This window comes from Rheinheimera pacifica, from assembly GCF_024809855.1.
GTDB classification, from domain to species: Bacteria; Pseudomonadota; Gammaproteobacteria; order Enterobacterales; family Alteromonadaceae; genus Alishewanella; species Alishewanella pacifica_A.
Genome location: NZ_JANUEM010000005.1, coordinates 57,672 through 115,173 on the forward strand (window position 1 = coordinate 57,672; position 57,502 = coordinate 115,173).

The following is a 57,502-nucleotide window of genomic DNA, read 5'->3' on the forward strand; positions in this document are numbered from 1 at the left end:
TGATCAGCAATGCATTTGGTGCACTTAGCGGTACATTAAAACATCCCAACTTGATCCTGGTTAGCAGCTCAAGGCCGGGGGAGGGGAAAACCTTTTCTGCCATCAATCTGGCGCTTAGCATCGCGTTGGAACAGGATAAAACAGTATTGCTGGTAGACAGTGACGTACTGCGCCCCAGCGTATCAAAAACGCTGAATATTCATCATGATGTAGGTTTAACCGATTACTTACTGTCAAGTGAGATTAAAGCATCGGATATTATTCTGAGCACTAATGTTGACCGGCTGAAGATCATTACGGCCGGCCGGCCACATCACTTGTCCACCGAATTGCTTGCCAGTGAGCGTATGCTGATGCTGGTCAATGAATTCGCATCGCGTTATTCAGATCGTATTGTTATTTTTGATGCGCCGCCGCTGCTGGGCGTTAATGAAACGGCTGTCATGGCTTCCATGTGTGGCCAGGCAGTGGTGGTGGTGGAAGAAAATCAATCAAAACTGGCAGAAATAGAGCAGGCAGTGGCATTGCTACCTAAAGACATTGCAATAGGTTTTTTGATCAACAAGGCTCACCGTAACCAGGGTAGAGGTTATGGTTACGGTTATTATTATGGCGCGGGCTAACACAGTATTGCACCATCCGGTAAGGTTAACGCCGCTGGTTACAGCGATAACTGCATTGCTGGCTCCTGCACAGGTGCTATCGGCAAAAACAGACATTAAGCCTGAAATAGAAACACGCACTTATGGTTACTGGATCAGAGACGAACAAGCCGGTGGTGGTCTGGATAAAGGAATGGCTGCCTTACTGAAACCTTCGGTTGCTATTAACCTTACTGGCAGGAATGCTTCTTCAGCACTGTTTTTACAAAATGAATCCGTATGGTATGACGATTCGCAACGCTCACATAAAAGCCTGGATAAATATAGCTGGCGTAATATGTTTAATGCTTATGATGAGCGTATCAGCCTGGGATTAAGTGCGGATTCTGGCTATCGGATCCGGGACTCACGCAACGGCGTGTTCTCCGATATCATTACCGGCACTGAAAACTTGTCTAAAACCAGTAACTATGGTGCTAATGTGGGTTTTCGTACGCTGCAAACAGCAGATGTGAATGCTCAGCTTGGCCTGGCTTACAATAAACTGAGTTCCAGACAGCCTGAGCTGCAGGATGATTTTGGTGATTTTGATAATGATACCTTAAGCAGTTTTCTCTTGCTTGGCAGTGCACAACGCCAATCGACTCTGTTTTGGCAGTTATCGGCAAACTACAATAAGACCGGGCGCGAAGGTAACAGAGGAGACTTTGTCAGTAAACGGGCCAGTGGTACAGCAGGTTTGCCGTTGTTGCCCAGTTTGTCGATGGTAGTGCGTGGCAGCTATGACGATAATGATAATACCTCTGGTTATGCCAATGAATTTAAGTCATATGGTGTAGGCCTTGAATACCAGTTTGGCCTGGCATCACGGATTAACGTTACGCAAAACTGGGCAACGCGCTCTGTTGGTGAGCAGCAGCAAGATATTGACGAGAATTATCTTGCCGCTGAAGTTTTTCTGGCACCAACGCGACGTACGTCTTTGTCTTACAGCCTGGATAGGCGTTATTTTGGCCGCAGTTCAAGTTTGCAGGGACAATACAATCTCAGATTTTTGTCGGTAAGGTTGTCTGTTCGCGAAGATGTGCAAACTTTATCTTCTTTTGACCAGCTCATTGAAGACCTGGGTATTTTTGTTTGCCCGGATGGTGCGGCTCAGTTTACAGACTGTTTCCGGCCGCCGACAAATAACTACCAGTTAGGCACCGGAGAATCGTTTAGGCAGCTGTTTAACACAGAGCTTGAGCTTAGCGAAGAGTTGATTAAACGACGCACAGCAGCAATGACAGTGGGTTACAATAAAAACCGTCTGGCGTTGAGTGTTATGCTTAGCCGGAGTGAAGACGAATATGTCGAAACCGAGCGGCAAAATAACCGCAATTCTTTCTCTGTTCAGTCATCCTGGAAGTTATCTAAACATTCCAGCTTGTTATTTAACGGCTATTATTACGATATCAACTATTTGACCGATGAGCGTGAAGATAAAAATTTATCTGTAGAAATGGGGCTTAAACGCCAGTTGAATGAAAATTCTGAGATTAAGGCTATGCTAAAGCGTATCAGCCGCAATTCGTCAGTAGACAGTTTTGATCTCACTGAAAACAGGATCTGGTTAAGTTATACGATACGCCTGTAATTACAGGCGTATCGCTGCTGTTAAGCCTGGCTTATTATTCTTTATTATCTCTGTTGTTAAGTAATTGCTGCTGTCGTTTAAGCAGTGCATCCAGCTCTTTTGCCATACGGATTTTTTGCTCCAGTGCGCTGTCAAGCACCGCTGATAATTCACTTAGCATACTCTGCTTTGATACTGCCGGAGGCTGTTGCACAGACATTGCAGGTGCCGATGGCTGCTGGTTGGCAATTTCCTGCGATAATTCTTCCAGCACGGTTTTGACATGTTCAGCAGTAATAACCGGGCATTCTTCCAAATAACCAAAGAGCAGTATTCTGTCCATTACGGTATTAATTTTCCGTGGTATGCCGCGGCTGTGCTGCTGGATGAGGGCGAAGCAGTCATCCTGCAATATGCTTGTGTTGCTACCAGCTTGCAGCAAACGGTATTGGATATAGGCTTTGGTATCTTCAATCTGAAATGCCGACAGATTAGAGGAAGCGATAATCCGCTGGCGAAACTGTTCCATATTTTCGGCTTGAATAATCGCATTTAATTCATTTTGGCCCAGCAGGAAGCTTTGTAACAGTGGTTTACCATTAAGCTGAAAATTAGACAGCATACGCAGTTCTTCAATAGAGGCCAGTGGTAAGTTTTGCGCTTCATCTACAAGTAGCAATGCTCTGCGATGCTGGGAATGCAAGCGTTTAAGATAACTGTAAATGGCATCAAGATAACTGGCTTTAGTATGCTCTGTTACCACAAGATTAAAACAGGACGCAATCATTCGGATAAGATCGTCAGGCTCCAGTTTTGATGTGACAATCTGTTTGGCAATAATTTCATCCTGATTCAACTGACTTAGCAGTTGGTTTGCAATAGTGGTTTTTCCTGTACCCACATCGCCGGTAATAACAATAAAACCCTCACCCTGGCTTAATCCATACTGTAAATAGGCGAGGGCGCGTTTATGCAGTTTGCTGGCATAAAATAAGTTCAGGCTTGGTGTAAGCTGAAATGGTCGTTCCTTTAACCCGTAGTACTTTTCGTACATAGTGAAAATCCTTTTTAAAGTAACGCAGGTCTTATATACCGTGCTTACCGCTTATCTGATGTGGCTTAGTTTATACAAAAAACAGCCATAACACGATGCTGACAGGCAAATGCAACAAGGTTTTTTCCTGTTACCTGAGGCAGCCTTACAGTGGTATGGTTAAATCTTTCGCTAAGCTGTTATAAAGCCTGTAATTTCAGCAATTTTTGTCTGCAAATTCAGCATTGCGTTTAAAAAACGCCCGAACGATAAAAGCTGCTGAAAAAACTGTTGACACATTTTCAGTGGCACCCTAGAATGCGCCCCGTGTTCAGCGCTAACGCAGGTTAGCAAAAAGCACAAAAGTGTGGGGCTATAGCTCAGCTGGGAGAGCGCTTGCATGGCATGCAAGAGGTCAGCGGTTCGATCCCGCTTAGCTCCACCAAGATTTTTTAGTGCGTCCCCTTCGTCTAGAGGCCTAGGACACCGCCCTTTCACGGCGGTAACAGGGGTTCGAATCCCCTAGGGGACGCCAATAAATCTAAAATTTGAATGAATGTCTTTGCGTCCCCTTCGTCTAGAGGCCTAGGACACCGCCCTTTCACGGCGGTAACAGGGGTTCGAATCCCCTAGGGGACGCCACTTCATCATTTATTGTCATCTGTTACTGTGTCCCCTTCGTCTAGAGGCCTAGGACACCGCCCTTTCACGGCGGTAACAGGGGTTCGAATCCCCTAGGGGACGCCACTTCATCATTTATTGTCATCTGTTACTGTGTCCCCTTCGTCTAGAGGCCTAGGACACCGCCCTTTCACGGCGGTAACAGGGGTTCGAATCCCCTAGGGGACGCCACTTCGCGTCTTAGCAGTAAATTACCAATACACATCCGCTAACAAACTCATCCTTGAGTCTTTACCTATCCTGTTTCAAAATCCGTTAGTCAGTTTTTAACGTCGCCAGCAGCTTGCCGACAAATTCGCTAATCAGTGGCTGTGCTTTGCTGTTCGGATGTATGCCATCCGGCAGCATGAGTTCGCTATTAACAGCGATGTCGTCCATAAAAAACGGCCACAAGGTTATTTGATGTTTTTCTGCCAATTGCGGATACAAATCGCTGAACTGTTTGCCATAGCGTGGTCCATAGTTTGGTGGAATGCGTATTTGCATTAACACCGGCACGGCATTATTCTGCAGTATCAGTGAAATAATGCTGTTCAGGTTTGCTTGTACGGTGTCAATGGCAAAGCCGCGCAGGCCATCGTTACCGCCAAGCTCAATGAGTACCGCGTCTGGTTTATGTTGTGTTAGCAGAGCGGGTAAACGCGCTAGCCCGCCAGCGGTTGTTTCACCGCTGATACTGGCATTGATCAGCTGCCAGTCTTGTTGTTGCTGTTGCAGCAGGTGTGGCCAACTTTGCTGCTGTTGCATGCCATACGCTGCGCTGAGGCTGTCGCCCAGGATCAACATTTTTTGTGCGAAGCAGGCCTGACTGAAGAATCCGATTAACAAAATTAAGAAAATACGCATAATGAAAATACCTGAAGTTCATATAAAAGCGGTTAACCTGGCTAAGAGCGTTAAAGTTACCGATGGTTCACTCACTATCCTGCATGATATCAGTTTGACGATCAATCGCGCAGAGACGGTTGCTATTGTCGGTGCTTCAGGCTCCGGTAAATCTACATTACTCAGTTTGTTGGCGGGGCTGGATGTGCCTACGGCAGGTGAAGTACACCTGGCCGGGCATAAGCTGCATACTTTGTCAGAAGATCAACGGGCGGCAATCCGTGCCAGAGATGTTGGTTTTGTATTTCAGTCTTTTTTGTTATTACCCAGCCTTACCGCTTTGGAAAACGTTACTTTACCGGCAGAGCTGGCTGGCGATAAACAGGCTAAACAGCGTGGGCTTGAATTGTTGCAGCAGGTTGGCCTGGCTGAGCGGGCGCATTTTTATCCGGCGCAATTATCTGGTGGTGAGCAACAGCGGGTTGCAATAGCCAGAGCATTTATTACCCGGCCGGCAGTGTTGTTTGCCGACGAGCCTTCTGCAAACCTTGATGCTGCAACAGGACGTAAAATTGAAGATTTACTGTTTAGTTTAAATGCCGGGCAGGGTACTACACTGGTGCTGGTAACACATAATGATGAACTGGCAGGGCGCTGCCAGCGACAATATCGTATGCAGGCCGGGCGTTTTGTGACAGCAAAAGAGGAGATGGCGCATGTGGGCTAGTATTGCCTGGCGCCTGTTCTGGCGTGAATTACGCCGCGGCGAGCTGTGGGTTATCGCCTTTGCTTTGTTTTTGGCTGTCGGCTCAGTGGTTAGCCTTAGCGGTATTACGCAAGGTGTAAAAAGTGCACTGATGCAACGCAGCGCCCAGTTTATCGCGGCAGATAAAGTTTTGCGCTCAAGCCAGCCATTTGATACGGCGGTGATTGAACTTGCCCAGCAGAATAATCTGGCCACGGCGCAGCAAATGCAGTTTGACTCTATGCTGTTTGCCGGTGACAGCATGCAACTTGCAACGATAAAAGCGGTTAGTGGTGGCTATCCGTTACGGGGCGAGCTGTTACTCAGAGCGTCGGCAGATGTCAACTCTGGTGAGTATGCCAGCCTGGCACCCGGTTCGGTTTATGTTGAAGAGCGTTTGTTCAACTTAATGGGCATAGCGCCGGGTGATCAAATTGAGATAGGCATGCTAAGCCTTACCGTAAACGGTGTTATTGCTAATGAACCTGACGCGCCACTAAGTGTTTTTGGCGGAGCGCCACGTGTACTGATGCATCTGGATGATGTGGAAGCAACACAAATTGTGCAACCCGGCAGCCGTATTGGCTATCGCTATTTGTTTGCCGGTGCCGCTTCAGACCTTGCTAATTTTGAAGCCCAGATGACACCTCAACTTACTGCGCATCAACGCTGGCAGGATATGGACCGTGAGTCAGCTATTGGCAGTGCCCTGGAGCGCGCAGAGCGCTTTTTATTGCTTGCCGGTTTGCTTGGTATCGTTCTGGCGGCCTGTGCTGCTGCTGTGGCTGCTGGGCGCTATAGCCAGCGTCATACGCAGTCGGTAGCGGTAATTAAGGCGCTGGGTGCTACTACCATGCAAATCAGGCTTATTTATGGCAGCCATTTGTTTCTGGTTGTGCTGTTTAGTCTGTTCTGCGGTGCTATTGCAGGGCAGTTAACCATTGAAGCTGCACAGTGGGGTATTACACAGTTTCTTAGCGATTACAGAGCAGAATTCAATTGGCGGCCACTTTGGCTGGGTATACTCACCTGTGTTATTTGTGCCTTGTTATTTGCAGCCCGGCCTATGTGGCGGTTGTCGCAAACTGCGGCGATTGATGTATTAAAACAGCCGACAATAAATCTGGGGCTGGATAAACTGCAACTGGTTTCAGGTGCTGTGGCCATTTGGGGCCTGATGTGGCTGTTTAGCGGTGAGTTTGTCTTAAGTGTTGGCTTATTTGCACTGTGCGGCTTATTTGCCTTACTGCTGCTGGGAAGCGCCAGCTTGCTGGTTCGGCTGGCTAAGCCGGTAGCTGCCGGGCAAAGCAGCGCCAGGCGCCTGGCATTAGCTAATTTGCGCCGCAGGCTTTGGGCAAATAGTTTTCAGTTAATTACGTTCAGCCTGGCCATTTTTCTGGCATTACTATTATATTTTTTGCGCGCAGAGTTAATTGGTCAATGGCAGCAGCAGATCCCTGCGGGGGCGCCAAACCAGTTTTTGGTTAATATTACTGAGCAGCAACGCAGTGACCTTAACCAATTTGCTACACAACATGCATTGCAGCTGGACAGCTATTATCCAGTAGTGCGTGGCCGCTTAATGTCAATTAATGATGAACAGCTGCAGCAAGAAGCTACTAAGGAAGATCGCAGTCAGCAGCGTGTTGGGGTAGGGCGTGAGCTAAACCTGACCTGGTTGTCAGAGCTGCCAGCCAATAATCAGATCACTGCAGGTAACTGGTTTGACAGAGATTCTACGGCTCAGGTATCGGTGGAAGCTGAGCTGGCCGAGCGGTTGGCCTTAAAGCTGGGTGATTCGGTGGTGTTTTCAGTTGGTGGTGAGCCGATAATGGCTCAGGTAAGCAGCATCCGTAAAGTGGACTGGAATAGTTTGCAGCCTAATTTTTACATGATTCTAAGCCCCGACTTATTGGCAGATTTTCCTGCTACCTATATTACGGCATTTTATCTGGATGCTGAGCGTAATCAGTTGTTAAACCAGCTGGCCCGCTTAATGCCAACGGTAACCGTAATAAGCGTAGATACTATTATTAAACAGGTAAACGATATTATTGAACAAGTGACAGTAGCACTCAGTTTTATTCTGGTGATTATCTGTCTGGCAGCCGGGTTAGTGCTGGTGGCTCAGGTACAGGCTACGCTGGAACAACGTGAGCAGGAACTGGCCATTTTGCGCACTTTAGGTGCCCAGTATGCATTCTTACGTAATGCGCTGATACTGGAGTTTGCTTTGCTGGGGGCGATGGCCGGTTTATTTGCTACTATCCTGGCAGAGTTGATGCTGGTGATAGTACAGCAGCGGGTGTTTAATTTACCTTTTCAGCCGCATTACACCTTATGGTGGCTTGGGCCGGTACTGGGTGTTGTTGCCGTAACTTTACTGGGCTGGTGGCAGCTAAAGCGGTTACTGCGTATGCCCGGAGCCCAGTTAATGCGTAAAGTGCTGCAGGGTTAACCTTGCAGCGCCTTTAGTGCATCGGGTAGTTGAGGATAGTTAAATGTAAAACCGGCTTGTTGCAGTTTTGCCGGTATAACCCGCTGGCCGGTCAGTAGCAGATCGGCCATTTCACCCAGCATAAGCTTAAGCACAAAAGCCGGTATCGGCAGTACCGCAGGGCGGTGTAATATCCTGGCCAGTTGCCGACAGAATTCTGCATTGGTTACCGGGTTTGGCGCGGTAGCGTTAAAGGCGCCGGTTAAGGTAGGGTGTTGCAGCAAAAAATCAATTAATCGTAGCATATCGTGCAAATGCAGCCACGACATATACTGCTCACCATTGCCAATACGGCCACCCAAACCGAGCTTAAATGGTGGTAACATCTTTTTTAATGCTCCACCTTCGTTTGCCAGTACAATACCGGTACGTAATAAGCAGACGCGGGTCTTGGCAGACTGAGCCTCAAGCGCCAGTTGTTCCCAGCGCTGGCATAGCTCAGAGGAAAACTCAGCATGAAACGGCTGATAGTCTTCGTCAATAAACTGTTGTTGCTGGCGGCCATAAATACCGATGGCAGAACCACTGATTAAAACCGAAGGTGGCGAGCTGGCAGCTTTTATAGCAGCAACCAGCTGTTTTGTTATCGCCCAGCGGCTTTCACACAACACTTGTTTTTGTTTGTTGCTCCAGCGTTTACCAACAATAGGTTCGCCAGCAAGGTTAATTACCGCATCAATCTGATTAAAATCAACCTGCGGCACTGACTGCACGGTGCTCACTTCTGGCCCCAGTTGCTGCTTAGCGCGGTTGGGATTTCGTGTCAGCACTACCAGCTTATGCTGGTTAAGCCAGTGTTTTACCAGCGCTGAGCCAATTAAACCGGTGCCGCCGGTCAGTAAAATATGCATAAATAAACCTTGCCGCCAACGTTGGAGATAACTTTAGTATAGAAGTTATTTATTCAGCGACAGGGTAAGCGATACGGAGTCGGCAAAACGTAGAGCATGTGGTTTATCAATTTCTACTTCGGCATAACGCACAGAAGGGTGCTCAGCGGCAATCGCCAACACTTCTGCTGTCAGTTTTTCCAGCAACGAAAAACGTTGTTGTTCTACCAGAGCGATAATTTTCTTTGTAATAGTGCGGTAGTTAAGCGCCTTGTCCATATCGTCAGTATTGGCGGCATCATTAGCGCTGTAATGAATTTTTGCATTGATCACAACATCTTGCTTATTGTTTATTTCTTCGTCTTTAATACCGATATAGGTACGTAAACGTAAGTTTTTAATTTTTATTACCGCAGGGTTATTAAGTTCCATCAGGTGCTATCCAACTCAAATTAAATATTCTGTATGTCATTACGGATGGTTTGCCCGGTACGATCAGCGTCAGGACAGCGCAGAGTGTATATTAGTTAAATTTTACGCTAAAACGGGCGCCGCCCAGCGGGCTGTCATCCAATACCAGTTCACCGGAATAAGATTCTACCAGTTCGGCAACAATGGCTAACCCTACGCCATGGCCCTCGCGATAGGTATCCAGCCGGGTACCGCGCTCAAACAGCTGTTTACGTTTTGCCACCGGTACACCGGGGCCATCGTCTTCAACACAGAGGCTAAATGGGTTCTGACGAATAGTAACATGCACCTGATGCCGGCAGGCTTTACTTGCATTGTCGAGCAGATTGCCAAGAATTTCCATTAAGTCTGTTTCATCGCCGCGAAATACCGCATTAGCTGCGCAATCTACATCAAAAGCGACATTCTTATCACGGTGAATTTTCTGCAATGCAGAAGTTAGCTTCTCTATTAATGGCTTAACCGCAATTTGTTTTTTCCAGATGTCCTGGCCGGAGCTGCTGGCACGTTTTAACTGATGCTCAATCATGGCAGTAATACGGTCAAGCTGCTCTTTAAGCTCAGGTTGCTGGCTTAGAGCTGAGGTTTGTAATACCGCCACTGGTGTTTTCAGGGCGTGAGCCAGATCGCTAAGATGATGGCGGTAGCGCTGTTTTTGCCGGTTTTGGTTTTGCAGCAGTAAATTTAAATCTTCTTTAAGAATGGTAAGCTCTGCAGGATAACGGCCGGTAAGTTGCTCCTGGCTGCCGTTTTCAACGCGGCGTATTTCATGATCGAGCTGTGACAAAGGTTTAGTGGTCCAGTAATAGGCCAGCAGCATTAACAACAGCAGCATAATACCAATACCGATAAACCATTGAATTAATGTGGCACGAAATGTCTTTTGAGGTGCTATCAGACGCTCATGGGTTTGCACTACATGCATACTCAGTGGCCGGGTATATTCTTCGGCATCAAATAGTAACGAGATCGACAAAACCCAGTATTCCACACCATGCTGTGTAACAGAGCGGAATAAATGCTCGCCTGGTGGCAGTTGCTCTAGCGGCGGTACGAAATTCTGGTTCAGTGACGAGTCTGACTGCCAGACCAAGTCCTGTTCATGGGTAACAAAAGCGCTCAGGCCGGAATCTGGCCGGTAAAAATCTGGTGCCAAAGTATTATTGATTAACTCTACTTTGTCTTCGGATACGCTAAGTTCAGATAACATAGCGTACATGTGTACTTCCAGCTTCTGTTCTGTGTTAGTCAGAAGCTGGGTATAAAATGCCCGATCAATAGCCAGAAAAGAGCTGGGAAGTAGCAACAGCAGTAAAAAAATGCTGATCAGCAACTGCCTCAGCTTTAATGACAGCGTCATATCAGGCTACTGTCATTGTGAAGCGGTAGCCTCTGCCACGCAATGTTTCTATTGGCTTGGTTTCGCCATCAGGGTCGAGCTTTTTACGCAGACGCAGCACAAAAACTTCAATAACATTGCTGTCCAAATCGAAGTCCTGATCATAAATATGCTCAGTCAGTTCTGTTTTGGAAATAACCTTATTCGGGTTAAGCATGAAGTATTCCAGCACTTTATACTCGTAGGCGGTCAGGTTTATTTCTTCTTCGCACACCCAAACCTGTTGAGTACGGCTATTCAGAGCGATAGGGCCTGCAGACAGGGTAGGCTCTGGTTGTCCGGCGGCACGGCGGATTAATGCATTGCAACGGGCAAGTAGCTCTTCAGTATGAAAGGGTTTGGTCAGGTAGTCATCAGCACCGGCATCGAGGCCTTCAACTTTTTCCTGCCAACTGCCGCGGGCAGTTAATACAATAATCGGTGTTTTAAGCGCTTTTTGTCTGGCTTTACGGATCAGCGTCAGGCCATCCATTTTAGGCAGGCCGATATCAATAATGGCCAGATCGTAGGGGTATTCAGACAGTTTGAACCAGCCGTCGTCACCATCTACCGCAACGTCAACGCTAAATTGTTGCTGCTGCAATTGTTCTTTAATTTGCTGAGCCAGCAGGTTTTCATCTTCAACAACTAATAAACGCATTAATTTCCTTCCCTTTGCACCTGGCCGGAACGGCCATCAACTAATACAGTTACCACACGACCATCAGATTGTAACACCCTGATGCGATAATTTTGTTGTTCGGTCTGAACTTTAACGATTTTACCCGGATATCTCTGCTGGGCCAGTGTTGCCGCTTGTTCTTTTGTTACTGCAGGCCGTTTGGGCGATGTCATTGCCGAAGTAGCAGCACTGAATAGCAGCGCCATTATGATCAGAAGTACCTTAGTGCGAAGCATTGTTCTCTCCAGAATGTATCAGCGGTACTGTACCGAACTATTAATTCAGCGGCAATCATCAATGTGTGTCAAAGACTTATCTTTGTTTCTTCAACCCACATCAGTACCTTTTTTAAGCTCCTGTTTGCAGCTTAGTGGCAGATGTCTTAATTAGCGCTGAATGTTATTTTTTGCTTAAATGACATCAAGGTTAATTAATATTTGCAAATGTGAATTTATTGGCTAATTTAAAAGGTGTTGGCATTTATAGATCTCCGATGCTGATTGGGTAGCCTGCCTGCCGGAATAATGTCAACCGAGGTTTGTCAGGCTGTAGTCGAGGGAGTCTTCAGGGATAGGAGAGCACTTTAAGGATGAAACGATGAAAAAGTTAGCTATTGCTGTAGGTATGACATTATTAACCTTAACTGCAAATCAGTGCCTGGCTCAGACAAAACCTGCAGCTGAGGTTACCAAAGCCAGTGCTGCTGCGCACACGGTACAAAAAGTAAATATCAATAACGCTACACTGGAGCAACTTGAGGCCATTCCTGGGTTGGGCAAGAAAAAAGCTCAAGCCGTGCTGGATCATATTGCTGAAAACGGCCCAATTAAAGATCAGGCGCAGTTAACTCAGGTCAAAGGTATTGGCGATAAACTAGCGGCCAAAATTGGCCCCTATCTGAGCTATAACTAACCTGGGTAGCCCTTGCGATTAATCTCCAAGGGCTTTCATTTGCTCATTCGCCCATTGCACTGCAGTATGATAGGCATCAGGTACTTTGTCTGGTAGAAATTGCAGCATGCTTATTGCCTGGTTAGCTTCTTGCCACTGGCCATGTTCATAAAATTGGATCAGGGTAATGTACTCAGACAACACACCTTGTCGCATGACCAGCGCATCTTTAATTTCTCTGGCCAAAGGCAGTTTGTTCATTACGCTGTCGATTGGCTCGTCGAGTATGGCATCCATTAGCGACATCATACCGGTAAGAAAGGCTTTGGCGGTATCCACTTTGCCATGCAGTTCGGCAATACCTTCGGCAAAACGCGCCCGTGTCATTGATAAACGCATCAGCTCTGCCGGTTTATCACTGCTGATTTGAGAGGTAAATAATAACGACAAAAATTTCTTCAGCTCGGCCTGGCCTAATACTACCAGCGCCTGCTTTATGGTTTCAATTTCTGAGCGACGTTTAAAAATGGTTGAGTTACTGTAACGTAGCAACTTGTAGGATAAGTGTACATCTCTTTGAAATATCTGAGTAATTTTACCAAGATCCAGATCTGATTTAGAGGTTTCATACAGCAATTCTGCCAGCGTCATTTGTGCAGGTGACAAGGCTTTGCTTTGCATCATTTCGGGTTTGGAGAAAAAGTACCCCTGGAAGTAACTAAAACCAAGATCAAGGGCAACCTGAAACTCTTCGTTTGTTTCTACTTTCTCTGCCAGCAATTTGATATGCGGGAAATCAGCAATAGCTTGCTTAATATCGGCAATAGTATCGGTTGAGGTAGAACGGAAATCGATCTTTATAATATCGATAAAAGGATAAAAGTGTCGCCATACCGGCTGGTGAATATAATCATCCAAAGCCAGCACATAGCCTTTTTCTTTTAAATCCTGACATTCTGCCAGTAAGCGTTTACCAGGTTGTATAGTTTCGAGTATTTCTATTACGACCTGTTCTTTGGGCAGCATACTGGGATATTTTTTTTGCAGCGTGTCCAGCGTAAAATTAATAAAACCGGGTTTATCGCCAAGGAATTCATCTAAGCCGAAACTAAACTGGCTGCCTTCGACCATACGTGACGTTGCTTCATCAGCGTCTATGTCCGGAAATGCATTCTCAAGGCCGTCGCGAAATAACAATTCGTAGGCGTATAATGCTTTATTACGATCAAGAATAGGTTGGCGGGCCGCATAGAAGTACATAGACGTGTGGTCTCAACAGAAAGCTCTTACTTGGTAATTTAGCAAAGAATTATCAGCCGGGGATACAATTTTTTATTGCCCACCGGCTGTTCTGTAAAAGCAGATACTTTTAAGCCTGTTTCAGCTTAACTAACATCTGTTCGAATAGCTGTTTTACTTCAGCAGAGGGCTGTTTTGTTAGTTTACTTACCAGAATGATAGTTACAGTGCTGATAATAACGCCGGGTACAATTTCATATACCACGCTGCTTAATGTATCACCGTTTTCAAATACTGGTACGAAAATCCAGAATAAAACAGTAGCTGCGCCGCTGATAATACCACTTAATGCACCGGCAAAAGTCATCCGTTTCCAGTACAGGCTAAGTACGACCAGAGGGCCAAAGGCCGAACCAAAACCGGCCCAGGCATTGCTCACCAACTTCAGAATAGAGCTGTCTCTGTCATACGCCAGCACAATGGCAACCATGGCTACTGCCAGCACAGATAAACGGCCTACCATGACCAATTCGTGCTGGCTGGCATCGCGTTTAATAAAGGTTCTATAGAAATCTTCCGTTAATGAACTGGACGTTACCAGCAGTTGCGATGAAATTGTACTCATAATAGCAGCCAGAATTGCAGCCAGTAAAAAGCCGGAAATGAGCGGATGAAACAGGAATTCAGAAAATATAATAAAAATGGTTTCAGGATCGCTTAACGTCATTTTGGTATTGGCAACATAAGCTATACCCACCAGGCCAGTCATTACAGCACCGATGATCGTCACCAGCATCCAGCTCATACCGATTCGGCGGGCAGTTTTGATATCGCTGACTGAGCGTATTGCCATAAAGCGTACAATAATATGCGGCTGGCCAAAATAACCAAAACCCCAGGATAACAAAGAGATAATACCCAAGGCTGACAATGCCTGAGCTGTTTCTGCGTTAGTAAAGGGGTTGATATAGTCGGCATTAAGGGCTGTGACCTGCGAAAATACAGAGCTTAAACCGCCCAGATGATCAATGGCGACTACGGGCACCAGGATCAGCGCGACAAACATAATGCAACCTTGCACAAAGTCGGTGATGCTTACTGCTAAAAAGCCGCCAAACAAGGTATACGCCACCACGACACCGGCGGTTACGTACAGACCCAGCTCGTAGCTTAAACCGAACGAGCTTTCAAATAACTTACCGCCGCCAACTACGCCTGAAGAGGTGTAAAGTGTAAAGAAAATAACGATAACGACAGAGGATACAATACGTAATAAGCGGGTTTTATCGGCAAAACGGTTTTCAAAGTAATCCGGAATGGTAATGGAGTCGTTCGCTACTTCAGTGTAAACGCGCAGCCTTGGTGCAACGATGACATAATTAAGATAGGCTCCAATAAGTAAGCCTACAGCGATCCACGCGCTGCTGATACCAGCCAGATACATAGCTCCGGGCACCCCTAACAGCATCCAGCCGCTCATATCAGAAGCACCTGCAGATAACGCTGTAACACTGGGGCCCAATTTCCGGCCACCGAGCATATAGCCTGAAACATCATCGCTGGACGTTTTGTAGCCGTACAAACCTATCGCCAGCATAGCGATAAAATAAATTCCCAATGAAATAATTGTGCCTGTTTCCAAAACAGTTTCTCCTTATTACGCTACTCTGAGCTTTGGTTAACCCGCGGCTAACCAAAAACCAGTGGCTAACCTCCAAATGAAGTTAACCAAAATACAGTACAAAAAAATACCTGATACGGGATCAGGCTGAGTTAACTCATTTATGCTAACAAGTTGCGTGCATGCTTACCAGCGTTAAACGGTAAGCATGCAGGCAGGGCGGGTGAAGTGTGCTAATAAGTGGTAACTTGCTATTGCGGATAAAGAGGCTGCAGTTTGTCTGCAGTGCCGGCTTCTGGTCTGCTTGCATTATATTGCTGCCAGGCTTGCCACAGTGGCTCGCCTTGCCAGGCATGACTATTACCATACAGCGCTGCATTGAGTTTAATAAGCTGGTTTTTAAGCTCTGCTGAGTGAATATAGGCACTTACCTCAGTGAGTGACTGACAACGTTTGTCCAGTTGCTGATGAGCAAAGCGCAATAGTTCTGCTTTAGCAGCTGCAGTATCACCTTGCTTGCAGGCACGTTTAAGTTCAGCGCTGTTAAAGCGCACCCGGCTCGGTGTTGGTATGACTGGCTTAACGGGGGCTTTTAAGCGCCATACCACATAACTTGTAAACAAGGTTAACAGCCAGAGAGCCAATAAAGCACTGCTTGTATAGTTCCATTGCCATGGTGAGGCTTCGCTGCTGCCGGTTGGTGCGGTTAACGGAGCGGTAATATTTAGCGCTGGCGATATTGTGCTGGTTTGCTCTGCTGCGCCGGCAACCTCTGCAACACTTAATGTTCGGGCGGGCAGACGGGCATGTTCAAGTTTGTTGGTTTGGCTGTTCCACCAGGCTAAAGACACTTCTGGCAGTTCCAGTTCGCCTGGTGTATTGGCAATAACAGCAGTGGTAAAAATTTTCTGTGCTACCAGGCGGCCATTACGTTCAGCACTTTTAGCTTGTGGCTGCTCCTGGTATAGCCGCAGGCCTTCAGGGAAACCCTGGGTTAAATCAGGTAATTGGTTTTCTGCGACGTCTACTGCAGATAACGTAATAATCCGGGTCACCGGTTCACCTTGTTTTAACTCGGTAATATCCGGGCTCCACTCTTCTGTTAAGGTTACCAGGCCAGCTACCAGCCAGCTTCCCGGAAAGTTAGCCGGAATGGCATTTACCACTACATCTATCGGTTCGGCTTGCTGCACCACTGTTTTGGTGCGGGCGAAATAGTTGTAACGGGCGCTGTCTCGGTCAATCATTTCTCCGCTGAACGTTGGCGGAGTGATGGTAAAGCTGCCGCTGCGCTGCGGTGTAATGGCGTAACGGCGGGTAATAGTACGGTAGCGAATGCCGTTAACCAGCTCTGTGCTTTCCGCATCCTGGCCAACCTGCATAGCACTGGCGCCATCCATCTGTGGTTCTGATAATGAACCACGCTGCAGCTCGCCATTAAAGTAAATCGTTACCTGATAATAACTTAATTGCTGAACATACAGTTGCTGCTGTTCGATATTGGCCTGCAGAAACAGCTCGGCATTGTTATTGTTGTTAGTTTGTGCCGTTTCGTTAAGCACCTCTAAGCTTATAGGTTGTGTGTTAAGGCCCTGTAGGGTGAAAGCCGGTATGGTATAGTTGCCAGCCTTTTTGGGTAACAGCACAACTCTCCAGATGGTACTCTGGCTCGACTGGCCGTTAATGATCTGGGTACTGGTACTGACCGATGGTACCATTACCGTAAAATCCTGCTCCAGTACTCTGAAATTAATGGCATCGGCTGCAACCCGGGTGTTAGCTGTAACTTCAAGCGTAACAGCTTCACCGCGTAAGGCCGGGTTTTTATCTACGCTGGCGCTAAGCTGTGTCAGTGCCTGTAACGGTAAACTCAGCAGCAGCACGGCCGCCAGCAGAACACCTTTTACCATTGTTCATCAACTCCCTTGGGCAAACGCTGTTGTTGGCGTTTTAAATACTCTAAATACATTTTATTGCGTAGTAGCAGGGCAGGGTCGTCCTGCACTTTGCGTAGCAGATTATCCAATTGCTGTTGCTCTTCAGGCGTAGCATTAGGCCAGGTTTCATGCACGGCTTGCTGTTGTTCAGTTGCATCAGGCTGTACATCTTCTTCTGTCTGCATTGGTTGCTGTTCAGCTTGTTCTTGCTGCTCTGGTTCAGCATTTTGCTGTTGTTGCTCGGTTTGCTGTTGCTGTGACTCACTGTCGGTGTCGCCTTCGCTATCGGCATTATCATTGCTTTGCGGTTCGCCATCAGCGTCTTGCTGTTGTTGTTTCTCGCCATCCTGTTGCTGTTGATCCTGCTGCTCCTGCTTTTGTTGTTGTTCCTGTTCCTGTTGTTGTAGCAGCTGTTGCATCAAATCGGCATTTTGCTGTGCCGGGGTAAAGTCTTTACTGTATTCTAAAGCTTGTTGATAAGCTGCCAACGCTTCTTCATAACGTTGCTGCTGTGCCAGGCTGTTACCCAGGTTGTGTAATGCATCTTTATCCGGGTTTTGCTCTGCCGCCTGACGAAATGCCTGCTCTGCTGCGGTGTAGTCACCACTGCGGTAGGCAGCATTACCTTGCCACAGGGGATCGCTAAACTTGTTTTGTGCTGAAGTGAAGTTACCACTGGCATAATCTTGTATGGCCTGCTGTTGTTTGGTTTGCCACAAGTCGCGCCATTCTGCGGCATCGGCTTGATAGGGCAACAGCATTAGTACACCCAGGCTAAGCAGGCTGCTGTATTTACGTTGTAGCAGTAGCAGCGGTAATAATAACCAGACCAGATAAATGGCATTGTCCTGCCATTGATCGCCCTGTATTTGCTTACCTGCATCAGCCTGGTCCAGTGCGGAAAGCGGCGGTAAGTTAAGCAGACTATCCAGCGCGTTAGCAGAGGCAGTAGCCTGTGCATAAACGCCGCCGCTACGTTTAGCCAATGCAGCTAACTGGGTTTGCGGCAGTTTGGGTATAACTACGGCACCGGTAGCAGTTTTTAGCAGCTCGCCGTTTTCCAGTTTAACCGGTGCACCGGCCTCGGTACCAAAACCTAACACTGACAGCCGGTGGGGCCAGTTATTCAGAAAATCCTGAATGTCTTTTAAACTGTTATTGTCAAAGCCATCAGCAAAAACAACCACGTCGCCTCTGATATAACCGGCCTGGCGCAGCAGTTTATCTGCCTGCTGTAACGCCGCCAGTAAGTTAGAGCCCTGTGCCGGCATAATTTCGGGTTTTAAATCCGGGATCAGTAAACGGATATTATTGTGATCCGGCGTAAGTGGCGAAATAACAAAGGCATCACCGGCAAAACTCAGCAGAGCCAGCTCGCCTTCTTTTAACTGCCCGGCAAAATCCAGCGCGGCGAAGCGTTGTTGTGTCAGCCTGTCTGGTGCCATATCGGTTGCGCGCATCGACAACGACATATCCAGTACCAATACGGTAGCTTTTTTCAGCGCAAATGCCGGTTGCGGCAGTTTTTGCCAACTGGGGCCTGCCAGTGCCACTGTAGTAATAAGCCAGCACAGCATTAGCAATGGTAATGCTAGGGGTTGTTTTTTTACCAGTAGCTGGCCGCCGAGTAATGCGTGCTGTAAATGCGGAGCAATAAGGCTGTGCCAGGGGCTTTGTTCACGGCGGTAGTAATACAGCAGTACACCAAACAACAGCACCGGCAGGCCAGCGAGTAACCATAAAGGGCGTAAAAAGTGAAAATCAGCCAGCATGTTTAATTACTCCACGCCAGTATATGTTACGAGCTGCCAGCACAAATGACAGCAATAGCGCCAGCGCCAGCGGCCAGTGCAGCAGGCTGCGTTGTGGCCGGTAGGTTACGCTGTCGCGTTCAATCGGTTCCAACTGGTCTATCAACTGGTAAATCTGGTTTAGCTCATTTAAATCACGGGCCCGGAAGTAACGGCCGCCGGTTTCGCTGGCCAGCCGGGTTAATAAGGCTTCGTCCAGATCCTGGGACGGGTTAATCATGCGCCGGCCAAATACGCTTTGTTGCATCATTTGTTCTGCACCTACGCCAACAGTATGAATTTTTACCCCGGCGGCTTTGGCCAGTTGCAGCGCTTCAAGTGGTTGAATATTACCGGCGGTATTGGCACCGTCGCTTAGCAAAATAAGCACTTTGTTTGAGCTTTCATAAGTATTCAGCCGTTTTACCGCTAAACCTATGGCTTCACCAATAGCCGTGCGGGTGCCAACTAGGCGCAGTACACTGTCATCCAGCATTTTTTGTACGGTAGTTAAATCAAAGGTCAGCGGTGTTTGCTGATAAGCCGCATCAGCAAATAAAATTAAACCGATTCTGTCACCCTGACGGCGTTTGATAAAGTCGCTGACAACCAGTTTTACTGCGTCAAGCCGGTTAATACTCTGGCCCTGATGCTGCATATCAGCAATTTCCATTGAACCGGATAAATCCAGTGCCAGCATTAAATCCCGCCCCTGTTGTGGCAAAGATACCGGCTCGCCCAGCCAGCGTGGCTGTGTGGCGCATAACACCAGTAACAGCCAGATCAGCAATGCCAGTGCAGAGCTTAAACTTAGCCAACTGCGATCAACTTGTTTATCAGATGAAGCCAGTTTAGCCAGAGCGGGCAGGGTTAACGCAGCCTCAGAGGTTGCCTGGCGTTTTAATCGCAGTAGTAAAGGCACCAGTGCCAGTAGCGCCAGCCAGGGGTAACCAAAATCAAGCATTGGCAGCCTCCGTGCTGTTGGTTACGTTGGGTTGTGCTTTGCCGCTATAGCGGCTAAGCCAGGCTTTGGCAAACTGATAAAACTGTTCATTGGCGTTGCTGTCGCTACCAGAGCGGTATAACAGGCTGGACAGATCCGGTAGCGGCTTGCTGTGTTGCTGTGCCAGCCAGCTTTGCCATTGCTGTGTCGGCATTGACAGTGCAGGGTGTGCCGGCTGGTAATGCTGTAGCACCCGTTTTAGCAGCTGATTAATTTGTGCTGCAGCATCGGGTTCGATAGAAATCTGTTCCAGTAGCTGTAAAGCCTGGCGTTTTGCCGCGAAATAACGCCAGCGTTTATACAGTCGCAGCAGCAAGTACACCAGAGCAGAAAGCACCACGATTAATAGCAACCACCAAAGTGGCGCCAGCGCAAAGCCTGTTTGCAATGCTGGTTCACTGATGTCGGCAAGCTGGTCTAACGGCGAGTGTGTATCAGCCATACCACTTTCTCTCTAATTGGCTTAGTACCGGCTCGGCAGCGCTAACCGGCAGCCATTTACAGCCAAGCTGACTGATATGCTGCTGTAACAACTGCCGGGCATCTTGCTGCTGGCTGGCATAACGTTGTTTGAGTGTACTGCTGCCAAGTTCAATATAACCGGTGTCAGTGCCGTCACTTACCGCGGCGATGCCATGGCTGTTTACCGGCAACATTAAATCCAGCGGATCACTGATCGGGCAGCAGGTTACCTCGTTGTGCTGACGAATTGCGCGGATATGGCGCAGGCCATCGTCGTTAAAATCGTTAAAGTCAGACAACAGATAAACCAGGCTACCGGGGCGCACCAAACGGCGTAACTGGCTGAGGGCTTCGTTTAAACTCAGGCCACGGTTACCGCTGCTGCTTTGATGCACTTCTGTTAACGCATGAAAATAACGCAATACACCATGGCTGCGGCTTTGCGGTTTAAGTTCAAAGTGTTGCTGCTGGCTAAATACCAGGCCACCGAGTTTGTCGCCACGCTGTTTAACGTGCCAGGCAATCAGCGCGGCTAAGTGCGTAGCCTGTACCGACTTAAACAGCAAGCTGGAGCCAAAGCGCATGCTACTGCCAAGATCGGTAAGAATAAACACCGGCCGCTCTTTTTCTTCGCGAAACAGCTTAGTATGTACTTTGCCGGTACGGGCAGTAACACGCCAGTCGATGGTGCGTACATCATCTCCGCTCTGATAATGCCGTACCTCGTCAAACTCCATGCCGCGGCCTTTACTTTTAGCCAGATACGTCCCCGCCAGTTTGCTTTGGATTGCCATACCGGGGGTTAAATTCAGCACCTTGGTGTAACGCTGGTACCACAGCAGCTCTGCCAGGCCAGGCATGGTGCCGTTAGTGCCGTTTTGTGCCAGCCATTGCTGGGCAGACAACTGAACGCTCATATCAGGCCGACGGCACCAGGCGCAGAATTTCGCTCAGTACATCATCAGTGGTGATGCCTTCAGCTTCAGCGGCATAGGTCAGAATTAAACGGTGGCGCAGGGCGTTATGAAATACCGCCTGAATATCATCGGGCGTAACAAAGTCACGGCCAGCCAGCCAGGCTTTGGCGCGGGCACAGCGCTCTACAGCAATAGTGGCACGGGGGCTGGCGCCATAGCCAATCCAACTGGCCAATTTATCGCTGTATGCCTTAGCATTGCGGGTAGCCATAATCAGCTGCACTATATAGTGCTCCAGGCTGTCTGCCATATGCAGTTGTAAGATAGCTTTACGTGCAGCGAAGATATCAACCTGGCTGATGGGGGATACCGCAGCCTGGGCGCCAGACAGTGCTTCGCCGCGGGTTAATTTCAATATCGACAGTTCAGTGGCGGCATCCGGGTAATCAACTTTTAAATGCAGCAAAAAGCGGTCAAGCTGGGCTTCAGGCAGAGGGTAGGTGCCTTCCTGCTCCAGCGGGTTTTGTGTCGCCATAACCAGAAACAGTTCTGGCAACGGGTAAGTTTTACGGCCAACGGTCACCTGTTTTTCTGCCATCGCTTCCAGCAAGGCAGACTGCACCTTGGCCGGAGCACGGTTTATTTCGTCAGCCAGAATAATATGATGAAACAGCGGGCCGCTTTGAAATTCAAACTGGCCGGTTTCGGGGCGGTAAATGTCGGTGCCGGTTAAATCGGCCGGTAATAAATCCGGTGTAAACTGAATGCGGTGGAACTGGCCTTCAACACCATGTGCCAGCGCATTTACGGCCCGGGTTTTGGCCAGCCCCGGCGGGCCTTCTACCAGTAAATGACCATTTGCCAGTAATGCCAGCAAAATACCTTCAGTAAGTTCAGATTGACCCAGTACCTGGCTGTCCAGATAGGCTTTTAAGCCTGAAAACGCATTCACCATAATGTTATCTGTCTTAATTAATTGGATTTATTGGTTGTTTTATCGCCATTGACCGAAAAAACGGGCTAGGCTAAGACGTTATAACCTAAATATGGTTCCGTTTGCATTAAAACAAGTGTTTTAATTTTCAGCGACTGTCGTTACAATCGATCTTAACAATACAGGTCAGACCTGTAATATTGATAACAAGAGGAACACTATGAGCTCGCCAATTAAACTTACCACCCGCCAGGGCGACAGGATCGCTATTGTCCGGGGGCTGCGTACCCCATTTGCCAAACAGGCTACTGAATTTCATGGTATTTCAGCGCTGGATTTGGGCAAACTGGTGGTAAACGAGCTGCTGATCAGAAGCGAGTTGGAGGCAAAACTGGTTGAGCAGGTGGTGTATGGCCAGGTGGTGCAAATGCCGGAAGCACCGAATATTGCGCGCGAAATTGTATTGGGTACCGGTATGAATGTGCATACCGATGCGTACAGCGTTACGCGGGCTTGTGCTACCAGTTTTCAGTCTGTTGTCAGTGTGGCTGAGTCGATGATGGCCGGTATTACCCAAATAGGTTTAGCGGGCGGAGCCGATTCCAGCTCAGTCTTGCCAATTGGTGTCAGTAAAAAGCTTGCCCGGGCGCTGGTAGATTTAAACAAAGCACGTACTTTCGGCCAGAAACTGGCTATTTTCCGCCGTTTAGGTTTAAAAGATTTACTGCCAGTGCCGCCGGCGGTGGCTGAGTACAGTACGGGCTTATCAATGGGTGATACTGCTGAACAAATGGCAAAAACCCATAATATCAGCCGGGCCGATCAGGATGCGCTGGCGCACCGCTCGCACAGTTTAGCCACCCAGGCCTGGCAAAGCGGTGTGATGAAAGATGAAGTAATGACAGCACACGTTGAGCCCTATTCACGCTTTTTAGATATCGATAACAATATCCGCCAGGATTCTAAGCTGGAATCTTACAGCAAATTAAAACCGGTATTTGACCGTGTACACGGCACCGTAACGGCTGCCACCAGCACACCGCTGACCGACGGTGCATCTGCGGTGTTAATGATGACAGAAAGCCGCGCTAAGGCGCTGGGGTATACGCCGCTGGGCTATATCCGCAGTTATGCTTTTGCTGCTATTGACGTGTATGACGACATGCTGATGGGGCCATCCTATGCCACGCCTATTGCGCTGGACCGCGCCGGTATGTCTTTAAATGACTTAACGCTGATTGAAATGCACGAAGCTTTTGCAGCGCAAACTCTGGCTAACGTGAAAATGTTTGCCAGTAAAAAATTTGCCGAAGAAAAGCTGGGGCGCTCAGCTGCTATCGGTGACATTGATATGAGCAAATTTAACGTTCAGGGCGGCTCGCTGGCTTATGGTCACCCGTTTGCTGCAACCGGTACCCGTTTAATCGTGCAAACTCTGAATGAATTAAAACGCCGTGGTGGCGGTATTGGCTTAACAACAGCCTGTGCAGCAGGTGGCTTGGGCGCGGCGATGATAGTGGAGACAGAATAATGACAACAACAACGGGTTTTAGCCTGCAAATTCGCGACGATCAGGTTGGCGTTATCACAATGGATATCGCCGGTGAGTCAATGAACGTATTAAAAGCTGCGTTTGCTGATGAAATATCTGCGCTGCTGGCACAGATAAAAGCCAACAGCCAGTTAAAAGGCCTGGTGTTTATCAGCGGCAAGCCTGACTCTTTTATTGCCGGGGCCGATATTTCAATGCTGGACGGCTGTAAAACTGCCGAAGAAGCACAGGCTATTGGCCGTATGGGCCAGCAAATGTTTGATCAGCTTGAGCAATTATCTATCCCGTTAGTGGCGGCGATTCATGGCCCTTGTCTGGGTGGTGGTTTAGAGCTGGCCATGGCATGTCATGCCAGAGTTGCCAGCAATGACAGTAAAACGGTGCTGGGGTTGCCTGAAGTACAACTGGGCTTATTACCCGGCAGCGGCGGTACACAGCGCCTGCCACGCCTGGTTGGCCTGCAAAAAGCACTGGATATGATCTTAACCGGCAAGCAACTGCGTGCAGTACAGGCCAAAAAAGCCGGGCTGGTGGACGAAGTGGTGGCAAACAGTATTTTACTTGACGCTGCTGTTAAGCGTGCACTAAAAGGTAAACCACTGCGCGGACAGCCGAAATTAAATCTGCTTGGTAAAGTGCTGGAGCGCACCCAGTTTGGCCGCAATATTTTATTTAACCAGGCACGCAAGCAAACCCTGAACAAAACCCAGGGTAATTATCCGGCACCGCTGAAAATTCTTGATGTGATAAAAACCGGTGTCGACAGCGGTATGCAAGCCGGCTTAGCCGCAGAGGCCAAAGCTTTTGGTGAGCTTTGCATGACCAAAGAATCGGCTGCACTGCGTAGCTTGTTTTTTGCCACCACTCAGATGAAAAAAGAAAGCGGCGCCGGTGACACTAAGCCTAATAAAGTGCGTAAAGCTGCAGTACTGGGCGGCGGTTTAATGGGCGGTGGTATTGCCAATGTTACTGCCACTAAAGCCGGTGTACCGGTGCGCATTAAAGACATTAACGAGCAGGGGATCAGCAATGCGCTGAAATACAGCTACTCGTTGCTGGAGAAAAAACTCAAGCGCCGTTTTATTAGCAAAGCTGAAATGCAGAAGCAGCTGCTGTTAATTACCGGTACCACAGATTACAGCGGTTTTCATGATGCCGACATCGTGGTAGAGGCGGTATTTGAAGATTTAGCCTTAAAGCAGCAAATGGTTGCCGATATTGAGCAGCATTGCCGTGAACAAACCATTTTTGCCAGCAATACCAGCTCATTGCCAATAGGAAAGATTGCGGCCAAAGCCGCCCGGCCAGAAAATGTGATTGGCCTGCACTATTTTTCACCGGTAGATAAAATGCCTTTGGTAGAGGTAATAGCGCACGAGGCGACTTCGGCGCAAACCATCGCTACTACAGTCGCCTTTGCCCGTAAGCAAGGTAAAACGCCAATAGTGGTAAAAGATGGCGCAGGTTTTTACGTTAACCGTATTCTGGCGCTGTATATGAACGAAGCTGCCAATATCCTGCTTGAAGGTGAGCCGGTAGAGAAAATAGATAAAGCTCTGGTCAAATTTGGCTTCCCGGTAGGGCCGGTAACCTTGCTTGATGAGGTAGGCATTGACGTTGGCGCCAAAATTTCGCCCATTTTAACTACTGAACTCGGTGAGCGCTTTGCTGCACCAGCCGCCTTTGACAAGCTGCTGGCTGATGGCCGCAAAGGTAAGAAAACTGAAAAAGGCTTTTACCTGTATGGCAAAAACAGCAAAAAAGGCAAAAAGCTGGTGGATGAAAGCGTGTACAGCGTGCTGGGTGTGACTCCGGCACCGAGGCTTAACCGTGACGAAATCAGCAGTCGCTGCGTGGTGCAAATGCTCAATGAGGCTGTGCGTTGCCTTGATGAGGGCATTATCGCCAGTGCTCGGGACGGTGACATCGGCGCTATTTTTGGTATTGGCTTCCCGCCATTTCTCGGTGGGCCATTCCGTTATATCGATCAGTTAGGTGCCGCTAACCTGGTTGCACAGCTGCGTAATCTGGAAAGCCGGTTTGGCAGTCGTTTTTCACCGGCGCCATTATTGGTAACGATGGCCGAGCAGCAACAGCGCTTTTATAACTAAAGCTTAACAGCAACAATAGCAACAGGCCGGTATAATAACCGGCCTGTTGCTATTTTTAGGGGATCTACGTGTTAGTGTTACCTGTAGTATGGTTACTTAGCGCCATTGGTATTTATATTGCGGCGCTGCGCAGTGGCATGAAGGCGTTTAAATGGGCACTGGCGGCTTTATTTACCGGCCCCCTGTTGTTACCCCTGTTTAGCAGCCATAAACGCCTGTTGCTTCACAAAGCGCGTGGCCGCAATACGGTGTTATTCCGGCCCTGAACATTTACAGCGGCTATTTAGCTGTGCTGTGTAAAGAGGTACGCAACTGTGCAATAATATCACTGATCTGGGCGCGCTGAGCAGCTTTGGGTAAGGATACCGCAAATAATTCCCGTGTCATTACCGGCGCATCTTCAATCAAACGTAAGCTGGTATCTGCCAGCAATTTTCTTACCATAGTGTCAGGCAAATAGGCCGACCCGCCGCTTTGCTGCATTAGCTCCAGTGCAATACGGGCACTACCGGTACGTAACTGTGGTGGCGGTAAAGTAGGGAAGAAACGTGCATGCTGGATTTCAAAAGCAGTACCCCAGTCTACCAGAATATATTGCTGTAGCATGGCCTCTGCGGCGTTATTGCAGGCAAAAGTGGTAATGGGCAAGAGCTTTATATCTCCGAGTTTATCTATCTGCATTTCTTCTACTTTGGGCGCATCAAATAAAATAGCCAGATCGAGATGGCGCTCCAGCACCTGCCGGGCAATCTGATCTTTACCCATCGATTCTGCCCGCCAGGATAAATCCGGCAATGCTTTTTGGATATTAATAAAACCCTGTAATAAAAACGCATCCCATACATTAGCGGTAGCTGCGACAGACAGTTGCAATGCCTGTTCTGCGCTTACCGCTACGTCCTGCCTGGCGCGCTGCAATGCTGTTAGCATGGCCTCAGCGTGCGGTAAAAGGCGCTCTCCGGCGGTGGTAAGCTGAATATTATTACGGTAGCGGCTAAACAGGTTAACGCCAAGTTGTTGTTCCAACTGACGGATGCGAAAGCTAACGGCAGACTGGGTCAGGTAGAGATTTTCGGCGGCTTTACCAAAATGCCTTGTACGCTGAACTTCTATAAAGGTTTTAAGCAGTTCGGTATCCAAATTGAATCCTTTAGTTTTTTTATGGTGTCGATAAAAAATATTTGTTTTACGACAGGAATTTTGTTAACCATACTCCGCACAGTTTAAACAGGCTGGCTTGATATTCAACGAGATTAGAGGAAAAAAGTGATGCAGCAAAGTTTTGTCGCTAACCGTCGCTTTTTCGATGACCGTAATTTCCCAAGAGGATTTACGCGGTCCGGGCGCTTTACTCTGGCAGAAGGTAATATGCTGGAGAAACATGGGGTGGCAATGCAGGAACTGGAGCAGGGAAACCGCGCACCGGTGAATGATGAGGAAAAACGCTTTCTATTGGTGTGTAAAGGGGAAGAGCCCGCCACCACAGCGTTTGAGAAAACCTGGCTGAAATACAAACAGCGCCTGGCAGAAAAGCGTAAGTTTCATACTGTGTTTGGTAAAAAGCGTATTGCCGATGGCAGTGACGACTTTTCTTATGTCGAGACCGACTCAGACTAACTTAAAGCCCCGTGACCGGGGCTTTTTTGTAGCTGCGGTTTGAGCATAAGCTTAGCTAAGTGCGGGTACAGCAACCGGTTTATTGTGCTGTATTTTGTGCTGGCGCAGAAATTCAGCAAAGTCATCAGCAGATAACGGCTTGCTGTAGTAGTAGCCCTGGATCACTTCGCAGCGTAGTTTACGCAACATCTCAAGTTGTTCTGCCTGTTCAACACCTTCGGCTACTACCGTCAGGCTAAGGTTGTGCGCAATGGTTACTATGGTGTCGACCATATTGCGGCCACGGGCGGTGTTCATATCATCAACAAAGGCTTTATCTATTTTAAGCGTATTAAGTGGAAATTGCTTTAAGTACGCCAATGACGAATAGCCGGTGCCAAAGTCATCCATTGCCAGATGAATACCACGGGCGCGCAGCTTTTTCATGGTGTCGATCGCCTGCGGTGGCGACTGCATTACCGTGCCTTCGGTAATTTCCAGTTCCAGGTGATAAGAGGGCAGTTCGGTTTCCTGCAGGATATCGTCTATCTGCTCACACAAAAATGGCAGGCTGAACTGACGTGAAGATAAGTTAACTGCAACCCGGCCCTGAAATAAATCCTGATCAATCCAGCGTTTTACATCTTTACAGGCTTGGCGTAATACGACTTCACCAATTTCTATAATCTGGCCGGTTTCTTCCGCTACCGGAATAAAGCTGGCAGGGCTTATTAAACCACCCTTAGGGGTAATAAAACGTACTAGTGCCTCCATACCAGTTAGCTGTCCGGTAGCGATATCCATTTTGGGCTGATAATAAACACTGAAGTAGCTTTCTTTCAGGCCATGGCGAATAAGGTTTTCTACCTGCAACCGCTTTACTGCCAGTTTGTTCATGGAGTCATTAAAAAACAGGTAGCGGTTTGCGCCCTGGCTTTTGGCATGGTACATCGCCGTATCGGCATTACGCAGTAATGCCTGCGGATCGCTGCCATCATCCGGAAACAACACTATGCCAATACTGCTGGTAATGGCCAGCTCGTGCTGATTAACCAGTATCGGCTGGTTGATCAGAGCCAGCAGCTCTTTTGCCAGTGAGGTAATAAAATGCAGATCATTAGTGTGGTCCAGCAGCATGGCAAATTCATCGCCGCCCAGCCGGTACAGGCAGTTTTGATAGCGCTTATGGTTACTTAAGCGATCAGCCAGTTTACACAGCAGGTTGTCGCCGAGCTCATGGCCGAGAGAGTCGTTAATTTTTTTAAAATTATCTAAATCAAATACCAGTAAAGCATGCTCGGTTTTTTCGCTTACCAGCTGCGCCAGCTTTTGCAAGAATACCGCCCGGTTTGGCAGGCCTGTCAGGGTGTCACTATTGGCCAGACGGCTTAACTCGGCTTCACGCAGTTTTCGTTCAGTAATATCTGAGAATACCGCAACATACTGGCTGACCATACCCAGATCATCTTTAATTAAATCGAATGTCAGTTCGGCCTGGTACACCTCTGAGTTAAGGCGCTGCTCACGGATTTCGCCACTCCAACTGCCATGTTGGTGCAGTGTATGGCGGATATCATGCATAAAACGGCTGGGGTACATTGTCAGTTCAAAGCGGCGGTTTAGCATTAGCTCGCGTGATTTACCGGTAATTTTGCTAAAGGCCGGGTTAACTTCAATAATGTTAAAATCGGTATCGCAAATCACTACCGCATCAGAAATAGTTTGCAGGCAACGGGCAAATAATTGCAGTTGCTCTTCAGTTTGTTTTAACTGATGAATATTTTTCAGGGTGCCGGTCATCCGGCTGGGTTTGCCATTTTTGCCAAATTCTACAGCTTTGCCGCGATCCAGTACCCAGGTCCATTGCTGATCGGCAGTTTTAAGCCGGTAGGTAGCTTCAAAATGGCTGGTTTTACCTTCCAGGTGCAGCTGTAATTGCTGGCAAACGCGGTCAATATCCTGCGGATGAATTTGTTGCTTATTCGGTGGTATATCGCTGCTGTTAGGCTGCAACTCTACCGGGTGCAGCCAGGAACTGGAGCGATACAGCTCGCCGCTGCTGATATTCCAGTCCCACAGTTCATCGCCGCTACCCCACAGTGATAACCGCAGCCGCTCTTCACTGCTTTCGAGTTTTGCCTGATAGCGGCGCATTTTCAAAATGCTGACATGCGCCAGAATTAAAGCGCCGAAAGAGCACAGCAAAACTGCGCTTAGCACATAGGGTTGCAAGCTGGACCAGCCTGCAGCATGCAGGCTAAAGGGCAAAAAGCAAATAAGCAATGCGCTGATATTTATAATTTTTTTTAGTTTTACTAACACTTATGGTGGCTAGTCAGCAATATGAACGCTTACGTTATATAACTTTACCGGCACTGTCAAAAGCAATTTGTTTTTGCGCCAGCCGTTGTTTCAGCTTGGCAGCTGTGATGAACTGCAAATGGCTGTGAGTTGGCTTGCCATCGGTTGCCAGAAATATGGCGTCATAATCGGGCAGTAACAGTTGCTGTAAAAAGGCAATAAAGTCGTCAAGGCTCAGCGTATTCAGTGCGCTGGCAATTTGGTTATTTAATGCAAAGCTGTGATCTTGCTGGCCAAGCGCCAGCCAGTAGCGTTTGGCTCTGGCTCCCAGGCTGTTGTCCCGTTCATGTAGTTGCGCCAGCAAGCCTTGTTTTATTTCGGCAAAATCGCTTGCTGACATCGTTTCCGTGTCGGCCAGAAAAGCGCGGAAAAACATAATGGTTGCTTCGTACAGCTGTTCGCAATTGGTGTTAGGCGATTGCACATAAAAAGCAATGCCGGGCAAGGTGTTAATAGGAACATAACCGGTACCAACCAGATAACCTAATTGCTGCTCTGTGCGCAGTTGATGGAAATATTCGGGAGACAACAAATGGTTTGCCAGCATAAACAGCGACATTTGTTCTGGTGTAGCCTGCTGCGCCGGTAAATAAATCACCAGAGCATGGTCATTGTGCTCTACATCCAGTTGCAGCCACACCGGCCCCTGACCTTGCAATGCAAAAGCCGGGTTATTTAGCCGAACTCCGGTGCTGGGTAGCCGGGTTTGCCAGCTGTATAATACGTCGGTCAGTTGTGTGGCCTGGCTGGCCGACCAGTTGCCCAGCAATAAACTTTCAATATGCACCTGTTGCAGCAAGTTGCGGTCAAATTGCAAAAAGTCGCTAAAGCTCAGCGCATCTAATGCATCGGCCAGTTGTTCAATTTCAGGGTTTAGTGGCTGCAAAATAGCCGATAACTGGCTGAATAAGCGCGAAACCGGTTTGTTTTTGCTGCTGTTGCGCCAATGCCGCCCCAACTGGCGTTTTAACTCGGCAAAGCGGGTTTCATCAAATTGCTGCGCTGGCATTTGTTTTAACAGTTCTTGCAACAGCAAAATCTGGTTGGTAGCCAGGCCGCTGGTATGAATACTGATCCCCTGACGTTGTACGTGCAGATGGTATACCAGGCCGATGGTAGTGGCGGCATAAAACTGCTGGTTAATATTATCCAGAAACAATTCAACCCAGAGCCGGGTTGCGGCCATATGCATACAGTTGTCAATACTGTGGGGCAGGCTAAGCTGAACAAAAATGTGGCCTTTGGGAGTGTGAAAATCGGTATCGGCTTTATACCAGACACTCAGTGCCTGTTGCTGGTATATCGTTTCGGGCAGTGCCATATGTGCACTTTGCTCAAGCAGGCTGATATCGCCGGCTAAATAAGGGTTGGTCTCAGGCAGGGTAATGGCGCTGTCAGGCTGGCAGTTATCCAGCTTCTGTAGTAAGGCTGTACTTAGCGGCTCTACACTGTAAGGTGTTTGGTACCAGCGTGCTTCATGGGTGGTAGGCACACCCGGCGCAATAAACATTAGCCGCATATTGTTGCTGTTAAAATAGCCCAATACCTGCTGATACAACGTATCGGTTGGCAGCTCCATGCGGTAATCACCAAATATGACATCTTCCATCGGGTAGTGCTGCATACTGACCGATAAATGATTAGCGGTTTGCTGCGCCGTAGAGGGCTCCTGATATAAATAACTCCAGTGCAGCAATTTTTGCCGCTCGGCAAATAAACCAGTAGGTAAAGGCTGGCGCTTCAGCTCTGCCAGGGCGCTGAACAGCGCCTGTAAAATAGTGTCACGGCCGTTAAGGCCGGCATCAGTAAGCTCAAAGGCGATGGTAAAATCTTTGTAGTTACTGCCATCTATGCCACCGCCAGCGCTTAGCTGGTTAACCAGGCCCAGTTGCTTGAGGTAACTGAGTAATGAGCCCTGGCCTTCGTCACCCAGTAAATGTGCAATAAAGCTGATAATTTTATGTTTATACCAGTGCTGAATATCCGGCATGGCAAAACTTGCCACTAATTTTTGTGTGTCGCGGTGCGGCTGAATATTAAGTTGTATAGCCTGATGCTCGGCTAAATACAGTGGCACAGTCAGGGCCGTTTTTTTTGGCAAATGGGCGGGTAGCGCGCTGAAATGCTGCAATACCAGCTGTTTTTGCTCTGCTAAAGTTAACGGTGATACCAGCGTAAGTGTCATGCGGCTGGCACTGTATTGTGCGGTGAAAAAATCCTGCAGTGCCTGTTGCAGGCTGCTCTCGTCGGTGTCGGCCAGGGTGCTCAGATTACCGACAGAAAATTTAGCAAACGGATGTGCCTGATTAATGGTTTCTTTGTGTACCTGATAAATGCGCCGGCCATCGTCTTTTAACTTCAGCGAAAACTCGGCTTCAATAGCATGGCGCTCTTTTTCGACATATTCATTGCTAAACAGTGGCTGGCAGAACATATCGGCGAAGCGATCCAGCCCTTCGGCAAAAAATGCGGTATCAATGTCGAAGAAAAAACTGCTGTGTTCAGTGCCTGTCCAGGCGTTGTGGCTGCCACCATGATGGCTGATAAAATGCTGGTAGTCGCCGGCAACAGGGTAACGTGCAGAGCCAAGAAACAACATATGCTCCAGAAAGTGCGCCAGCCCTTCGCGTGGTAGTGGATCATCAAAGTGGCCAACATTTACCGTAAGCGCAGCCGCACTTTTTTCACTGTCAGCCTGATGTACCAATAATACTGTTAAGCCATTACTCAGTTGCAGGTTCTCATAGCTGCGGCTGTCGTTAGGGCTTTGCAATATCTGACTATTTTTCAAAAGTTATCCTTTTTTTGGCGGCACTGGTGTGGCTCTGAACGGCTTTATCATAGCGATAAGTAATAAACAGCTTAGATCTTATGCGTTATTAGCAGTTACTCTGGACGACAACTTTCATTATCATAGCGCACAATTTTTACCCGGCGTATTGTTATCTGCCGGGATTTAACAGGACTCAAACAGCAGTATGGTACTTAAGCAATGGTAAATCTCGTTATCATGCGTCATGGTGAAGCTGAACCGCTATCATCGGAAGATAGCCAGCGGCAGCTAAACGCCAGAGGTCAGCATGAGGTTAGCCAGATGGCATTATGGTTACAGCACCACTATGCCGCCTTTGACTGGGTTTGGGCAAGCCCCTATTTACGAACCCGTCAAACTGCAGAGCTAATGTTAGCCAAGCAGGCGCCGTTTAGCCAACTGGAAATAGTGCCGCAACTGGTGCCGGACGGCGATGCGGCCTTATTTAAAGCCTATTTTGACGCCCGTATCAGTGAAAAGCCGGATGCCCGTGTGCTGCTGGTATCACATATGCCTTTGGTCAGCTTTTTGGTAGAGGCATTTACTGTGCCGGATCAGGCACCAATATTCAGCCCGGCGCAGCTTGCTTGTATTGATTACCAGCCGGGGCGGGGCGGGCGTTTGTTAGAGCGGTTAGCACCACAAGAGCTGGCGCTGCTGAGTTTCTGAATTTAGCTGGCTATTTTCAGTAACAGTAGCAGTGCGCCATGTTTGCCCCAGCTTTTCGGTGCGGTATGAAAAGCGCGTACGTTAGGGTGCTGTATCAGCCAGTTAGGTACTTTTTTCGCTAAAATACCCAAACCCTTGCCATGTACTACGCAGGCACAGTTAAATTGCTGTTTTTCGCAGTACGCCAGCAAGCCTGCCAGTTCTGTTTTTGCCTGTTGGGTGGTCATGCCGTGTAAATCCAGCACCACCTGGGGCTGAAATTCACCACGGCGCAAACGCCCGGCTAAATGCGGATCATCGCCGCTTTGGATCCAGCTCAGGTTGGCACCGTCGGCAACATAACCTTCAAATTCATCTGAGAACCAGAACAAATTTTCATCAAGCTGTTTGCTTAAGACGTCTGTACGTCTTTTTTTCTTGCGGGGGGCGACAACTGGCGGTATCTTGTCCTGCGCAATAGGCCGTGCGCCTGTTATCGACTCGCGAAACAGCTGGCTGTCCTCGGCACTAATGCCGGTTGATGTTACAATAGCTTTCTTTTGCATCGCGCAAGTCTACTCAAACTGACCGGTTTTTACAAAAAGAGCTTAAATCCATCATGTCCGATACTGGCGAAATTCTGTTTACCCCTGAGCTGATCAGCGATGCTGTTGCTGAACTGGTTAGCGTGCACGACTGGCTGCGCTTTGCTGTCAGCAAATTAAACCAGGCGCAGGTTTATCTGGGCCATGGCACCGATAACCCCTGGGATGAAGCCGCCGCGCTATTAACGCATGTGCTGTTTTTGCCGCCAATGACAGATGAAAAGCTGTTTCCGGTGCGCCTTACCCGCGTGGAGCGCCAGAGTTTTATCAGCCTGCTAAAACAGCGTATTGAACAGCGCCTGCCCGTGGCTTATTTAACCCATCAGGCTTATTTTGCCGGTTTACCGTTTTATGTCGATGAACGTGTGCTGGTACCGCGCTCGCCCATTGCTGAATTAATTGGCGCTAAGTTTATCCGCCAGCTTGGCGGTAAAACACCAAAACATATCCTGGATTTATGCACCGGCTCGGGCTGTATTGCTATTGCCTGTGCTTATGCTTTTGCCGGGGCAGAAGTTGATGCGGTGGATATAAGTGAAGATGCCTTAGAAGTGGCGCAGCTAAATATTGAAAGCCACGGTCTGGAACACAGAGTATATCCGATCTTATCCGATGGCTATGCTGCTTTGGCCGGCGCGCAGTATGATTTAATTGTAACCAACCCACCGTATGTCGATGCCGACGATATGGCCGATTTACCAGACGAATACCGCCACGAGCCGGAGTTGGGTTTAGCCTCAGGTGAAGATGGCCTGGCACTGACGCGGCGTATTTTACGTGAAGCGGCTGCGCATTTAACTGACGGCGGTGTGCTGGTATGTGAAGTAGGCAACAGCATGGTGCAATTGCAGCAGGATTACCCCGAAGTGGCATTTGACTGGCTGGAGTTTGAGCATGGCGGCTTAGGTGTTTTTGCTATTACTAAAGCCGAGCTTGAGCGCTGCCAGCATTTATTTAAAGACACATTATGTTAAGGAACAGCTATGGCCGGTAACAGCATAGGGCAATTGTTTAAAGTTACGACTTTTGGTGAAAGCCATGGCCCGGCCATTGGCGGTATAGTGGACGGTTGCCCGCCGGGTATGGCATTAACCGCCGACGATTTACAACTGGATTTAGACCGGCGCAAACCCGGCACATCACGCTACACTACGGCACGGCGTGAAGAAGATGCCGTTAAAATTCTGTCTGGCGTATTTGAAAACACCACCACCGGTGCCAGCATTGGCCTGCTGATTGAAAATACCGATCAGCGCTCGCAGGATTATTCTGAGATTAAAGAGCAGTTTCGCCCCGGCCACGCCGACTACACCTACTGGCATAAATTTGGTATCCGTGATTACCGTGGCGGTGGCCGCTCATCGGCGCGAGAAACCGCAGTAAGGGTGGCGGCAGGGGCTATTGCTAAAAAATACCTGTTTGAGCAATGCGGCATTGAAATTCGCGGCTATTTAGCCCAGTTAGGCCCGGTAAAAGCTGAACTGGTAAGCTGGGACGAAGTACACAACAACCCGTTTTTTTGCCCGGATCCATCCAGGCTTGAAGCGTTGGATGAGTATATGCGCCAACTGAAAAAAGACGGCGACTCGGTAGGTGCCCGGGTAAATGTAGTAGCAACCAATATGCCGGTAGGTTGGGGCGAACCGGTGTTTGACCGGCTTGATGCCGATATTGCTCACGCCATGATGAGCATTAACGCGGTAAAAGCAGTAGAAATTGGCGATGGCTTTGCTGTGGTAGAACAGCGTGGCTCTACCCACCGCGATGAATTAACGCCGCAGGGCTTTAGTGCTAACCATGCCGGTGGCGTGTTGGGCGGTATTTCGTCCGGCCAGGATCTGCTGGTTAGCATGGCACTTAAGCCGACGTCCAGTATCAGCATCCCCGGTAAAAGCATTAACACCCGCGGCGAAGTGGTAGATATTGTCACCAAAGGCCGGCACGACCCTTGTGTGGGTATTCGTGCCGTACCCATTGCCGAAGCTATGCTGGCCATAGTGCTGATGGACCACTACCTGCGCCATCGCGCGCAAAATATGCATGTACAGGTAGCCACACCTGATATTGCCCGCAACAGCAGAGATTAAACCGCCGCATGTTGAGTATTTCTGCCCGGCCAGCCTTAGTGCTGGCCTATTTTACTTATTTTGGCGTGCTGGGTATTTTTGTGCCGTATTTCGGCCTGTTTCTCGATGGCCGTGGCTTAAACTCGGCTGATATCGGCTTGCTGCTGGCCATTGTGACTGCCAGCCGTATTGTTGGCCCTACAGTATGGGCGCTGATCGCCGAGCGCAGCGGTAAACCGTTAACCGTAATGCGTCTTGGTGCTTTGTTAGCGGTTATTGGTTGGCTTAGCAGCTTTGCTGATTATGGTTTCTGGCCTTTGTTGTTGGGTTTTGCGCTGTTCAGTTTTTTCTGGACCGCCATTTTGCCGCAACTGGAAGTTACTACCTTTGCCTTTGTTAATGATGACACCCGCGCTTACAGCCGCATTCGTACAGCAGGCAGCGTAGGTTATATTGTGCTGGTAATGCTGGGTGGCTGGCTGTTTGAGCGCTACGGCAGTGAGTTTTTGCCATTATCTGCCTTGCTGTTTTTAGTATTACTGCTTACCAGCTTATTTTTACTGCCCAAAGTGACGGTAAATGCCGAACTTAGCAGTGAAGCGGTGCGCTTTAGTAAATTGATTAAAAACAGCGTATTGCTGCGTTTTATGCTGGCTGCTTTATTGCTGCAAATGAGCTTTGCGCCTTTTTATGGTTTTTTCACGCTATACAGCCGCGATCTTGGCTACAGCGGTACGCAAACCGGCTTATTTATCGGCCTGGCGGTGGCGGCAGAAATAGCGGCGTTTTACTTTGCCGGTAACTTAATGCGTAACCGCAGTTACCGTGTGCTGTTAAGCGTGTGCTATGGCTTAACGGTGCTACGCTGGAGTTTACTGGCAACGGTGGCCGATAATGTCTGGCTGTTGTGTTTTAGCATGTTGCTGCATGCCGGTAGCTTTGCCATTGCCCACAGTTGTGCCATGCAGTTTATTCAGCAGTTTTTTCCAAAAAAATTACGCAGCCGTGGCCAGGCATTGTACGCCGGTGTAATTTTCGGTGGTGGTGGCGCTATTGGTGCTTATTTTGCCGGTTTAATCTGGCAAAACGGCACTGGTGCCAGTTTGGCCTTTATGATTGCCGCCCTGCTGGCACTGGCCGCAACGCTGCTGGCGTTAACCTTGCCGGGTAGCAAAGCTGGCGCCAAGGCTTTACAATAGCCGCCATTTTTTATGGTGCGCTAAAGGATATTGCAGTATGGCAAATCTGTTTCGGCTGGGGCTTATTGTTAACCCGCTGGCCGGTTTAGGTGGCAGCGTCGGTTTAAAAGGCTCTGACGGCCAGGCCGAGCAAGCTCTGGCACTGGGAGCCACGCCACAGGCAATGAACCGTGCCGCTACTGCGCTAACTGAGCTGTTGCCACTGCGGGATAAATTTACCGTGCTTACAGTAGCCGGTGATATGGGCCAGAGTGTGTGTGATGCGCTGGGGCTGAATTATCAGTTGGTATATCAGCCACAAACGTTACCATCCACAGCTGCAGATACCGAAACTGCCGCCAGGCTACTGGCCGGGAATGGCGTAGATATTTTGCTGTTTGCCGGTGGCGATGGCACCGCACGTAATATTTGCACGGCAGTAGGTGAACAAACCACTGTGCTGGGTATTCCGGCCGGGGTAAAAATTCATTCCGGTGTTTATGCGATATCGCCCCAGGCCGCCGGTAAGCTGGTGGCCAAGCTAATTGCCGGTGAACTGGTATCACTTAATGAAGCACCGGTAATGGATATCGACGAGCAGGCGTTTCGTAGCGGTGTGGTAAAAGCCCGGCGCTTTGGTGAAATGCGCATTCCGGCGCAATTGCGTTATGTGCAAAGCGTAAAAATGGGCGGGCGCGAATCTGAAGAGCTGGTGCTGGCCGATTTAGCCGCTTACGTTGCCACGCAAATGGAAGATAATGTGCGCTATGTGATGGGCTCAGGCTCTACCGTAGCGGCTGTCATGGCAGAGCTTGGCCTGGATAACACGCTGCTGGGTGTAGATGTGGTAGAAAACGGCGCGCTTATTGCCAAAGACGTTACTGCAACGCAATTGTTTGAGCTGGTGCAGGGCTACCCCAGTAAATTAGTGATCACCTTAATTGGTGGCCAGGGCCATGTATTTGGCCGTGGTAACCAGCAGTTATCGCCAGAGGTTATCCGTGCTATTGGCCGCGACAATATTGTGCTGATTGCCGGTAAAACCAAATTGCAGCAGCTTGAGGGCAGGCCGTTACTGGCCGATACCGGCGACGCCAGGCTGGATCAACAGCTTACCGGTTTAATCAATATATTAACCGGTTACAACGACTACGTAATGTACCGCTTAGGGTATGAGGATGAACTTTAATATGACAGCAGTATCAGTACCAGAGCAGTTTATTGACGCTGCCGCCGAATTGTTTGATGCCTTAGTGCCGGTTGCTACCGATGACGAGTTATTTGCCTCAGGTTACCTGCGCGGCCACTTCGATTTAGCCGTAGGCACCTTGCAGGTAGCTGCCGAGCCATTTACCGCCGCCGATGTAATCACTCAGGTTAGCAGCACATTGACACAGGCGATAGCCAATGGTGAGTTAACTGAGCAGGATCAGCAGCACGTTAACGCTATCTGGTTACGGGTACAGCAGCTGGCAGAGTGAGGCGGCAAGACATTCATGCGTTTTTGCGTTAGCATAGGCGCACTTTTTAACCCGAAGCATTGCTTCGTTAGCATAAGTGGAACTCATGTCAGATAAATACACAACGCTTGAACAGCACGCCAGCTATGGTATTGGTTTACAAATGGGCCAGCAACTGGCCGACAACCCGTTTGACGGCTTAGATATTAACGCCGTTGCCGCTGGTGTTATCGCAGCTTTTACCGAGCAGGACGCTGAAGTTAGCGACGAGCAAATTCGCGCCGCCTTTGGTGTGATCAGCGAGCGCATGCAAGCAGAGCAAGCTGAGAAAGCAGAATTATTAGCTGGTGCCGGTGAAGCCTTCCTGGCAGAAAACGCCAAGCGCGCTGAAGTTACTGTAACTGCCTCTGGCCTGCAGTACGAAGTACTGGTAGCGGCTGAAGGTGAAAAACCTACCCGTAATTCAACGGTACGTACGCATTACCACGGTACCTTAATTGACGGCACGGTGTTCGATAGCTCTTACCAGCGCGGTGAGCCGGCAGAATTCCCGGTATCAGGCGTTATCGCCGGCTGGACAGAAGCACTGCAGCTAATGTCGCCAGGTTCAAAATTACGTTTATATATCCCGCACGATCTGGCCTACGGCGAGCGCGGTGCCGGCAATGCTATTGCCCCGTTTAGTGCACTGGTATTTGACGTTGAGCTGTTAGCTATTCTGTAATAGCAAACCGTTGCTGACAAAGCCCTGCAGTGCAGGGCTTTGTTGTTTTACAACTGTGCTAAACATGCACTGCAGTAAATAATAACGCAGTAATATTCACAGGTGAGTTATGTACCAGATCCGCCCTTATCAACCCGGCGAAGAGCCGCTACTGCGCGAGTTGTTTTATAGCACCGTGCATAATGTTAACCAGCGTGATTACAGCGTTGAGCAGCGCCAGGCCTGGGCGCCGCAGCGTTATGACGCTAATGTCTGGGCTGCACGGTTGGCGCAAAGCGAGCCTTTTGTTGCACTACATAACGAAGAAATTGTCGGCTTTGCCGATGTGCAAACCGACGGCTATATCGACTTTTTCTTCTGTCATCAGGCGTATCAGGGCAAAGGTGTGGGTAAAGCTTTAATGAAGCACCTGCTGAAAGCCGGCAAACGCTATGGTGTAAAACGCTTTTATGCAGATGTCAGCATTACCGCTAAGCCATTTTTTCAGCATTACGGCTTTGAAGTGGTAAGGCAGCAGCAAAAAGAAGTGCGCGGTGTGGCGCTAACGAATTTTTTAATGGAAAAGCGGTAGTGAGTGAAACTATTACCTTTTAAAGGTAACTTCGGATGATTGATGTCATATCAGCTCATAAACACAGTAGCGAACACTATACCGAAATAATGGCTAGTGACATTTGCGGTTGTTTCTATTGCTTGTCCATTTTTAAGCCTGTGGAAATCGAAGAGTGGGTTGTTGAAGATTGCGCAATTTGCCCCAAATGCAATATTGACTCAGTTATTGGGGCAAAATCTGGTTACCCGATCACCAAGGATTTTCTCGCAAAGATGCACAAGCATTGGTTTTAGTGCCTAGCTCTACACAAACAAAACTCCGCTTTTTAGCTGATCAAACGATGCACAAACAACTCTTTCTCGCAGCGCTAGCTGTTAAGCGCTTCCTGCCTTTAGGTTTACTGCTAATTTGACAATTGAGGTGGGCAATACAGGTCTACTTTTGTTGATAAATGGTTTTTATTATGTAAAATGTTATTTTCGTGTTGCATCAGGGATGCTACTTATTTATGGCAACTATTCAATTACTCATAGGCGGTACGACACTTTTTCCAAAAGTTAGTAATAAATTGCGCAGAAAGCAGGAAATAGCCAATGCCTCTATTAAAGATAAAAGCGTCACTATTGACCGGGTTCTGGCAGCGCGTATGCGCAATGCAACCTTGGAAGAAATGAAAAGACTTAGCAACATATCGATGCCGGAATTTCGATTGCTGTTGCTTGGTCAAGGTTTAAGTGCTGCTAGATATACTGATCAGCAATTGCAGCGAGTTGTTAATATAGAAGTATTTCATTTAAGAAAAATTGCCGTCCAATTGCTACAGGCAGATTTCCTGAAGTCAGACATCTCCATTATTATTGCTGGCACTCCAAAAGGTGCTTTAGGTTTGGTGGCTAAGATATTGGGACCTACTGCGGTTGCTAGCGGCATGCCAATAGGTATTTCGATATGGTGGACCTATGACTCGAGCTTCAGAATTGACGCGATACATTATTCCGATAAAAATAATCATCAGGTAATTAATCCATGAGCTTTTTAAAGAGTATTGCCTTATTAGGTGTATTGATTTGTGCCTCAGCTTGTCAGGCCAAAAGCCAGAATTATATGGACTGTGATTGGAGTATTCCAGTTGGTTTTAACCAAAAAGCTGAACTGGAATATAGCAATAGCGTTGATGAAGACGATTTAGAAAACTGGGGACCAGCCTTCATTATGTTCACTACTTACTCAGGATCAGAGCAGGAGCACTACCGTAACCTTAGCAAAGACGACGACAGTGATGTTTTGCTGCTTGAACATATCTCGATGCCTGGAGACAGATTTAAATATGTCTCATCGTTTATACGCAAGGAAAGTTTTGGTACGCCATTTATAGTAGCAGAACTTAGTATTATAAAAGACGACAAAATGTTGGCAATGTTCGGCCTTAGCAAAACTGATGCACTAGCTATGACCAGCGGCTGTGCCGAGTTTTCACAGGTGGAGCAACACTACGATGTACTGCAGCAAGTGACGAATGGCTTTGCAGACTTTCTAAAAAGTGAACATGGTATGCGTGTTCTTGTGCCGTGATGTTCTTTAAGGTGACTGAACAACATTCACTTGAGAGTTAGCGGTGATTTTGCAGGACTATCAGGTGAATGCTTTTCTCGCGAATGCAGCCAGTCTATTTCACAAATCATAATTTAACTTAAACCCAGCCCTTGAAATGCCTTTGCTTTAACTACATATATCGTTTCATCGCGATATGTAAATTAAAGATGAGCGTATGACGGCACTTAACCCAAAACACATTGATGACCTGATAAAGGCGGTAGCGCACCCGGTGCGGCGCGATATTTTGCACTGGCTAAAAACGCCGGAGCTGTATTTTGCTGATCAGGATCACCCGCTTAGCTTGGGCGTATGCGCCGGTAAAATTGAACGTAAAACCGGCTTGTCGCAAAGCACGGTGTCGGCCCATTTAGCTACTTTGCAACGGGCCGGGGCTATTACCAGCCAGAAAGTAGGGCAGTGGCATTTTTTTAAACGGGATGAGGTGCTGATCCAGCAATTTCTGGCACAGATCAGTAGCCAACTCTGAGCAACAAGCGGCAATTACACTGTAGCTTAACCACATAGGATTATATTATGACAACGCTATTTGACCCGATAAAAGTAGGTGATTTACAGTTACCCAATCGCATTATTATGGCGCCATTAACCCGCTGCCGTGCAAGTGAGGGCCGGGTGCCTAATGAGCTGATGGCAGAATATTATGTGCAGCGCGCTAGTGCCGGGCTTATTTTAACCGAGGCCACTTCTGTTACGCCAATGGGCGTGGGTTACCCCGACACGCCTGGTATTTGGTCAGACGAGCAAGTTGCCGGTTGGCGCAAAATTACTGCCGCAGTACATAACGCCGGTGGCCGGATAATGCTGCAATTATGGCATGTTGGCCGTATCTCTGATCCGCATTATTTAGACGGCCAGTTGCCGGTTGCCCCCAGCGCCATAGCGGCAGAAGGCCATGTTAGCTTAATGCGGCCGAAAAAGCCGTATGTTACGCCAAGAGCACTGGAAACCGCTGAAATTGCCGGTATTGTTGAGGCTTACCGCCTGGGGGCAGAAAATGCGAAAAAAGCCGGTTTTGACGGCGTGGAAATTCACGGTGCCAACGGCTATTTGCTGGACCAGTTTTTACAGGACAGCACCAATAAACGCACCGACAGTTACGGTGGCAGTATTGAAAACCGTGCCCGTTTAATGCTGGAAGTTACCGACGCCGTGATCGCTGTTTGGGGCGCAGGCCGGGTGGGTATGCATTTAGCGCCACGCGCTGATGCACATGCTATGGGTGACTCGCAACGTGGCGATACCTTTGGCTATGTAGCGCAGCAACTGGGTAAGCGCGGTATTGCTTTTATTTGTGCCCGCGAAGCACAGGGCGATGACAGCCTGGGGCCAAAACTAAAACAGCAATTCGGTGGTTTGTATATCGCCAACGAGAAGTTTGATAAAGCCTCGGCTGAAGCCGCACTGGCAGCAGGTACGGCCGATGCGGTAGCCTTTGGTGTGCCTTATATTGCTAACCCGGATTTAGTGCAACGTTTTGCCAAAGATGCACCATTAAATACGCCCAGGCCCGAGCTGTTTTATGCCAGCGGTGCTGAGGGTTATACCGATTATCCTGCGCTTAGCTAAGCTGGAACAGATAAAACAACACCGGCGATAGCCGGTGTTGTTTTATCAAAAAGCACTAATCGCGGTAAGGGTTATTGCTAATCCTTACCGGCTGGCTTAGTAGCAGTATTATTGCTATTACAGCATAGATCCAAAGCGATACCGCACTCCAGAATGCCATACTTTTATCTAAAAATTGCCAACTGGTATCGCCACAACTGCCAGTAGGTTCAAATACACTTGGCAGCCATTGATCCAACGGCATCCAGGTTGGAAACTCAGCAAACAGAGCGCAACTGAAAAAGCCGCCTTCTGCCAGTAGTTGCTCAATATGCAGCAGCTCGTTGGCTTGCATAATGCCAAAACCGGCAGATACAAGTACACCAAACACGGCCAGCAGCCTGAACAATGCATTGGCAGGTGCCAGCAAGCCAATAATGGCAGCCAGTAATACGCCAACAAAAGCACTACGGATATAAATACATTTAATACAAGGCTGTAAGTTCAGCCCATACTGAAAATACAGCGCGCTGGCCAATAACCCCAGGCAGGATAATATCAGCAGCATCCATGGCCAGCGCTGCATAGATAAACGTTTGATCTGTTGTAGCATTTTTTATCCTTCTGACGGGAGTTTTCTTCAGCTGCGGTTAATCTACGGTATTTAAGCCTAATGCACAATCCGGCTGCGGTGTCGGGCTAATTTAGAAGGGTGGCTTGTTAACTGTTGGCGCTCTGGTACAATCAGTCAACTTTTTTTCTGAACAAAAAGACGGACAGATCCGCATGACTAATCTGATTAAAGCACAAAGCCCGGCCGGGTTTGCTGAAGAGTATATTGTAGACTCGATCTGGAACGGAAAATTTGCCCCTGGTTCTATATTACCAGCAGAGCGTGAATTATCTGAACTGATAGGCGTAACCCGTACCACTTTGCGTGAAGTTTTACAGCGTTTAGCTCGTGACGGCTGGTTAACTATTCAGCATGGCAAGCCAACAAAAGTGAATAATTACTGGGAAACTTCCGGTTTAAATATTCTCGAAACGCTGGCACGGTTAGACGAAGACCAAATGCCCAAACTGGTAGATGATCTGTTATCTGCCCGTACCAATATCAGCGCAATTTATATCCGTGGTGCGATCAAAAACCATGCACAGCAGGTAGCAGAACTGTTTGCCACTGCTGAAACACTGGAAGATACTGCAGAGGCATTTGCTGAATTTGACTATAATTTAAATCACGAACTGGCATTACATTCAGCTAATCGTATTTATGTGCTGATTTTAAACGGCTTTCGTGGTTTATATAACAAGATTGCCCGTTTTTACTTTTCGCACCCCAAAGCCCGTGAGCTGGCGCGTAAGTATTATCATCAGATCAAACTCTACGCTGAGAACGGCAAGTTTGACGAGGTGGTGTTTGCCGTACGTAAATACGGTAAAGAAAGCGGCTTAGTCTGGTCGGAGTTACGGCCGCAGATCCCCAAAGATCTGGTCGAGTAAACTGCTAAATACCAACCGCCTTCGGGCGGTTTGTTATTTAATGCGCTATTGGCGCTTGAGCTGTGCCAGCCTGCCAGTTATTATTGTGCGGAATAACATATTCTTTTTAGTTATATCAGGCAGAGGCAAATGCTATGAAAGGCGCGGCGCATACAGAAGTGTATCTGGATAACAACGCTACTACACCGGTATTGCCGGTTGCAGCTGAGGCGGCGATGCATGCAATGCAGCGTGGTTATGGTAACCCCAGCAGCAGCCATGCTACCGGTATTAAAGCTAAAGCTGAGCTGGAAACCACCCGCGCTCTGGCCAGACAGTTAATTGGCGCCAGCAGCGGTGATATTGTATTTACTTCGGGTGCAACAGAGGGTATTCAAACCTCGATTGTCTCGGCATTAATGGCAGCCAGGGCACAGGGTAAAACCGGTGCTGCAACCTTATTACTGTATGGCGCTACAGAGCATAAAGCAGTGCCGGAAAGCCTGAAGCACTGGAACCGGGTATTACAGCTTAATGCTACGATAAAAGCTATTCCGGTGAACCGGCATGGTGTGCTCGACAGCGACTTTATCCGCGAGAACCTGCCCGGTGCCGTAATGATCTGCACTATGGCGGCGAATAACGAAACCGGCGTAAAGCAGGATTTGGTGGCGCTGGAGCAACTGATCCGCAGTGTTAACCCGCAAGTGTACTGGATGGTAGATTGCGTACAGGCGCTGGGGAAAATGCCGCTAAATATTGCTGCTACCAGCATCGATTACGCGCCCTTTAGCGGCCATAAACTGTACGCGCCTAAAGGCATCGGCTTTTTGTATGTGCGTAAAGGCACGCCTTATCAGCCTTTTATTGCCGGTGGTGGTCAGGAGAGCGGTTTACGCTCTGGTACTGAAAACCTGCCAGGTATTGCCGCTTTGCACGCTATTTTCTCTGAACTGGCCAAAACAAGCGGCTCGGCGTTTCAAACTGAAGCCACGCTTTGGCAATACCGGCAGCAACTTATTGCTGCATTGCAGCAGGTGTTTCCTGCCATGCAGCTTAACAGCGATGTACCGCATGTAGTGCCAACCACCATTAATTTTTCAGTGCCGGGCTTTTACAGCAAAGACATTATGGATTTGTTTGATGCTGCCGGGATCCGGGTAAGCTCTGGCTCGGCTTGTAGCTCTAAAGTACCCAGCAGTTTTGTGCTTGATGCCATGGGGCTGGACAGCTGGCGCTCGCAGGGCGCTATCCGTTTATCTTTTGGCCCGGCGATGACCAAAGCTGAATGTGAGCATGCCTGCCAGGCTATTGCGGCACTTAAAACGGTGGTATCCAAGCATTGCCTGGTGTTGACCGATGCCACACCAACACTGGAAATTCATGCCCGTGGTTTACTGCAGCTAAAGCATGAAGCCTTGTGCAGTTATGTGCTGATCTGCCCTGACAGCCTCGAAGCACTGGTGATAGATCCGGTATTGCCGCTGGCCGGGCGTATTGCCAATATTATTCAGGGCCATGGTTTAAAGTTAAAAGCGGTGCTGGATACTCATTTGCATCAGGATCACCAGTCAGCACGCACAGAGTTATTAACCTTGCTGGGCAATCCTTGCGCTGGCAACGGCTGTGATGTATTAGGCTGGCCTGAACATTGCCCTGAAATTCAGCTTGGGCCTTATCTGCTAACCCGGTTGGCAACTCCGGGCCACACGCCTGAAGCGGTAAGTATTTTGCTGTACAAGCAGCAACAGCTGCTATGTGCATTTACCGGTGATGTCATACTGCCGGGTGGGGTTGGCCGCACCGATTTACCCGGCGGTGATATTTCTGCACTGGCAAACAGCATCCGTTTGCTGGCTGGCAAAGTAGAGCAGCATACTTTGTTGTTATCCAGCCACGATTACGCCCAGCGCTTTTTTACCAGCCTGGCGCTGGCAGCAACTGAGCAACCGCTGATACAGGCGCTGCTGAATAATCAGCCAGCAGCTGATTGGCACCCGCAGTTGCAGCAGCAAGCCGTTACGTTACAGCAGGCCAGCAGTTATTTTTGTGGTTTGGTTGAGGTAAGTTTGTCTGACGCCACGGATGTGATTGCAGCAGAACAACTGGCAGCGTTTTTACAACAATGGCCACACATGCAGGTAGTAGATGTACGTGAACCGCACGAGCAAAGTGCCGGTGCGTTGGCACAGTATTTACCGCCGGCTTATCTGGCACAGCATAAAGTGCAGGAAATTCCGTTATCTAAACTGGCCGATGCAGTTATTCACCGGCAATTATATAGCGAACAACCGTTATTGCTGGTATGCCGCTCGGGTAACCGTAGCCTGGTAGCCTGCAAGGTGTTGGGGCGTTTGGGCTTTAAGCAGGTATTTAACCTAAAAGGTGGTACTGCGCTGTTGTGTTAAAGCAAGCAGATAAAAACGCCAGCAATGGCTGGCGTTAATACGGAATGGCGGTTAGTAAAAAAACTGCTGTAGCGGGTTAAGCAGCCGGGTTAAACCTTTTTTAAACTTTAACGGCGCGCTTAATACCGACAGACACAGGCAATCTTCGTCTGCCATAGTACGCGGGGTATGGGTATCGTCTGGTGAATTAATCAGTAAATCTCCCGCACTGTATTCACCGTTTTCATCAACAATTTTACCGGCCAGCACTAATGTCATCTCCAGCCCCAAATGCGTGTGCTGCGGAACTTCAGTATTTTTATCAATATAAAGTAACGATATATGGTAATCGTTGCCTGCCGGCAATTTTGCCGTTGCTATACCACCTAACTGCAACCACTTACAGCGGTTTGCTGCCAGACGTTGCAAAGAGCGTGGCAGTATAAACTCGCGCTGGTTAACTATGATAGGCTCAGCTTGCTGTGCCGACACTTGCTGCTGCATGGTAGTTGCCTGTTTAGGCAATTGCGGCTGCGCCATAATGTCATTAAGCATCTGCTGCCAGTCGGTGTTGTTGGTTTTAACCGGTTGTTGTGCCAGCTGGCAGGCTAAATCCGTAGTAATGTCACGGCTAAGCTGCTGACAATGCGGGCACAGGTCAATATGGGCTGCCACAGCCAGCGCTATATCAGCACTTAAGGTGCCTTCGGCATGTTGTTCCAGCAGCGACATACCGGGATGAAACTTAATTGCGTGCGCCATCTAATGCCTCTCTTAATCTGTCCAGCGCTAAGCGGATGCGCGATTTTACTGTGCCCAGTGGGATCGCCAGTTCATCCGATACTTCCTGATGCGATTTTTCCTGCAAATATACTTTTTCAATTATCTCGCGCTGCGCCGGTGGCAGGCTGGTAAAATATGGCGCTAACTTATCCATTAGCAACTGGGTATCCCATTGTGATGTATCAGTGTCAGCTTCCTGCTCGGGGTACTCACCGTTAAGCCATAAATCGTCGGCACTGACATCATCTTTACGGCTTTGCTTTTTACGCAGCATGTCAAAGCGCACATTTCTGGCAATGGTAAAAATCCAGGTAGAAGCACAGCCGCGGGACGCATCAAATAATACCGCTTTTTTCCAGACGTTGAGCATGGTGTCCTGCACCATTTCTAAGGCCTGCTGCTCATTACCGAACATTTTCATACCAAAAGCTTTCAGCCTGGGAGCAAAATAATTAAACAGTTCTGCATAAGCACTGCGATCGCGTTGCAGGGCAACAAAAGTAAGTGCCTCGTCCCAGTTGTTATTGGTAATTTCTGGCCTTGACATAGAGGCTTGAGTGTCCTGTTTTGGCGGGGATCCCCTATCATGCCTTGCTACCTTGGCTAACTTCAACATGTTTTAAGTTCCTGATTACGCTGTTACCGGTATTGCAGCTGTGTGGCTATATTTACGCGTTATAAGATGTTCTGGATTGCTCGTTTAATGAATTAAAAATTAGAAAGGTATGTGCGTTTTATTGTTATTTTCTTCCTAAAAACATACGTTATTATGTGTTCACTTACAACGGGAGACGATCATGAAACATATTCTACTGATTAACAGCTCTATTAGTGGTGACAAAGGTCATTCAGCTCAGTTAGCGCAACAATTTATTGCCCGGTTACCAGAAGGCAGCTTTAACCTGGACACCCTGGATTTAAACGCTACACCGGTACCACACCTGGAAATGGCCGAAATGGCCGCCTGGATGACACCGGCAGAGCAACGCAGCAGCGAGCAGCAGCGCCTGGCTGCGATATCTGACGATATTGTTGCCCGTGTTAAAGCAGCTGACGTGATTGTTTTAGGCGTACCCATGTACAACTTTGGCATACCGTCACAGTTAAAAGCCCTGCTTGACCGGGTAGCACGCGCCGGTATTACCTTTAAATACACTGAGCAGGGCCCGGTAGGTTTGCTGGATGATAAACCGGTGGTAATTTTTGCCGCCCGTGGTGGTATTTATCAGGGTACCGGCCTGGATAGCCAGACACCGTTTTTACAAACATTTTTTAACTTCGTTGGTTTAAAGGATCTGCATTTTGTTTATGCAGAAGGCCTTAATATGGGAACGGACGCACAACAGGCGGCACTTACCGCAGCAATGGCCCGTTTAACTGAAATCAGCGTTAAAATAGCCGCTTAACTTCTCCACAGCTGTTCGAATACTTGTTATTCACGCTGTATTTGCCGGTCTGCTTCAGGCCGGCTTTTTTCTGTCTGTTAATCTTATCTGCTTTGCTGTCAGCCGCATCTGTTGGTGTGTCAGTTGCGTTACATCTGCGCTCTTTGTATAACAGAGCGTCTTTTACTACTATAAGAAACTCACTATGACTAAGATCCGTCATTCAGTGCTGGCTGTCGCGTTGTGCAGCTTAGTACTAACCAGCCCGTTGCAGGCCAAAAAAGCCGAGCCACAAACCTATCAAACATCCGCTATCAGTGTACCGCAGGTATTTAATGGCGATGCCAGTATTAAACTGAGCATGGAACAGATTATGGCCGATCCGGACTGGCTTGGCCGCCAGCCTGAGCAGGCGCTGTGGAGTGCTGACAGCCAACAGGTGTTTTATCAGCGTAAGCAGCAAGGTAATGAGCTGCGTGACTGGTTTGTAAGGCCGTTGGCGGCACAAGGCAATGGTGAGCAGGTGGCATTAGCCAGCCAGCATCAGATAGGCAGTGCCAATGCGGTATACAATAAAGACCGTAGCCTGCAGGCTTATATTTTTGAAGGCAACCTGTTTGTGCGCCGCATGGCAAACGCTGAATTAATTCAGTTAACCCGCGACAGCGCCGTGCAGGCTGATCCGCTGTTTTTGCTTGATGGCCGGGTAGCGTACCGCGAAGGTTGGACCTATTACGCTATCGATCTGGCTTCAGGCAACCGCACTGAACTGGCTAACTTACAACTGGCTGAAGCCCCCAAGGCACCTGCCGTGCCCAAAGGCTACCTGGCACAAGAGCAACGTAAACTAATTGAGTTTGTCGCGCTGGAGCAAAAAAATGCTGAACAGCGTTATGCTGCACAGCAGCAGCTACAGGCACAAAACAGCAGCATGGCGCCAAAAGCCTTTTATCTGGGTAAAGATTTACAGGTAGTGGGTGCAAGCTTGTCACCTAAAGCTGACTATATGTTGGTATCGGTACGTAAAGCCGGTAAGCGAAACGACAAAGATATTATGCCAAACTACATTACCGCTAACGGCGATATCGCCGCCCAGCCGGTGCGTGGCCGGGTTAATGATGTTATTCCTGCTGCGCAGCGTATTTTGTTGTTAAACCTTAAAGACGGTAGCAGCAGCGAGTTAAGCTACACCAGCCTGCCGGGTTACAACGAAGACGTACTGGCTGAGGTTAAAGCAGAAAATGCCAAAGCCCGTGGTGAAAAATACAAAAGTGAAAAAATTATCCGTGATATCGGCCTGATGAATGACTGGTACTGGACGCAAAGCGCTATGCGCTGGCACAGCAGCGGTGAACACGTTGCCCTGATGCTTAAAGCACTGGACAACAAAGACCGCTGGATAGCAACTGTCGATTTACAGAAAAAAACACTGGTGCCACAGCACCGGTTACATGACACCGCCTGGGTTAATTATTCATTTAACGACTACGGCTGGTTAAACAATACCGACAGCCTGTATTACCTGTCGGAAGGATCCGGTTACTCGCATTTATATATTAAGCCGCTGAAGGGCAAAGCTAAAAAACTGACCAGTGGTACTTTTGAAGTTAGTGATCCGGTGCTGAGCAGCAATGATCAGTTTATTTACTTTAAAGCCAATGTGGCGCACCCGGGCAACTATGAGGTGTACCGTGCGGTATTAGCCAGTGGTAACACTGAGCAACTAACCAAACTGGGTGGCAGCACCGACTTTACGCTGTCGCCGGACGAACAAAAACTGTTACTGCGTCATTCTACCAACCTGTTGCCGGAAGAGCTGTATGTGGCTGATGCAACGCCTGGCGCAGAAGTTAAACGCCTGACCGACACCATATCAGCAGAGTTTAAACAGTTACCGCTGGTAGCACCACAGGTAGTGGCGGTGCCTTCAAGCCATGGTGATCATCCGGTGTTCTCTAAAGTATATTACCCGGCCGACTACAAGCAGGGCGAAAAACGCCGCGCCGTTATTTTTAACCACGGCGCGGGTTATCTGCAAAACAGCGATTTGGGCTGGTCCGGTTATTTCCGTGAGTTTTTCTTCCACAACTTGTTGGTACAGCAAGGCTACGTGGTAATGGATATGGATTACCGGGCATCAAAAGGTTATGGCCGCGACTGGCGCACCGCCATTTACCGCCGCATGGGTACACCAGAGATTGAAGATTTAGTTGATGGCGTAAACTGGATGGTGGCAAATGCCAATGTCGACCGTAACCGTATTGGTACTTACGGGGGCTCTTATGGTGGCTTTATGACCTTTATGGCACTGTTTACCGAACCTGATTTATTCCAGGCTGGTGCAGCACTGCGCCCGGTGAGTGACTGGGCTTATTACAACTATGCGTATACGTCTAACATTCTGAATACGCCGGCCATTGACCCTATCGCTTATGAGCGCAGCTCACCGATTTACTTTACCCAGGGCCTGAAAAAGCCGTTGCTGATTAATGCGCCTATGGTTGATGACAACGTGTTCTTTCAGGATGTTGTGCGTTTAGTGCAGCGGTTAATTGAGCAGGAAAACATTAACTTTGAAACGGCAATTTACCCGGTAGAGCCGCACGGCTTTCGCCAGCCAAGCAGCTGGCTGGATGAGTACCGCCGTATTTATAAGTTATTTGAGCAGAATTTATAATGCTGTAACAATACGGCCGCAATACCCGCTCTGGCTCGCCGCAGCAACTCGCCCTAATGCCTGCGGCAGGGCTCAGACACTCTGCGCCGACCAGATCGGGTTTCCAGCCTCCTTATATTTAATACGTTAAAAACGCCTTCTTGTGAGGCGTTTTTTATATGCTGTTTAACTGGCCGGCAGCACTGACAAAGTCAGTGTCGGCATCAAACCTTAGCCGTTTGCCGTTGTACGGCTGGTTTAACTCCAGCGTGGCGGCATGCAGCAATAAGCGCGGGGCGGCATTAAAGGCAGCACCACTGGCGTAAAACGCATCGCCCAGTATCGGGTGCCCCAGTGCCAGCATATGCATACGTAGCTGATGCGAGCGCCCGGTAACGGGTTTTAGCTCTACCAGAGCCCGATCAGGTAATTGCTGCAACAGCCGGTAATGGGTAATGGCGCTCTTGCCCTGGCTGTAACACACTTTCTGTTTGGGCGGATTACTGCTGTCGGCTATCAGCGGCATATCAACCGTGCCTTCAGCCTGTTGCAGTGTGCCCCAAACTACAGCCAGGTAGCGTTTGCTGACAGTGCGATCGGCAAATTGCTGTTTTAGCGCCCGCTCGCTAGCGCGGCGCAGTGCAATAACCACCACGCCGGAGGTGGCCATATCCAGCCGGTGCACCAGTTGCGCCAGCGGGTATTGCTGCTGCACCCTGCTTAGCAGGCAGTCGGCTAAATGTTCACCGCGGCCGGGGTTGGTCAGCAGGCCGCTGGGTTTATTCAGCACAATCAGATCTTTGTCCTGATATAGCACCTCAAGCCAGGGCTCAACGGGCGGGGTATATACAAAAGGTTCGGTCATAAGGTGAAAGCTTTGGCGGAAAAGCGCTTAGCTTAGCTGAATTTAACCAGCAGACGAAGGGGTTTTACGGCATAATAGCCGCCGTTAAAACTACGGAGAACCCCATGAGTAACAGCACTGACGATCTGGCAATATTACCGGCAACCAGCGAGCCATACCAGATAGTGTACGAAGACGATGTGCTGCTGGTGGTAAACAAACCTGCACAGCTGCTTACCGTGCCGGGGCGACATCCGCAAAATCAGGATTGTCTTATCCGCCGTGTACAGCGTGAGTTTCCTTTTGCCGAGGTGGTGCACCGGCTGGATTACGATACTTCCGGGCTGGTGATTCTGCCGCTGACAAAAAGAGTATTGTCAGATATCAGTAAGCAGTTTCAGGCCCGTACTGTGCAAAAACATTATATTGCCGTAGTGGAAGGCAAGCTTGCCAAGCCCAGAGGGGTGATTGATTTAGCCATTGCCGCCGATGAGCAACACCGGCCCCTGTATAAAGTGTGCCCGCAACAGGGTAAGCCGTCACAAAGCCGTTATCAGCTGTTAAGTTACAACGCTGACACCAACCAAAGCCGGGTACAGCTGGAGCCGGTTACCGGGCGCTCGCATCAATTGCGGGTGCATATGTTGGCGCTGGGCCATGCCATGCTCGGCGACACCTTGTATGCGCCGCAAGCTATTGCAGCACAAAGCCCACGTTTAATGCTACACGCCGAGTATATCCGCTTTGTACACCCGCTTAGTGCTCAGGCCATGGAGTTTACTGCCAGCGCACCGTTTTAATACTTTTACTGTTTTGTTGGCCGGTTTTTTATGCTGGATCAAACCCCGCCAAGCTGCTATCTGTAAACTGCAACTGCCGATAAACCCAGCGGAGCGGGCATGACCAGTTTACAACTTCTTACAGCCTTAATGCCGTTACTCAGCGTTTTCGTGCTGCTGGTGCTATTGCGTTTACCGGCACGCCAGGCTATGCCGCTGAGTTTATTATGCTCAGTGCTGCTGGCGTGGTTGGTCTGGCAAATGCCAATGCAGCAAATGGCCGCTGCTCTGACTGAGGGGCTGGTTATTGCGCTGACTATTGTCTGGATTGTGTTTGGCGCTATTTTGCTGTTAAAAGTGCTGCAGCAAACCGGTGCTATTGATGTGATTAAACGGGGTTTTAGTCAGGTAAGTACAGATAAAAGAGTACAGCTGATTATTATTGCCTGGCTGTTTGGCAGTTTTTTGGAAGGGGCGGCTGGTTTTGGTACACCTGCCGCCATCGCCGCACCTTTGCTGGTGGCTTTAGGTTTTAGCACGATGGCTGCAGTGGTGCTGGCGCTGATTGCAGACTCCTGTGCAGTATCCTTTGGTGCTGTGGGTACACCGGTGCTGGTTGGCCTGGCGCAGGGCGTGCCAGAGCTTAGTGGCAGCGATCTGCAGCAAATAGCCCTGCAGGCGATCAGTATTGATATTATGGTAGCGTCCATGCTACCGGTGATTATGTCGGTGCTGTACTGCCGATTTTTTGCCAGCCAGCCCAGTTGGCGGGCTGGTTTTGCTATCGCCCCTTTTGCGCTGTTAAGTGGCCTGGCTTTTACTGTGCCGGCTTATATGGTTGCGTTATTGCTGGGGCCGGAGTTTCCGTCGGTGCTGGGGGCGCTTGCCGGGCTGGCAATTGTGTGCAGCCTGGCAAAGCGCGGTATTTTATTGCCGGCCGCTTTTGAACCTGTTGCCCAGGCCACAATGCTGCATAATATGCAGCCAGGCAAGCCACAGCCATTTGGTTTGTTACGTGCATGGTTACCTTACCTGATTGTGGCTTTATTACTGGTGCTAAGCCGGGTTCCCGAATTGCCGGTTAAAGCTTTGCTGCAAGGTGTCAGTATTGTTTGGGTTGATATTTTTGGCTCGGCTATTTCAGTAGCTGTGATGCCGTTGTATTTACCCGGTTCTTTTTTTGTGCTGACAGCACTGCTGGCATTGTTAATCCAGCGCGGCGGCCTGCAACATTTGCGTGTGGCATTACACCAGAGTAGCAGCATGTTATGGCCGTCTTTAGTGGCTTTGTGCGCAGCAGTACCGATGGTACGTATTTTTTTGCAATCCGGTGTGAACAATGCCGGGCTTGACGCTATGCCAATGGCTCTGGCAGAGCTGGCTGCTACCCGGTTAAGCGATATCTGGCTGTTAATAGCGCCGTTAGTGGGGGCTTTAGGTTCTTTTATTGCCGGCTCTGCGACATTTTCTAATTTAATGTTTGCCAGCTTTCAGCAGGCAATGGCTGAAGATGCCGGGCTTAGCAACCAACTGGTGTTGGCACTGCAAATGCTGGGGGCTAATGCCGGCAATATGATTTGCGTGGTTAATGTAGTAGCTGCCGCCAGTGTAGTGGGGCTTAATGGCCGCGAAGGCGAAATTATCCGTTATACCTTGCTGCCTATGTTGTATTACTGTGTGGCTGCCAGCCTGGTTGCCTGGTTATTTTTTGCCTGAACGCTGCCACACATACAGTAGTAACCCCAAAGTAAAGCCGCTGCATACGCCGTATAAGTGCGCATCTGTGGCAACACTGGCTTTAATCAGCTCAGCCAGCTCAGCATCCGGGCCGTGCCATTGCTCCCAGCCGACTTTACCAATTAATCCGGCCAATAACAGCCAGCCGGTACTCAGCTTTAACTGAATATCTTGTAGCGCGCCCAGTGTTAGCATGGCATGCAGCAGGCCGGATAAACCAACGTAAATATGTATCTCTGGTGAGTAATAATACAGCGCCAGGCTTATTGCCAGGCCACACAGCAGCCATTGCAGCGCTAACATTCTACTCTTGTAATAGCTGCCATGCAGCAGCATAGCCAGCAGCAAACCAGCCAGATTCATCAGTAAATGCCAATGGTTGCTGTGCAGCAAATGGCCGCTGAATAAGCGCCAGTATTGGCCATTGCCGATATCTGCCCGGTTGTATTGTAAGGCTTGCTGCCAGCTGTCAGGCAGCATGGCCAGTAAAACCATCGCAGTTGCCAGTAATAGATAAGCCCTTAAGTGGTTATTATACGGCTGGCTATTGGTTGGAAAAAAAAGGCGCAAACGGGAGTCATCATTAAGTTATCAGGGCGCCTATGCAAAACGATCTGCGCTTTAGCGTCAAGTAAAATTTTTTGCAGCAGCCTTAGCGGTAAACTGATGCTAAAGCCGGTTTAGCCGCGTTGCTGGTTATTGATCTTAAGCAGCTAACTGGTTAGGGTGTAGGCACCTTCTTTACAAGATATCTTCTACTATGTTTGTTCGTTCAGCTTTGTATCGTACTGCGTTTATTGTTTGTGGTTTAACGGTGTTTTCAGCCACTGCACAACAGGAAAACCGGGAGCCGGAAGCGGCTACCGGTGTTTATCAGCAGCAACTGGTTAGTAGTAAACAGTACATGGTATCGGCAGCGCACCCCATGGCAACAGAAGCTGGCCGGGCTGTGCTGGCAAAAGGTGGCAGCGCGGTGGATGCCGCCATTGCTACCCAACTGATGCTGGGCTTGGTTGAACCACAAAGCTCAGGTATTGGTGGTGGCGCTTTTATGCTGCACTGGCAGGCTAAACAGCAACAGCTTACTACCTTTGATGGCCGCGAAGTGGCACCGTCTGCTGCCACAGCTGATTTATTCAGTGATGCTAATGGCAAAACCATGAACTGGCGCGAAGCTTACGTTGGCGGCAAATCAGTAGGTGTACCGGGCGTTGTTGCTATGCTGGCGCAGGCACATCAGCAGCATGGCAAATTGCCCTGGGCTGAGCTTTTTACCGATGTAATTGATGCAGCAGAGCAGGGTTTTCCTGTATCGTCACGCACAGCGCGGCAACTGCAGATGGGCTGGAATAAAGGCGTATCGCAGTTTTATGAATCAAAACAGTATTTTTTTCCTAATAATCAGCCTGTGGCTGAGGGCAGTATACTGAAGAACCCGGCTTATGCTGCGACATTAAAAGCTATAGCAGCACAGGGGCCGGACGCGTTTTATAAAGGTGAACTGGCCAGGGCCATTAGCGAACGGGTGCAAACTGCGCCGGTTAATCCGGGCAAGCTCAGTGTAGCCGATTTAGCCAATTATAAAGTGCAGCAGCCTGAAGCGGTGTGCCTGCCATACCGTGTATATAAAGTGTGTGGTATGGCTCCGCCAAGCTCAGGTGGTATAGCGGTACTGCAGATACTGGGTATTTTGCAGCAGTACGACTTAAATAAGGTAGCTCCAGACAGTGTGCAGGCCACGCATATACTGGCGCAGGCAGCAAAACTGGCATTTGCTGATCGTGATCGCTACCTGGCCGATCCGGCTTTTGTTGCGGTACCGGTAGCCGGGATGTTGGCGCCGGATTATCTGGCCCGACGGGCGGCTTTAATTGATCTGAGTAAAGCCGGTAGCCAGGCCACTGCCGGTATGCCAGAGGGGGCACCGGCGCTGTTATCTGCTAAATCGCCGGAGCTGCCTAACACCAGCCATTTTTCTATTGTCGATGCCGACGGCAATGCAGTAAGCATGACTACCAGCATTGAAAATGTGTTTGGCTCCGGCTTAATGGTGGGGGGCTTTTTGCTGAATAATCAGTTGACCGATTTTAGTTTAAGCCCTGAAGTTGATGGCCATCTGGTAGCAAACCGGGTTGAAGGCGGTAAAAGGCCGCGCTCTTCTATGGCGCCGATGATGGTGTTTGACCAGAATAATAAACTGAAGCTGGTGATAGGCTCGCCCGGTGGCAGCCGTATTATTAACTATGTTGCACAAAGCATAGTAGCGGTGCTGGATTGGGATCTGGACGTACAACATGCCCTGAATTTGCCACGTATTACGCACCGTAATGATTATCTGGCGCTGGAGAAGGGCACAATGTTGGAACAACAACAAGCTGTACTTGAAGATATGGGCTATAAAGTGCAACTGCAGGATTTAAATAGTGGCCTGCATGCAATAATGGTTACTGCTGAGGGGTTGCAAGGCG

General features: G+C 48.8%; 52 protein-coding genes and 5 tRNA genes (2 of these 57 only partly in view). 33 read left to right on the forward strand and 24 right to left on the reverse strand.

The annotated features are described in order from the left end of the window. Together M2404_RS08860 and M2404_RS08865 are read left to right on the forward strand one after the other, a co-directional pair. Nucleotides 1–623, forward strand: partial view of an XrtA-associated tyrosine autokinase gene (locus M2404_RS08860; protein ID WP_259239370.1) — the 3' portion only. The gene continues 328 nt to the left of window position 1, outside the view; 623 of the gene's 951 nt are visible here — the last part of the coding sequence; its start codon lies off the left edge, out of view; it ends in the stop codon at nt 621–623. Beyond that, nucleotides 592–2,238, forward strand: a complete 1,647-nt coding sequence (locus tag M2404_RS08865) for a TIGR03016 family PEP-CTERM system-associated outer membrane protein (protein ID WP_259239371.1) — start codon at nt 592–594, stop codon at nt 2,236–2,238. Before M2404_RS08860 ends, M2404_RS08865 begins: the two co-directional genes overlap by 32 nt. A 34-nt stretch (nt 2,239–2,272) precedes the next feature. Here M2404_RS08865 and M2404_RS08870 read toward each other — a convergent pair whose 3' ends face one another. Further along, complete coding sequence (locus tag M2404_RS08870; protein ID WP_259239372.1) at nt 2,273–3,271, reverse strand: ExeA family protein; 999 nt, start codon at nt 3,269–3,271, stop codon at nt 2,273–2,275. Between the two features lie 348 nt (nt 3,272–3,619). On the opposite strand from M2404_RS08870, the gene M2404_RS08875 reads away from it, so the two are divergent. The 5 genes from M2404_RS08875 to M2404_RS08895 all read left to right on the forward strand — a co-directional run bounded on the left by M2404_RS08875 (nt 3,620) and on the right by M2404_RS08895 (nt 4,102). Continuing rightward, nucleotides 3,620–3,695: transfer RNA gene (locus tag M2404_RS08875), tRNA-Ala, on the forward strand. Nucleotides 3,696–3,709: 14 nt separating this feature from the next. Beyond that, a tRNA-Glu gene (locus M2404_RS08880) sits at nt 3,710–3,785 on the forward strand. A 31-nt stretch (nt 3,786–3,816) separates the two neighbouring features. Beyond that, nucleotides 3,817–3,892, forward strand: a tRNA-Glu gene (locus M2404_RS08885). Nucleotides 3,893–3,921: 29 nt separating this feature from the next. Then, nucleotides 3,922–3,997, forward strand: a tRNA-Glu gene (locus M2404_RS08890). A 29-nt stretch (nt 3,998–4,026) separates the two neighbouring features. Continuing rightward, nucleotides 4,027–4,102, forward strand: a tRNA-Glu gene (locus M2404_RS08895). A gap of 84 nt (nt 4,103–4,186) precedes the next feature. On the opposite strand, the gene M2404_RS08900 is transcribed toward M2404_RS08895, so the two are convergent. Beyond that, nucleotides 4,187–4,777: an arylesterase gene (locus M2404_RS08900; RefSeq protein ID WP_259239373.1), complete on the reverse strand. Its 591-nt coding sequence runs from the start codon at nt 4,775–4,777 to the stop codon at nt 4,187–4,189. Between the two features lies 1 nt (nt 4,778). Here M2404_RS08900 and M2404_RS08905 point away from each other — a divergent pair, with 1 nt between their 5' ends. Beyond that, nucleotides 4,779–5,483 carry an ABC transporter ATP-binding protein gene (locus tag M2404_RS08905; RefSeq protein ID WP_259239374.1) on the forward strand — a complete coding sequence of 235 codons (705 nt, stop codon included), beginning with the start codon at nt 4,779–4,781 and terminating at the stop codon, nt 5,481–5,483. Further along, nucleotides 5,473–7,959 carry an ABC transporter permease gene (locus M2404_RS08910; protein WP_259239375.1) on the forward strand — a complete coding sequence of 829 codons (2,487 nt, stop codon included), beginning with the start codon at nt 5,473–5,475 and terminating at the stop codon, nt 7,957–7,959. The genes M2404_RS08905 and M2404_RS08910 overlap by 11 nt, the downstream gene beginning before the upstream one ends. Here the strand turns inward: M2404_RS08910 and M2404_RS08915 are convergent. The 5 genes from M2404_RS08915 to M2404_RS08935 all read right to left on the reverse strand — a co-directional run bounded on the left by M2404_RS08915 (nt 7,956) and on the right by M2404_RS08935 (nt 11,595). Next, nucleotides 7,956–8,849, reverse strand: a complete 894-nt coding sequence (locus M2404_RS08915) for a TIGR01777 family oxidoreductase (RefSeq protein WP_259239376.1) — start codon at nt 8,847–8,849, stop codon at nt 7,956–7,958. The two genes, M2404_RS08910 and M2404_RS08915, sit on opposite strands and share 4 nt — an antisense overlap. Nucleotides 8,850–8,894: 45 nt before the next feature. After that, complete coding sequence (folX, locus tag M2404_RS08920) at nt 8,895–9,260, reverse strand: dihydroneopterin triphosphate 2'-epimerase (protein ID WP_092790858.1); 366 nt, start codon at nt 9,258–9,260, stop codon at nt 8,895–8,897. A 91-nt stretch (nt 9,261–9,351) separates the two neighbouring features. Beyond that, entirely contained in the window at nt 9,352–10,659 is a 1,308-nt protein-coding gene (locus M2404_RS08925; protein WP_259239377.1) for an ATP-binding protein, read from the reverse strand. Between the two features lies 1 nt (nt 10,660). Next, entirely contained in the window at nt 10,661–11,338 is a 678-nt protein-coding gene (locus M2404_RS08930) for a response regulator transcription factor (RefSeq protein WP_259239378.1), read from the reverse strand. Continuing rightward, on the reverse strand, nt 11,338–11,595 hold the full coding sequence (locus tag M2404_RS08935) for a PepSY domain-containing protein (protein ID WP_259239379.1): 258 nt from the start codon (nt 11,593–11,595) through the stop codon (nt 11,338–11,340). The genes M2404_RS08930 and M2404_RS08935 overlap by 1 nt, the downstream gene beginning before the upstream one ends. Nucleotides 11,596–11,956: 361 nt before the next feature. On the opposite strand from M2404_RS08935, the gene M2404_RS08940 reads away from it, so the two are divergent. Then, nucleotides 11,957–12,271: a ComEA family DNA-binding protein gene (locus tag M2404_RS08940; RefSeq protein WP_259239380.1), complete on the forward strand. Its 315-nt coding sequence runs from the start codon at nt 11,957–11,959 to the stop codon at nt 12,269–12,271. Between the two features lie 18 nt (nt 12,272–12,289). Here M2404_RS08940 and M2404_RS08945 read toward each other — a convergent pair whose 3' ends face one another. The 8 genes from M2404_RS08945 to M2404_RS08980 form a co-directional block, all read right to left on the reverse strand. Then, nucleotides 12,290–13,510, reverse strand: a complete 1,221-nt coding sequence (locus M2404_RS08945) for an EAL and HDOD domain-containing protein (RefSeq protein ID WP_259239381.1) — start codon at nt 13,508–13,510, stop codon at nt 12,290–12,292. 109 nt (nt 13,511–13,619) lie between these two features. Then, nucleotides 13,620–15,086, reverse strand: coding sequence for a sodium/proline symporter PutP (putP, locus tag M2404_RS08950; RefSeq protein WP_405047781.1), 1,467 nt, complete (start codon nt 15,084–15,086; stop codon nt 13,620–13,622). A 275-nt stretch (nt 15,087–15,361) separates the two neighbouring features. Next, the gene (locus M2404_RS08955) at nt 15,362–17,020 is read right to left on the reverse strand and encodes a BatD family protein (RefSeq protein WP_259239383.1); all 1,659 of its coding nucleotides are present in this window, start codon (nt 17,018–17,020) and stop codon (nt 15,362–15,364) included. Then, nucleotides 17,014–18,819, reverse strand: coding sequence for a VWA domain-containing protein (locus M2404_RS08960; protein WP_259239384.1), 1,806 nt, complete (start codon nt 18,817–18,819; stop codon nt 17,014–17,016). The genes M2404_RS08955 and M2404_RS08960 overlap by 7 nt, the downstream gene beginning before the upstream one ends. Further along, on the reverse strand, nt 18,809–19,801 hold the full coding sequence (locus M2404_RS08965; protein WP_259239385.1) for a vWA domain-containing protein: 993 nt from the start codon (nt 19,799–19,801) through the stop codon (nt 18,809–18,811). The genes M2404_RS08960 and M2404_RS08965 overlap by 11 nt, the downstream gene beginning before the upstream one ends. Further along, on the reverse strand, nt 19,794–20,282 hold the full coding sequence (locus M2404_RS08970) for a DUF4381 domain-containing protein (protein ID WP_259239386.1): 489 nt from the start codon (nt 20,280–20,282) through the stop codon (nt 19,794–19,796). Before M2404_RS08970 ends, M2404_RS08965 begins: the two co-directional genes overlap by 8 nt. After that, nucleotides 20,275–21,219 carry a DUF58 domain-containing protein gene (locus M2404_RS08975; protein WP_259239387.1) on the reverse strand — a complete coding sequence of 315 codons (945 nt, stop codon included), beginning with the start codon at nt 21,217–21,219 and terminating at the stop codon, nt 20,275–20,277. The genes M2404_RS08970 and M2404_RS08975 overlap by 8 nt, the downstream gene beginning before the upstream one ends. Nucleotide 21,220: 1 nt before the next feature. Beyond that, the gene (locus M2404_RS08980) at nt 21,221–22,174 is read right to left on the reverse strand and encodes an AAA family ATPase (protein WP_259239388.1); all 954 of its coding nucleotides are present in this window, start codon (nt 22,172–22,174) and stop codon (nt 21,221–21,223) included. Between the two features lie 199 nt (nt 22,175–22,373). Between M2404_RS08980 and fadI the strand changes: the two genes are divergently transcribed. The 3 genes from fadI (at nt 22,374) to M2404_RS08995 (ending at nt 26,082) form a co-directional block, all read left to right on the forward strand. Beyond that, nucleotides 22,374–23,684 carry an acetyl-CoA C-acyltransferase FadI gene (fadI, locus tag M2404_RS08985; protein ID WP_259239389.1) on the forward strand — a complete coding sequence of 437 codons (1,311 nt, stop codon included), beginning with the start codon at nt 22,374–22,376 and terminating at the stop codon, nt 23,682–23,684. Continuing rightward, entirely contained in the window at nt 23,684–25,816 is a 2,133-nt protein-coding gene (fadJ, locus tag M2404_RS08990; RefSeq protein ID WP_259239390.1) for a fatty acid oxidation complex subunit alpha FadJ, read from the forward strand. Before fadI ends, fadJ begins: the two co-directional genes overlap by 1 nt. Nucleotides 25,817–25,884: 68 nt before the next feature. Further along, entirely contained in the window at nt 25,885–26,082 is a 198-nt protein-coding gene (locus tag M2404_RS08995) for a hypothetical protein (RefSeq protein WP_259239391.1), read from the forward strand. Between the two features lie 13 nt (nt 26,083–26,095). Here the strand turns inward: M2404_RS08995 and hdfR are convergent, their stop codons facing one another. Further along, nucleotides 26,096–26,956, reverse strand: coding sequence for an HTH-type transcriptional regulator HdfR (gene hdfR, locus M2404_RS09000; protein ID WP_259239392.1), 861 nt, complete (start codon nt 26,954–26,956; stop codon nt 26,096–26,098). 129 nt (nt 26,957–27,085) lie between these two features. Between hdfR and M2404_RS09005 the strand changes: the two genes are divergently transcribed. Beyond that, entirely contained in the window at nt 27,086–27,433 is a 348-nt protein-coding gene (locus M2404_RS09005) for a MaoP family protein (RefSeq protein WP_215398490.1), read from the forward strand. 51 nt (nt 27,434–27,484) lie between these two features. Here the strand turns inward: M2404_RS09005 and M2404_RS09010 are convergent, their stop codons facing one another. Further along, nucleotides 27,485–29,734, reverse strand: a complete 2,250-nt coding sequence (locus M2404_RS09010) for a putative bifunctional diguanylate cyclase/phosphodiesterase (protein ID WP_259239393.1) — start codon at nt 29,732–29,734, stop codon at nt 27,485–27,487. Nucleotides 29,735–29,768: 34 nt separating this feature from the next. Next, nucleotides 29,769–32,564: an insulinase family protein gene (locus M2404_RS09015; protein ID WP_259239394.1), complete on the reverse strand. Its 2,796-nt coding sequence runs from the start codon at nt 32,562–32,564 to the stop codon at nt 29,769–29,771. A gap of 201 nt (nt 32,565–32,765) precedes the next feature. On the opposite strand from M2404_RS09015, the gene sixA reads away from it, so the two are divergent. Then, nucleotides 32,766–33,254 carry a phosphohistidine phosphatase SixA gene (sixA, locus tag M2404_RS09020; protein WP_259239395.1) on the forward strand — a complete coding sequence of 163 codons (489 nt, stop codon included), beginning with the start codon at nt 32,766–32,768 and terminating at the stop codon, nt 33,252–33,254. Between the two features lie 2 nt (nt 33,255–33,256). Here sixA and smrB read toward each other — a convergent pair whose 3' ends face one another. Beyond that, nucleotides 33,257–33,799: an endonuclease SmrB gene (gene smrB / locus M2404_RS09025; protein WP_259239396.1), complete on the reverse strand. Its 543-nt coding sequence runs from the start codon at nt 33,797–33,799 to the stop codon at nt 33,257–33,259. 53 nt (nt 33,800–33,852) lie between these two features. On the opposite strand from smrB, the gene prmB reads away from it, so the two are divergent. The 11 genes from prmB (at nt 33,853) to M2404_RS09080 (ending at nt 43,002) form a co-directional block, all read left to right on the forward strand. After that, a complete protein-coding gene (gene prmB / locus M2404_RS09030) occupies nt 33,853–34,812 on the forward strand; it encodes a 50S ribosomal protein L3 N(5)-glutamine methyltransferase (protein WP_259239397.1) in 960 nt (319 codons plus the stop codon). 9 nt (nt 34,813–34,821) lie between these two features. Then, complete coding sequence (gene aroC, locus M2404_RS09035) at nt 34,822–35,925, forward strand: chorismate synthase (protein ID WP_259239398.1); 1,104 nt, start codon at nt 34,822–34,824, stop codon at nt 35,923–35,925. Between the two features lie 8 nt (nt 35,926–35,933). Further along, nucleotides 35,934–37,103, forward strand: a complete 1,170-nt coding sequence (locus tag M2404_RS09040) for an MFS transporter (RefSeq protein WP_259239399.1) — start codon at nt 35,934–35,936, stop codon at nt 37,101–37,103. Nucleotides 37,104–37,140: 37 nt separating this feature from the next. Then, nucleotides 37,141–38,271 (forward strand): ATP-NAD kinase family protein, encoded by a 1,131-nt coding sequence (locus M2404_RS09045; protein WP_259239400.1) that lies wholly within the window; start codon nt 37,141–37,143, stop codon nt 38,269–38,271. 1 nt (nt 38,272) lies between these two features. After that, nucleotides 38,273–38,563, forward strand: coding sequence for a YfcL family protein (locus tag M2404_RS09050; protein WP_259239401.1), 291 nt, complete (start codon nt 38,273–38,275; stop codon nt 38,561–38,563). An 85-nt stretch (nt 38,564–38,648) separates the two neighbouring features. Beyond that, nucleotides 38,649–39,266, forward strand: coding sequence for a BamJ family beta-barrel-assembly machinery protein (locus M2404_RS09055; RefSeq protein ID WP_259239402.1), 618 nt, complete (start codon nt 38,649–38,651; stop codon nt 39,264–39,266). 109 nt (nt 39,267–39,375) lie between these two features. Further along, entirely contained in the window at nt 39,376–39,837 is a 462-nt protein-coding gene (locus tag M2404_RS09060; protein ID WP_259239403.1) for a GNAT family N-acetyltransferase, read from the forward strand. A 490-nt stretch (nt 39,838–40,327) separates the two neighbouring features. Continuing rightward, nucleotides 40,328–40,849, forward strand: a complete 522-nt coding sequence (locus M2404_RS09065) for a hypothetical protein (RefSeq protein ID WP_259239404.1) — start codon at nt 40,328–40,330, stop codon at nt 40,847–40,849. After that, complete coding sequence (locus M2404_RS09070; RefSeq protein WP_259239405.1) at nt 40,846–41,391, forward strand: hypothetical protein; 546 nt, start codon at nt 40,846–40,848, stop codon at nt 41,389–41,391. Before M2404_RS09065 ends, M2404_RS09070 begins: the two co-directional genes overlap by 4 nt. A 196-nt stretch (nt 41,392–41,587) precedes the next feature. Then, the gene (locus tag M2404_RS09075; RefSeq protein ID WP_259239406.1) at nt 41,588–41,902 is read left to right on the forward strand and encodes an ArsR/SmtB family transcription factor; all 315 of its coding nucleotides are present in this window, start codon (nt 41,588–41,590) and stop codon (nt 41,900–41,902) included. A gap of 47 nt (nt 41,903–41,949) precedes the next feature. Continuing rightward, nucleotides 41,950–43,002, forward strand: a complete 1,053-nt coding sequence (locus M2404_RS09080; protein ID WP_259239407.1) for an alkene reductase — start codon at nt 41,950–41,952, stop codon at nt 43,000–43,002. 55 nt (nt 43,003–43,057) lie between these two features. On the opposite strand, the gene dsbB is transcribed toward M2404_RS09080, so the two are convergent. Next, nucleotides 43,058–43,594: a disulfide bond formation protein DsbB gene (gene dsbB / locus M2404_RS09085; RefSeq protein WP_259239408.1), complete on the reverse strand. Its 537-nt coding sequence runs from the start codon at nt 43,592–43,594 to the stop codon at nt 43,058–43,060. Nucleotides 43,595–43,767: 173 nt separating this feature from the next. Here dsbB and fadR point away from each other — a divergent pair, with 173 nt between their 5' ends. Then, on the forward strand, nt 43,768–44,484 hold the full coding sequence (gene fadR, locus M2404_RS09090) for a fatty acid metabolism transcriptional regulator FadR (RefSeq protein ID WP_259239409.1): 717 nt from the start codon (nt 43,768–43,770) through the stop codon (nt 44,482–44,484). Between the two features lie 134 nt (nt 44,485–44,618). Continuing rightward, nucleotides 44,619–46,871 (forward strand): aminotransferase class V-fold PLP-dependent enzyme, encoded by a 2,253-nt coding sequence (locus M2404_RS09095; protein ID WP_259239410.1) that lies wholly within the window; start codon nt 44,619–44,621, stop codon nt 46,869–46,871. Nucleotides 46,872–46,922: 51 nt separating this feature from the next. Here M2404_RS09095 and M2404_RS09100 read toward each other — a convergent pair whose 3' ends face one another. After that, the gene (locus tag M2404_RS09100) at nt 46,923–47,612 is read right to left on the reverse strand and encodes a ChrR family anti-sigma-E factor (protein ID WP_259239411.1); all 690 of its coding nucleotides are present in this window, start codon (nt 47,610–47,612) and stop codon (nt 46,923–46,925) included. Further along, complete coding sequence (locus tag M2404_RS09105) at nt 47,596–48,180, reverse strand: sigma-70 family RNA polymerase sigma factor (RefSeq protein ID WP_259239412.1); 585 nt, start codon at nt 48,178–48,180, stop codon at nt 47,596–47,598. The genes M2404_RS09100 and M2404_RS09105 overlap by 17 nt, the downstream gene beginning before the upstream one ends. Before the next feature lie 250 nt (nt 48,181–48,430). Between M2404_RS09105 and M2404_RS09110 the strand changes: the two genes are divergently transcribed. After that, entirely contained in the window at nt 48,431–49,039 is a 609-nt protein-coding gene (locus M2404_RS09110; protein WP_259239413.1) for an FMN-dependent NADH-azoreductase, read from the forward strand. 184 nt (nt 49,040–49,223) lie between these two features. After that, nucleotides 49,224–51,695 (forward strand): S9 family peptidase, encoded by a 2,472-nt coding sequence (locus M2404_RS09115; RefSeq protein WP_259239414.1) that lies wholly within the window; start codon nt 49,224–49,226, stop codon nt 51,693–51,695. A gap of 154 nt (nt 51,696–51,849) precedes the next feature. On the opposite strand, the gene M2404_RS09120 is transcribed toward M2404_RS09115, so the two are convergent. Then, nucleotides 51,850–52,539 carry an RluA family pseudouridine synthase gene (locus tag M2404_RS09120; RefSeq protein WP_259239416.1) on the reverse strand — a complete coding sequence of 230 codons (690 nt, stop codon included), beginning with the start codon at nt 52,537–52,539 and terminating at the stop codon, nt 51,850–51,852. A 104-nt stretch (nt 52,540–52,643) separates the two neighbouring features. Between M2404_RS09120 and M2404_RS09125 the strand changes: the two genes are divergently transcribed. Continuing rightward, entirely contained in the window at nt 52,644–53,318 is a 675-nt protein-coding gene (locus M2404_RS09125; protein WP_259239417.1) for an RluA family pseudouridine synthase, read from the forward strand. Between the two features lie 99 nt (nt 53,319–53,417). Continuing rightward, on the forward strand, nt 53,418–55,013 hold the full coding sequence (locus tag M2404_RS09130) for an L-lactate permease (RefSeq protein ID WP_259239418.1): 1,596 nt from the start codon (nt 53,418–53,420) through the stop codon (nt 55,011–55,013). Here M2404_RS09130 and rrtA read toward each other — a convergent pair. After that, entirely contained in the window at nt 54,999–55,529 is a 531-nt protein-coding gene (gene rrtA / locus M2404_RS09135) for a rhombosortase (RefSeq protein ID WP_259239419.1), read from the reverse strand. The two genes, M2404_RS09130 and rrtA, sit on opposite strands and share 15 nt — an antisense overlap. A 265-nt stretch (nt 55,530–55,794) precedes the next feature. Between rrtA and ggt the strand changes: the two genes are divergently transcribed. Next, nucleotides 55,795–57,502 carry the 5' portion of a gamma-glutamyltransferase gene (ggt, locus tag M2404_RS09140; protein ID WP_259239420.1) on the forward strand. The gene runs 41 nt beyond the window's last position, so only the first 1,708 of its 1,749 coding nucleotides appear in the window; the start codon lies at nt 55,795–55,797; its stop codon lies beyond the right edge, outside the window.

Coding starts and splice junctions, on each gene's coding strand:
- M2404_RS09080 (WP_259239407.1), top strand. CDS start 41,950: ATGACAACGCTATTTGACCCGATAAAAGTAGGTGATTTACAGTTACCC.
- M2404_RS09070 (WP_259239405.1), top strand. CDS start 40,846: ATGAGCTTTTTAAAGAGTATTGCCTTATTAGGTGTATTGATTTGTGCC.
- M2404_RS09125 (WP_259239417.1), top strand. CDS start 52,644: ATGAGTAACAGCACTGACGATCTGGCAATATTACCGGCAACCAGCGAG.
- M2404_RS08865 (WP_259239371.1), top strand. CDS start 592: ATGGTTACGGTTATTATTATGGCGCGGGCTAACACAGTATTGCACCAT.
- M2404_RS08970 (WP_259239386.1), bottom strand. CDS start 20,282: ATGGCTGATACACACTCGCCGTTAGACCAGCTTGCCGACATCAGTGAA.
- M2404_RS08940 (WP_259239380.1), top strand. CDS start 11,957: ATGAAAAAGTTAGCTATTGCTGTAGGTATGACATTATTAACCTTAACT.
- M2404_RS08925 (WP_259239377.1), bottom strand. CDS start 10,659: ATGACGCTGTCATTAAAGCTGAGGCAGTTGCTGATCAGCATTTTTTTA.
- M2404_RS08930 (WP_259239378.1), bottom strand. CDS start 11,338: ATGCGTTTATTAGTTGTTGAAGATGAAAACCTGCTGGCTCAGCAAATT.
- M2404_RS09095 (WP_259239410.1), top strand. CDS start 44,619: ATGAAAGGCGCGGCGCATACAGAAGTGTATCTGGATAACAACGCTACT.
- M2404_RS08910 (WP_259239375.1), top strand. CDS start 5,473: ATGTGGGCTAGTATTGCCTGGCGCCTGTTCTGGCGTGAATTACGCCGC.
- M2404_RS08975 (WP_259239387.1), bottom strand. CDS start 21,219: ATGAGCGTTCAGTTGTCTGCCCAGCAATGGCTGGCACAAAACGGCACT.
- putP (WP_405047781.1), bottom strand. CDS start 15,086: ATGCTGGCGATAGGTTTGTACGGCTACAAAACGTCCAGCGATGATGTT.
- M2404_RS09060 (WP_259239403.1), top strand. CDS start 39,376: ATGTACCAGATCCGCCCTTATCAACCCGGCGAAGAGCCGCTACTGCGC.
- M2404_RS09040 (WP_259239399.1), top strand. CDS start 35,934: ATGTTGAGTATTTCTGCCCGGCCAGCCTTAGTGCTGGCCTATTTTACT.
- dsbB (WP_259239408.1), bottom strand. CDS start 43,594: ATGCTACAACAGATCAAACGTTTATCTATGCAGCGCTGGCCATGGATG.
- M2404_RS09100 (WP_259239411.1), bottom strand. CDS start 47,612: ATGGCGCACGCAATTAAGTTTCATCCCGGTATGTCGCTGCTGGAACAA.
- M2404_RS09065 (WP_259239404.1), top strand. CDS start 40,328: ATGGCAACTATTCAATTACTCATAGGCGGTACGACACTTTTTCCAAAA.
- M2404_RS08870 (WP_259239372.1), bottom strand. CDS start 3,271: ATGTACGAAAAGTACTACGGGTTAAAGGAACGACCATTTCAGCTTACA.
- M2404_RS08945 (WP_259239381.1), bottom strand. CDS start 13,510: ATGTACTTCTATGCGGCCCGCCAACCTATTCTTGATCGTAATAAAGCA.
- M2404_RS09130 (WP_259239418.1), top strand. CDS start 53,418: ATGACCAGTTTACAACTTCTTACAGCCTTAATGCCGTTACTCAGCGTT.
- M2404_RS08965 (WP_259239385.1), bottom strand. CDS start 19,801: ATGCTTGATTTTGGTTACCCCTGGCTGGCGCTACTGGCACTGGTGCCT.
- M2404_RS09005 (WP_215398490.1), top strand. CDS start 27,086: ATGCAGCAAAGTTTTGTCGCTAACCGTCGCTTTTTCGATGACCGTAAT.
- M2404_RS09115 (WP_259239414.1), top strand. CDS start 49,224: ATGACTAAGATCCGTCATTCAGTGCTGGCTGTCGCGTTGTGCAGCTTA.
- fadI (WP_259239389.1), top strand. CDS start 22,374: ATGAGCTCGCCAATTAAACTTACCACCCGCCAGGGCGACAGGATCGCT.
- M2404_RS08915 (WP_259239376.1), bottom strand. CDS start 8,849: ATGCATATTTTACTGACCGGCGGCACCGGTTTAATTGGCTCAGCGCTG.
- M2404_RS08905 (WP_259239374.1), top strand. CDS start 4,779: ATGAAAATACCTGAAGTTCATATAAAAGCGGTTAACCTGGCTAAGAGC.
- M2404_RS08955 (WP_259239383.1), bottom strand. CDS start 17,020: ATGGTAAAAGGTGTTCTGCTGGCGGCCGTGCTGCTGCTGAGTTTACCG.
- M2404_RS09110 (WP_259239413.1), top strand. CDS start 48,431: ATGAAACATATTCTACTGATTAACAGCTCTATTAGTGGTGACAAAGGT.
- M2404_RS08935 (WP_259239379.1), bottom strand. CDS start 11,595: ATGCTTCGCACTAAGGTACTTCTGATCATAATGGCGCTGCTATTCAGT.
- sixA (WP_259239395.1), top strand. CDS start 32,766: ATGGTAAATCTCGTTATCATGCGTCATGGTGAAGCTGAACCGCTATCA.
- M2404_RS09050 (WP_259239401.1), top strand. CDS start 38,273: ATGACAGCAGTATCAGTACCAGAGCAGTTTATTGACGCTGCCGCCGAA.
- folX (WP_092790858.1), bottom strand. CDS start 9,260: ATGGAACTTAATAACCCTGCGGTAATAAAAATTAAAAACTTACGTTTA.
- M2404_RS08960 (WP_259239384.1), bottom strand. CDS start 18,819: ATGCTGGCTGATTTTCACTTTTTACGCCCTTTATGGTTACTCGCTGGC.
- M2404_RS08980 (WP_259239388.1), bottom strand. CDS start 22,174: ATGGTGAATGCGTTTTCAGGCTTAAAAGCCTATCTGGACAGCCAGGTA.
- M2404_RS08900 (WP_259239373.1), bottom strand. CDS start 4,777: ATGCGTATTTTCTTAATTTTGTTAATCGGATTCTTCAGTCAGGCCTGC.
- fadJ (WP_259239390.1), top strand. CDS start 23,684: ATGACAACAACAACGGGTTTTAGCCTGCAAATTCGCGACGATCAGGTT.
- aroC (WP_259239398.1), top strand. CDS start 34,822: ATGGCCGGTAACAGCATAGGGCAATTGTTTAAAGTTACGACTTTTGGT.
- M2404_RS09055 (WP_259239402.1), top strand. CDS start 38,649: ATGTCAGATAAATACACAACGCTTGAACAGCACGCCAGCTATGGTATT.
- M2404_RS09045 (WP_259239400.1), top strand. CDS start 37,141: ATGGCAAATCTGTTTCGGCTGGGGCTTATTGTTAACCCGCTGGCCGGT.
- M2404_RS09120 (WP_259239416.1), bottom strand. CDS start 52,539: ATGACCGAACCTTTTGTATATACCCCGCCCGTTGAGCCCTGGCTTGAG.
- M2404_RS09075 (WP_259239406.1), top strand. CDS start 41,588: ATGACGGCACTTAACCCAAAACACATTGATGACCTGATAAAGGCGGTA.
- smrB (WP_259239396.1), bottom strand. CDS start 33,799: ATGCAAAAGAAAGCTATTGTAACATCAACCGGCATTAGTGCCGAGGAC.
- rrtA (WP_259239419.1), bottom strand. CDS start 55,529: ATGGTTTTACTGGCCATGCTGCCTGACAGCTGGCAGCAAGCCTTACAA.
- prmB (WP_259239397.1), top strand. CDS start 33,853: ATGTCCGATACTGGCGAAATTCTGTTTACCCCTGAGCTGATCAGCGAT.
- fadR (WP_259239409.1), top strand. CDS start 43,768: ATGACTAATCTGATTAAAGCACAAAGCCCGGCCGGGTTTGCTGAAGAG.
- M2404_RS09105 (WP_259239412.1), bottom strand. CDS start 48,180: ATGTCAAGGCCAGAAATTACCAATAACAACTGGGACGAGGCACTTACT.